Annotated in this window: 55 protein-coding genes (1 of these 55 cut by a window edge); 34 read left to right on the plus strand and 21 right to left on the minus strand. The window is 45.7% G+C overall.

Annotated elements, in window-relative coordinates; all coding sequences use genetic code 11:
• Positions 1–231 precede the first annotated feature (231 nt).
• The 7 genes from D1Z90_RS15495 (at position 232) to D1Z90_RS15525 (ending at position 8,432) form a co-directional block, all read left to right on the plus strand.
• The gene (locus D1Z90_RS15495; protein WP_119911699.1) at positions 232–516 is read left to right on the plus strand and encodes a type VI secretion system PAAR protein; all 285 of its coding nucleotides are present in this window, start codon (positions 232–234) and stop codon (positions 514–516) included.
• Between the two features lie 205 nt (positions 517–721).
• The gene (locus D1Z90_RS15500) at positions 722–1,696 is read left to right on the plus strand and encodes a hypothetical protein (RefSeq protein ID WP_119911700.1); all 975 of its coding nucleotides are present in this window, start codon (positions 722–724) and stop codon (positions 1,694–1,696) included.
• A 1-nt stretch (position 1,697) separates the two neighbouring features.
• Positions 1,698–2,954, plus strand: a complete 1,257-nt coding sequence (locus tag D1Z90_RS15505) for an ankyrin repeat domain-containing protein (RefSeq protein WP_119911701.1) — start codon at positions 1,698–1,700, stop codon at positions 2,952–2,954.
• 346 nt (positions 2,955–3,300) lie between these two features.
• A complete protein-coding gene (locus D1Z90_RS15510) occupies positions 3,301–3,585 on the plus strand; it encodes a type VI secretion system PAAR protein (protein WP_119911702.1) in 285 nt (94 codons plus the stop codon).
• A 25-nt stretch (positions 3,586–3,610) separates the two neighbouring features.
• Positions 3,611–4,591 (plus strand): hypothetical protein, encoded by a 981-nt coding sequence (locus tag D1Z90_RS15515; protein ID WP_119911703.1) that lies wholly within the window; start codon positions 3,611–3,613, stop codon positions 4,589–4,591.
• 491 nt (positions 4,592–5,082) lie between these two features.
• Positions 5,083–7,014: a hypothetical protein gene (locus D1Z90_RS15520; protein WP_119911704.1), complete on the plus strand. Its 1,932-nt coding sequence runs from the start codon at positions 5,083–5,085 to the stop codon at positions 7,012–7,014.
• 152 nt (positions 7,015–7,166) lie between these two features.
• The gene (locus D1Z90_RS15525) at positions 7,167–8,432 is read left to right on the plus strand and encodes a hypothetical protein (RefSeq protein ID WP_119911705.1); all 1,266 of its coding nucleotides are present in this window, start codon (positions 7,167–7,169) and stop codon (positions 8,430–8,432) included.
• A 77-nt stretch (positions 8,433–8,509) separates the two neighbouring features.
• On the opposite strand, the gene D1Z90_RS15530 is transcribed toward D1Z90_RS15525, so the two are convergent.
• Positions 8,510–8,866: a HopJ type III effector protein gene (locus tag D1Z90_RS15530; RefSeq protein ID WP_119911706.1), complete on the minus strand. Its 357-nt coding sequence runs from the start codon at positions 8,864–8,866 to the stop codon at positions 8,510–8,512.
• A 75-nt stretch (positions 8,867–8,941) separates the two neighbouring features.
• On the opposite strand from D1Z90_RS15530, the gene D1Z90_RS15535 reads away from it, so the two are divergent.
• The 4 genes from D1Z90_RS15535 (at position 8,942) to D1Z90_RS15550 (ending at position 13,358) form a co-directional block, all read left to right on the plus strand.
• Entirely contained in the window at positions 8,942–9,283 is a 342-nt protein-coding gene (locus D1Z90_RS15535; protein WP_147378780.1) for a hypothetical protein, read from the plus strand.
• A 163-nt stretch (positions 9,284–9,446) separates the two neighbouring features.
• Positions 9,447–11,585: a fatty acid oxidation complex subunit alpha FadB gene (gene fadB, locus D1Z90_RS15540; RefSeq protein ID WP_119911708.1), complete on the plus strand. Its 2,139-nt coding sequence runs from the start codon at positions 9,447–9,449 to the stop codon at positions 11,583–11,585.
• 10 nt (positions 11,586–11,595) lie between these two features.
• Entirely contained in the window at positions 11,596–12,768 is a 1,173-nt protein-coding gene (gene fadA, locus D1Z90_RS15545; RefSeq protein WP_119911709.1) for an acetyl-CoA C-acyltransferase FadA, read from the plus strand.
• Between the two features lie 167 nt (positions 12,769–12,935).
• Positions 12,936–13,358, plus strand: a complete 423-nt coding sequence (locus D1Z90_RS15550) for a hypothetical protein (RefSeq protein WP_119911710.1) — start codon at positions 12,936–12,938, stop codon at positions 13,356–13,358.
• 116 nt (positions 13,359–13,474) lie between these two features.
• Here D1Z90_RS15550 and D1Z90_RS21350 read toward each other — a convergent pair whose 3' ends face one another.
• Positions 13,475–13,648 carry a hypothetical protein gene (locus D1Z90_RS21350; protein ID WP_158587159.1) on the minus strand — a complete coding sequence of 58 codons (174 nt, stop codon included), beginning with the start codon at positions 13,646–13,648 and terminating at the stop codon, positions 13,475–13,477.
• Between the two features lie 25 nt (positions 13,649–13,673).
• Positions 13,674–14,525, minus strand: a complete 852-nt coding sequence (gene hdfR, locus D1Z90_RS15555; protein ID WP_119911711.1) for an HTH-type transcriptional regulator HdfR — start codon at positions 14,523–14,525, stop codon at positions 13,674–13,676.
• Positions 14,526–14,634: 109 nt separating this feature from the next.
• Here hdfR and D1Z90_RS15560 point away from each other — a divergent pair, with 109 nt between their 5' ends.
• The gene (locus tag D1Z90_RS15560; protein WP_119911712.1) at positions 14,635–15,021 is read left to right on the plus strand and encodes a MaoP family protein; all 387 of its coding nucleotides are present in this window, start codon (positions 14,635–14,637) and stop codon (positions 15,019–15,021) included.
• A gap of 136 nt (positions 15,022–15,157) precedes the next feature.
• Here D1Z90_RS15560 and D1Z90_RS15565 read toward each other — a convergent pair whose 3' ends face one another.
• From D1Z90_RS15565 to D1Z90_RS15580, 4 genes are all read right to left on the minus strand, one after another.
• Positions 15,158–18,082 carry an HD domain-containing phosphohydrolase gene (locus D1Z90_RS15565; RefSeq protein ID WP_119911713.1) on the minus strand — a complete coding sequence of 975 codons (2,925 nt, stop codon included), beginning with the start codon at positions 18,080–18,082 and terminating at the stop codon, positions 15,158–15,160.
• Positions 18,083–18,215: 133 nt separating this feature from the next.
• Positions 18,216–20,204: a PA14 domain-containing protein gene (locus D1Z90_RS15570; protein WP_119911714.1), complete on the minus strand. Its 1,989-nt coding sequence runs from the start codon at positions 20,202–20,204 to the stop codon at positions 18,216–18,218.
• 366 nt (positions 20,205–20,570) lie between these two features.
• A complete protein-coding gene (locus D1Z90_RS15575; RefSeq protein WP_119911715.1) occupies positions 20,571–21,278 on the minus strand; it encodes a DUF445 family protein in 708 nt (235 codons plus the stop codon).
• A gap of 58 nt (positions 21,279–21,336) precedes the next feature.
• The gene (locus D1Z90_RS15580) at positions 21,337–22,215 is read right to left on the minus strand and encodes a DMT family transporter (RefSeq protein WP_119911716.1); all 879 of its coding nucleotides are present in this window, start codon (positions 22,213–22,215) and stop codon (positions 21,337–21,339) included.
• Positions 22,216–22,443: 228 nt separating this feature from the next.
• Between D1Z90_RS15580 and D1Z90_RS15585 the strand changes: the two genes are divergently transcribed.
• The 5 genes from D1Z90_RS15585 (at position 22,444) to D1Z90_RS15605 (ending at position 28,660) form a co-directional block, all read left to right on the plus strand.
• Complete coding sequence (locus tag D1Z90_RS15585; protein WP_158587160.1) at positions 22,444–24,510, plus strand: glycosyl hydrolase family 18 protein; 2,067 nt, start codon at positions 22,444–22,446, stop codon at positions 24,508–24,510.
• A 335-nt stretch (positions 24,511–24,845) separates the two neighbouring features.
• Positions 24,846–26,345 carry a polysaccharide deacetylase family protein gene (locus tag D1Z90_RS15590; protein ID WP_158587161.1) on the plus strand — a complete coding sequence of 500 codons (1,500 nt, stop codon included), beginning with the start codon at positions 24,846–24,848 and terminating at the stop codon, positions 26,343–26,345.
• Between the two features lie 234 nt (positions 26,346–26,579).
• On the plus strand, positions 26,580–27,680 hold the full coding sequence (locus D1Z90_RS15595) for a substrate-binding domain-containing protein (protein WP_119911719.1): 1,101 nt from the start codon (positions 26,580–26,582) through the stop codon (positions 27,678–27,680).
• Positions 27,681–27,726: 46 nt separating this feature from the next.
• Positions 27,727–28,329, plus strand: a complete 603-nt coding sequence (locus D1Z90_RS15600) for a TetR-like C-terminal domain-containing protein (RefSeq protein ID WP_119911720.1) — start codon at positions 27,727–27,729, stop codon at positions 28,327–28,329.
• Between the two features lie 52 nt (positions 28,330–28,381).
• Positions 28,382–28,660, plus strand: a complete 279-nt coding sequence (locus D1Z90_RS15605) for a peptidylprolyl isomerase (protein WP_119911721.1) — start codon at positions 28,382–28,384, stop codon at positions 28,658–28,660.
• Between the two features lie 104 nt (positions 28,661–28,764).
• On the opposite strand, the gene D1Z90_RS15610 is transcribed toward D1Z90_RS15605, so the two are convergent.
• Entirely contained in the window at positions 28,765–29,820 is a 1,056-nt protein-coding gene (locus D1Z90_RS15610) for a PLP-dependent cysteine synthase family protein (RefSeq protein WP_232525270.1), read from the minus strand.
• 129 nt (positions 29,821–29,949) lie between these two features.
• Between D1Z90_RS15610 and D1Z90_RS15615 the strand changes: the two genes are divergently transcribed.
• The gene (locus tag D1Z90_RS15615) at positions 29,950–30,423 is read left to right on the plus strand and encodes an Lrp/AsnC family transcriptional regulator (protein WP_119911723.1); all 474 of its coding nucleotides are present in this window, start codon (positions 29,950–29,952) and stop codon (positions 30,421–30,423) included.
• 35 nt (positions 30,424–30,458) lie between these two features.
• On the opposite strand, the gene D1Z90_RS15620 is transcribed toward D1Z90_RS15615, so the two are convergent.
• Positions 30,459–31,463, minus strand: a complete 1,005-nt coding sequence (locus tag D1Z90_RS15620) for a metal-dependent hydrolase (protein WP_119911724.1) — start codon at positions 31,461–31,463, stop codon at positions 30,459–30,461.
• 94 nt (positions 31,464–31,557) lie between these two features.
• On the opposite strand from D1Z90_RS15620, the gene D1Z90_RS15625 reads away from it, so the two are divergent.
• A complete protein-coding gene (locus tag D1Z90_RS15625) occupies positions 31,558–32,247 on the plus strand; it encodes a DUF2161 family putative PD-(D/E)XK-type phosphodiesterase (RefSeq protein ID WP_119911725.1) in 690 nt (229 codons plus the stop codon).
• A 56-nt stretch (positions 32,248–32,303) separates the two neighbouring features.
• On the opposite strand, the gene D1Z90_RS15630 is transcribed toward D1Z90_RS15625, so the two are convergent.
• Entirely contained in the window at positions 32,304–32,630 is a 327-nt protein-coding gene (locus tag D1Z90_RS15630; RefSeq protein WP_119911726.1) for a hypothetical protein, read from the minus strand.
• A 229-nt stretch (positions 32,631–32,859) separates the two neighbouring features.
• Between D1Z90_RS15630 and D1Z90_RS15635 the strand changes: the two genes are divergently transcribed.
• Positions 32,860–33,417: a hypothetical protein gene (locus tag D1Z90_RS15635; RefSeq protein ID WP_119911727.1), complete on the plus strand. Its 558-nt coding sequence runs from the start codon at positions 32,860–32,862 to the stop codon at positions 33,415–33,417.
• Between the two features lie 14 nt (positions 33,418–33,431).
• Here the strand turns inward: D1Z90_RS15635 and D1Z90_RS15640 are convergent, their stop codons facing one another.
• Both D1Z90_RS15640 and D1Z90_RS15645 read right to left on the minus strand, forming a co-directional pair.
• Positions 33,432–35,513, minus strand: a complete 2,082-nt coding sequence (locus D1Z90_RS15640) for a sensor domain-containing diguanylate cyclase (protein ID WP_119911728.1) — start codon at positions 35,511–35,513, stop codon at positions 33,432–33,434.
• Between the two features lie 168 nt (positions 35,514–35,681).
• The gene (locus tag D1Z90_RS15645) at positions 35,682–36,356 is read right to left on the minus strand and encodes an NUDIX hydrolase (protein ID WP_119911729.1); all 675 of its coding nucleotides are present in this window, start codon (positions 36,354–36,356) and stop codon (positions 35,682–35,684) included.
• A 259-nt stretch (positions 36,357–36,615) separates the two neighbouring features.
• Between D1Z90_RS15645 and nadE the strand changes: the two genes are divergently transcribed.
• The 4 genes from nadE to D1Z90_RS15665 all read left to right on the plus strand — a co-directional run bounded on the left by nadE (position 36,616) and on the right by D1Z90_RS15665 (position 39,161).
• Entirely contained in the window at positions 36,616–37,446 is an 831-nt protein-coding gene (gene nadE, locus D1Z90_RS15650) for an NAD(+) synthase (protein WP_119911730.1), read from the plus strand.
• Positions 37,447–37,646: 200 nt separating this feature from the next.
• Complete coding sequence (locus tag D1Z90_RS15655; RefSeq protein ID WP_158587162.1) at positions 37,647–38,285, plus strand: UPF0149 family protein; 639 nt, start codon at positions 37,647–37,649, stop codon at positions 38,283–38,285.
• 30 nt (positions 38,286–38,315) lie between these two features.
• Positions 38,316–38,804, plus strand: a complete 489-nt coding sequence (locus D1Z90_RS15660; protein WP_119911732.1) for a hypothetical protein — start codon at positions 38,316–38,318, stop codon at positions 38,802–38,804.
• A gap of 3 nt (positions 38,805–38,807) precedes the next feature.
• Positions 38,808–39,161, plus strand: coding sequence for a DUF6572 domain-containing protein (locus D1Z90_RS15665; protein ID WP_198419225.1), 354 nt, complete (start codon positions 38,808–38,810; stop codon positions 39,159–39,161).
• A gap of 56 nt (positions 39,162–39,217) precedes the next feature.
• Here the strand turns inward: D1Z90_RS15665 and rsuA are convergent, their stop codons facing one another.
• The 4 genes from rsuA to D1Z90_RS15685 form a co-directional block, all read right to left on the minus strand.
• Positions 39,218–39,907 (minus strand): 16S rRNA pseudouridine(516) synthase RsuA, encoded by a 690-nt coding sequence (gene rsuA / locus D1Z90_RS15670; RefSeq protein ID WP_119911733.1) that lies wholly within the window; start codon positions 39,905–39,907, stop codon positions 39,218–39,220.
• A 51-nt stretch (positions 39,908–39,958) separates the two neighbouring features.
• Positions 39,959–40,720 carry a transporter substrate-binding domain-containing protein gene (locus D1Z90_RS15675; RefSeq protein WP_119911734.1) on the minus strand — a complete coding sequence of 254 codons (762 nt, stop codon included), beginning with the start codon at positions 40,718–40,720 and terminating at the stop codon, positions 39,959–39,961.
• A 126-nt stretch (positions 40,721–40,846) separates the two neighbouring features.
• The gene (locus D1Z90_RS15680) at positions 40,847–41,029 is read right to left on the minus strand and encodes a hypothetical protein (RefSeq protein ID WP_119911735.1); all 183 of its coding nucleotides are present in this window, start codon (positions 41,027–41,029) and stop codon (positions 40,847–40,849) included.
• 112 nt (positions 41,030–41,141) lie between these two features.
• The gene (locus D1Z90_RS15685; protein WP_119911736.1) at positions 41,142–41,609 is read right to left on the minus strand and encodes a 2TM domain-containing protein; all 468 of its coding nucleotides are present in this window, start codon (positions 41,607–41,609) and stop codon (positions 41,142–41,144) included.
• A gap of 525 nt (positions 41,610–42,134) precedes the next feature.
• On the opposite strand from D1Z90_RS15685, the gene leuA reads away from it, so the two are divergent.
• From leuA to D1Z90_RS15705, 4 genes are all read left to right on the plus strand, one after another.
• Positions 42,135–43,802, plus strand: a complete 1,668-nt coding sequence (gene leuA, locus D1Z90_RS15690) for a 2-isopropylmalate synthase (RefSeq protein ID WP_119911737.1) — start codon at positions 42,135–42,137, stop codon at positions 43,800–43,802.
• Positions 43,803–43,919: 117 nt separating this feature from the next.
• On the plus strand, positions 43,920–45,665 hold the full coding sequence (radD, locus tag D1Z90_RS15695; RefSeq protein ID WP_119911765.1) for a DNA repair helicase RadD: 1,746 nt from the start codon (positions 43,920–43,922) through the stop codon (positions 45,663–45,665).
• 60 nt (positions 45,666–45,725) lie between these two features.
• Positions 45,726–46,043, plus strand: a complete 318-nt coding sequence (locus D1Z90_RS15700) for an antibiotic biosynthesis monooxygenase family protein (protein ID WP_119911738.1) — start codon at positions 45,726–45,728, stop codon at positions 46,041–46,043.
• A 105-nt stretch (positions 46,044–46,148) separates the two neighbouring features.
• Positions 46,149–47,132: a TDT family transporter gene (locus tag D1Z90_RS15705; RefSeq protein WP_119911739.1), complete on the plus strand. Its 984-nt coding sequence runs from the start codon at positions 46,149–46,151 to the stop codon at positions 47,130–47,132.
• Here the strand turns inward: D1Z90_RS15705 and D1Z90_RS15710 are convergent.
• Positions 47,107–48,027, minus strand: coding sequence for a LysR substrate-binding domain-containing protein (locus tag D1Z90_RS15710; protein WP_119911740.1), 921 nt, complete (start codon positions 48,025–48,027; stop codon positions 47,107–47,109). The genes D1Z90_RS15705 and D1Z90_RS15710 overlap by 26 nt on opposite strands.
• 165 nt (positions 48,028–48,192) lie before the next feature.
• On the opposite strand from D1Z90_RS15710, the gene D1Z90_RS15715 reads away from it, so the two are divergent.
• Positions 48,193–48,573: a hypothetical protein gene (locus D1Z90_RS15715; protein ID WP_119911741.1), complete on the plus strand. Its 381-nt coding sequence runs from the start codon at positions 48,193–48,195 to the stop codon at positions 48,571–48,573.
• Between the two features lie 75 nt (positions 48,574–48,648).
• The gene (locus tag D1Z90_RS15720; RefSeq protein ID WP_119911742.1) at positions 48,649–48,879 is read left to right on the plus strand and encodes a hypothetical protein; all 231 of its coding nucleotides are present in this window, start codon (positions 48,649–48,651) and stop codon (positions 48,877–48,879) included.
• Between the two features lie 9 nt (positions 48,880–48,888).
• Here the strand turns inward: D1Z90_RS15720 and D1Z90_RS15725 are convergent, their stop codons facing one another.
• The 3 genes from D1Z90_RS15725 to D1Z90_RS15735 form a co-directional block, all read right to left on the minus strand.
• Positions 48,889–50,031, minus strand: coding sequence for a substrate-binding domain-containing protein (locus tag D1Z90_RS15725; RefSeq protein ID WP_119911743.1), 1,143 nt, complete (start codon positions 50,029–50,031; stop codon positions 48,889–48,891).
• Between the two features lie 154 nt (positions 50,032–50,185).
• On the minus strand, positions 50,186–51,121 hold the full coding sequence (locus D1Z90_RS15730) for a dihydroorotate oxidase (RefSeq protein WP_119911744.1): 936 nt from the start codon (positions 51,119–51,121) through the stop codon (positions 50,186–50,188).
• A gap of 113 nt (positions 51,122–51,234) precedes the next feature.
• Complete coding sequence (locus D1Z90_RS15735; RefSeq protein ID WP_119911745.1) at positions 51,235–51,996, minus strand: phosphatase PAP2 family protein; 762 nt, start codon at positions 51,994–51,996, stop codon at positions 51,235–51,237.
• A gap of 271 nt (positions 51,997–52,267) precedes the next feature.
• Between D1Z90_RS15735 and D1Z90_RS15740 the strand changes: the two genes are divergently transcribed.
• Positions 52,268–52,672 carry a hypothetical protein gene (locus D1Z90_RS15740; RefSeq protein ID WP_147378781.1) on the plus strand — a complete coding sequence of 135 codons (405 nt, stop codon included), beginning with the start codon at positions 52,268–52,270 and terminating at the stop codon, positions 52,670–52,672.
• A 37-nt stretch (positions 52,673–52,709) separates the two neighbouring features.
• Here D1Z90_RS15740 and D1Z90_RS15745 read toward each other — a convergent pair whose 3' ends face one another.
• Entirely contained in the window at positions 52,710–54,824 is a 2,115-nt protein-coding gene (locus D1Z90_RS15745; protein ID WP_119911747.1) for a bifunctional diguanylate cyclase/phosphodiesterase, read from the minus strand.
• 387 nt (positions 54,825–55,211) lie between these two features.
• Here D1Z90_RS15745 and D1Z90_RS15750 point away from each other — a divergent pair, with 387 nt between their 5' ends.
• The 3 genes in view from D1Z90_RS15750 to D1Z90_RS15760 are tightly spaced (at most 57 nt apart) and all read left to right on the plus strand, a layout consistent with a single transcriptional unit that may run on beyond the window.
• A complete protein-coding gene (locus D1Z90_RS15750) occupies positions 55,212–55,565 on the plus strand; it encodes a DUF7079 family protein (RefSeq protein WP_119911748.1) in 354 nt (117 codons plus the stop codon).
• Between the two features lie 57 nt (positions 55,566–55,622).
• Entirely contained in the window at positions 55,623–56,531 is a 909-nt protein-coding gene (locus tag D1Z90_RS15755; protein ID WP_119911749.1) for a diguanylate cyclase domain-containing protein, read from the plus strand.
• Between the two features lie 43 nt (positions 56,532–56,574).
• Positions 56,575–57,532: the beginning of a PAS domain-containing hybrid sensor histidine kinase/response regulator gene (locus D1Z90_RS15760; RefSeq protein WP_158587163.1), read on the plus strand. Its footprint extends 2,726 nt past the window's final position; the window shows 958 of its 3,684 coding nt (coding positions 1–958); it begins with the start codon at positions 56,575–56,577; the stop codon falls past the right edge of the window.

The following is a 57,532-nucleotide window of genomic DNA, read 5'->3' on the forward strand; positions in this document are numbered from 1 at the left end:
GACCCTGCCAGCATTGCCGCCGACCAAGCCAGCGGCCGCCAAGAAGATTATTGGCAGCAATACAATAAATGGCAGCTGTTTAAAAAGAAATGGCACCAGAGTGCATTTAACCAAGCCGAAACGGGCGTCGTATGAGTCCCAGTATAAAGAGCATTGTAACAGGCCGCGATTAACCTAGCGCAGCCCGAACCAATTAGCAGCCATTAACAATTTAACCGTAAAGGATTTTACATGGGTAACGCAGCAAAACTCGGTGATATCGGCACCGCTCACGATGGCTTTCCGCCTACCCCGATTACCGCTGGCTCTGGCACGGTAAAAGTAGACGGTATTCCACTGGCACGAAAAGGTGATCCCTTAGCGCCTCATTCAAAACCTAAACACCCGCCACACGGTCGCAGTATATCGGGTGGCTCAGGTACCGTTTTTGCCGACGGTAAACCGGTCGCAAAAACCGGTGATGGGGTCAGCTGTGGCGGTGTCGTCATCGGCGGCGGCACAGTGAACGTAGGATAGATGATAAGGCTAGATGCATTCAGTCCATTCAAGCCAGATAAAACCACATGTTAAGCAAAACCTTAGAATACGGCCCTGACGCTTACCGCGCCGAACAAGCCCAAGATTTAGCGCTAAGAAGTGGCTGTCCTGTCCTTCGGCACAGTGAACGTAGGATAGGTGATAAGGCTAGATGCATTTAGTCATTCAAGCCTGATAAAACCAGATGTTAAGCAAGACCTTAGAATACGGCCCTGACGCCTACCGCGCCGAACAAGCCCAAGATTTAGAGCTAAGAAGTGGCTGTCCTGTCCTTACTTGCATGTTGACAGCAGGTATTGCCGCTTGGGACGCGATCCGGCTATTTGATGTGAATGATGATAATGCAGCATTTGCGATGGCTATGGTGGCGACAGGTACAGCGGTATCTACTATTGCGGGTACTTTTATTACTGCTTCAAGTACAACATTCGGCCTTGGTCCTATTGCTTGGTTTGGTGTCGCGCTATCACTATCCGGTTTTTTATTATATCTATTCTTCAAAGATTCAGAGATGGAAATTTGGTTAAAAAATGGCCCGTTTAGTGAAAAAACCTCAACTAAACTGGCATTCTTAAAGCAACCTGATAAGGCATTTCATTACTTTATCAGCCAGCTCATGTCTCTTTCAATTACCACATATAAATCAGATAACTTTATTCATGAGCCAGAACGGTATAATACGTTTAAAAAGTTAGGTGCTACCCATGCGATATTTGTACGAACCAACTTATTACAATTAATCAATAGCAATAAAGTAAAGATTCACTTTTATGCTCGTGAAGCCATTAGAAAAATAACTGCTGTAACCACAAGAACAGGCCGCTCGACAGAAACAAGCTTGGTTAATATCAGTAGTAACAATACCGCGGTGCTAAAGATTGAGGATACCCAGGAAGGCAGATTGTATTACTTGAAACATAATAAAAAAATTCCTAAAACTACAAACAATAATTCTCTTTGGCGTTACTGGAAGTATGAGGAGCAAAAATTAGAGCCTGCTTTTGTTGTTCGAATGCAATTACACATTGAAAATATGATATTCCCAGCGCCGCATTTATCCAGTAAACAGCCTGACTCAGTGCCAACAAGTGAGCCGACATTTGGTGATGACAGTTGGTGGGCAAACCAAATAGATTACCCCCATCGAGAGGTAAAGTAACATGTATCAACGCACAGCTTACAACAGCAAACACGTGCCACTGCAAAAGCCAGCGGTTAAAAAAGGGTTATTAGCGAAGTTCTTTTCAACAGCGACACGTTTTTCATTTACTCAGACTTGTGATGTATTGGCGACCAAAGCATTAAGCTATTACAAACCTTCACATTGGCATAGAGATGAATCTAAGCAACAGCAGCAGCCTGAAACAGCGTTTGCTTGGAATGAGCAGACCATGGGGCATGATACTATGAGCCCTTGGTCTGTGGTTTACTTAAATGTAACTGGTTTAAGTAAGTTTTTTATTCTTTATTTTTTACCTTTTTCTCTAATTGTTTTACTTGTTAGTTTTATATTTGATGATTTTTCGGTTTCGGAGCTGGTGAAAATACTAGAAAAGTATGCCCTAATTTCTCTGCCTTTTGCTGTATTTTGGGCTCAAGGTGAATTACTTAATCGCGGTTACTTTATGTTGCCCTTTCTCAAAGCTCAACGCGCTTATGAGCTTAACCGAAGAACCGGCATGGTGACCTTATATCGCCATAATAAGCCTTATTTTACCCACCCATTTATTGAGTTTGATTGCTTTCTGAATGCGGCACCGGGCCACCAAGGGTTAATGAATTACAGTCTCTTATTGGTTCATCGCTATAACGGTTATCGACACGGCGTGCCCTTACATTTGATGTTGCCAAGCAATCAGCTGATTGATGAATACAAGCGTTTTTGGAATATGGTACAGCAATACATGGATATTAGCCGGCCCTTGCCCGATATCTTAATGTTAGAAGCGGTGCGTAATAAAGACGAAACCACCCGTATTTATGATGCTACTCACCCAAGAGAGTCACATTATTGGCGGCAGATGAGTGATGAGGTTTTTGACCAAAAGTTGGATGCGTTGGCAATAGAGCAGCTTCAACAGCCCGCAACGGGCGCGGTTATTAATATTTTTGCAGAAGAAGGTCATCAACAATGTTCAGAGTGCAACACATGGAGCCCCGAAGGTGAACGCCATTGCACTGAATGTCATCACCCATTTGCGATAGACAACGCGGCGATACCAGAGCCAGCATTACACCAAGCGGTATGGCAAGGGGACTGGGCTAAGGCTAGAAGTTTGTTGGCACAAGGTGCAAGCATTCATGAAGTTAATGAACAAGGTAGAACTGCAATGGACTTAGCTCAGGAAAGAGAGGATAAATTGATGATTGAGCTACTTGAAACGCATGGTGAAGTGGGCAATGAAGTGCCACATTAATTAGTGCTCACACGAGCAGTAAAGGTTACTTTATTTATGACGCTCTTTTATAAAAAGAGCGTTCTCTTATTGAGATAATTAAAAAATGTCTATTTACTACCATGCCGCTTGGCTAAGTGAGCATGGTTGAAGATTACACGAGCCACAGTGAGCTACTGATACGACTATCTCGAAAACGTGGTGACTAGCTTGTGATCGACTTAATTTTACAATATGCCTGAAAAGCAAACATGCTCAGGATTGATTTATAGAAAGTCGAAGCTTTTTGACTCAAAGTCTAAAAGCCTTGATTGTTCTTATTCACACACGGTATTGAAATGTGAACTCTCTTATTTGAGGAAAAACCATGGGAAACGCAGCAAAACTCGGTGATATCGGCACCGCTCACGATGGCTTTCCGCCTACCCCGATTACCGCTGGCTCTGGCACGGTAAAAGTAGACGGTATTCCACTGGCACGAAAAGGTGACCCCTTGGCGCCTCACTCAAAACCTAAACACCCGCCACACGGTCGCAGTATATCGGGTGGCTCAGGTACCGTATTTGCCGACGGTAAACCGGTTGCAAAAACCGGTGATGCGGTCAGCTGTGGTGGTGTCGTCATCGGCGGCGGCACGGTGAATGTAGGATAGATGAATTCAGTCCTGATATAACCAGATGTTAAACAAAATACTCAAATACGGCCCTGACGCTTACCGCGCAGAGCAAGCCCAAGATTTAGCGGCAGAAAAGCCGCTGTTTGGCGGTGTGCTAAAACAAAAACAGCAAACGCTGAATTTATCTGCCCCTAGCCGCTGGTTTGACCACCGCTTTTTTGATAAAGCCACGGCCAAGTTTACCGCGCAATTTACTAAGCCTGAATACCAAAGCGCAGCCCTGCGGTTTGACGCTGAGATGCTACGAATACCTCATTATATCAATGGCGGTGGCGGCATGAACGCCCTGATATTAACCTTATGGGCATTTGGCTGGCTTGCAAAGTTTGCTTTTTTCCCATTTATTACTTTGATGTGTTTTACATTTGCATACTCAGAATTAAAAGTATCAGAAGATATTTCCTTCTTTCAGGCTTATTGGGATTCCTTTTTCCGGTTACATTCAGTTATTACTCTCCCCTGTTTTATCATGGGCCAAATAGCGAAACTCTACCAATACTATCAAGCTAAAAAAGATCCGGTGATTGCCAAGCGCCACTTTGAGCTCAATCGCCAAACCGGCCAAGTCATTTTTTACCACGAAGAAACCGAGGCGGTGGAAGCCAGCTTACCCTTTCGTGAGTTTGTGGCAGAAATTCGCCCTAAAATGAACCACCAAGGCATTGTGGTGCGTAATGAAGTCTACATTCGTCACTATAAATCAACGTGGTATGAGTTTAACGCTGCCCAATTGGGGAACGACCGCACGCTATCGGACGCTTACGCCCTGTGGAACTTTATTCAGTGCTACATGGACACCAGTCAAGCTTTACCGGATATTCCGCAACTTGAAATCTGGCGTAAAATCGACCCTGCCAGCATTGCCGCCGACCAAGCCAGCGGCCGCCAAGACGATTATTGGCAGCAACACAATAAATGGCAGCTGTTTAAAAAGAAGTGGCACCAGAGTGCATTTAACCAAGCCGAAACGGGTGTGGTGTAAAACCTATTATAAATAGTATCGTAGTAGGTCGGCTTGTCCGGCGAATAGAGTATTGTTAAGTAAAAGCCGAGCGCGTGGCCCAAACGCGAATGATGCCAAGCCAGCCGTCAATTTAAAATGTTACTTGGATACGGTAGTATTTTATTTGTTCAACTAATTACTTTTTCCAGAGACGGCTTTACTTTTTAATAAAGCATCTTCTGGCAGAACTTTTATCTTAGGGGTTTCATTATGAGAACAATATTTGCGTTGTGGTAAGGCCTGAAATTGCTCGACACGTTCTAGATTCTCAAAATACCGCTATTCAAAGTTAGCAGGAGTCACTCGGCCATTGCTTGTATGTTGAGCGCGCGCCCCTTAAGCCAGCTTGTCATATTGCATTAAGTGATCCTCTAACCGCTAACTTCCCTTGCTTCTTGACTGTATTGACTTTTTTGTTATGTTTTGTGGGCAAAATAATGGTTGCGCTCAACGTCTTTAAGGAGAAAGCAATGGCCTATGATTATGGCTCATCTGGTTTAGGTATAAAAAACCCGTATAAGGTAGAAGGTTTCATTCGCTTAATTGCTGGTGTTTTAATCAGCTTATTAGGTTTATATGGTTTATTATCTGTGCCTCAATTGGTTGAGCAGGATATTATCACTGGCTGGATTTATGCTGGCTTTGGGTTTTTATTGCTCATTCTAGGCTTAAAGCGAGCGGGAGGCGGGGCGTTTCAGTTATTTCGGTTTTTTGTTGGTCGCTCTGTGCCGAGCTCTTTGGCGTTTAACTTTACTAAATCCGAGAAGGATAATGCCCTCGCCGAGAAAAAGAGCTTGGCGTACAACAGCGACGCATTAGAAGCCATGTTGATGGGGCGTAAAAACTCCACTTTTATTGAGCCGCAAGGTTGGTTGTCGCGCTTGGTACACAGCTTGTTTCCTAAGCTTATTTTCCTTCCTTATCCAGTCAGAAACATCACCCAAGACATCGCCAGTGTATTAATGACTACTGTAGTGGCCTTTGTGGCTTTTGGGTTAGCGTCTTTTGTATCTGCTTCTGGTTTAGCTGGTAGTGCAGGCCATATTATTACCCCTGTTTTTTCAGTTTTATTACTGGTTTATTTAGTGCTTACTTGGCGTAGCGTTGCGGCTGAGATCGTGCTCAGTAGGGTGACTCGTATACAGTCTAAAGGGGCGGCGAGTTTGGCGAAAATTATCGCTTTTTCTATCTTGTTTCCGGTTGCCATTGGTTTGTCTTACCAATATTTTAATGAGTTTTTTCAACAGCTAGACAAAACAACGCAAGGCGATTTGATAAAAGAAATAGACCGTTTAGCGGTTTTCTCTGCCTGGCCTAGCTTGATGTTGTTATTGGCATTAGCGGTCGTGGCGTCTGTCATTATTATCAGTTTGGTTATTGCCAGAACAAAGCATATAGAGGCAACCACTGAGGTCAGTGAGTATCGGGATAACTTGCAGGAGTCGGTTCATCCCAACGAAATATTCATCAATATAGAAAACATAGTGTTAGCAAACCGCCGCTATAAAGAAATCCCAAATCGCACCTACCGAGACTTCGACCCTAAGCTAAAAGAGCAAAGCCAAGGTAAAGGGTCTTTTTCTGGGGAGTTATTAATTGAAACCCAGCCAGAGTTTAAACCCGTGGAGTTTTCGCCGTTGACAAAAAAGGTGCGTTTATTTAGCACCATTGCGGGCCAAGTGCTTGTTGTTGTGGCGGCATATTTATTTTACCTATTGGCGAGTGATGTCAGTGCCTTGGCAACTTTTATTGAAAAAGTCATTGAGACAAAGCGCCACAGTGAACAACAAACATTGGATTATATTGTAGAAGCGTCGGTGTTATTGGTTGGGTTTTTAGGGGCATTTTTTAGCTGGCAAATAGTATCAACCGTGGGCCGTATTCTTGGTAATGCTTCACATGTATTTTGGAGTGAAATGCAGTTTGAGTCGTTATTAATGTATATGAAGACAGAAGGGACGTTTACTGAATCAAAAATTAGCACAGGTATGGCCATTAATGATTCAACCCGCTCTGAAAATGTTGTGGTGAGAAGCTCTATCACCCCTTGGCTGGTAAGTTCACGTATTACCACCAGTACTTTTGCTACCAGTGGTAACCAAAACCTTGAGTTACCTCGCTACATTATGTCTTTGAAAAAAAATGACCAAGAGCTTGAAACCATAGTGCAAGAGATTAAAGGCTTTTTGCAAGCACGAGAAACTTTAGCGGGCTTTAAAAATACGGCTGACTTACAAAATGCGGAAAATATTCTACAAGTAAATCAAGTGAGCCGGCAAACTCATCAACAAGACGCACTAAGCCAAAAAGAGCAAGAACAAGCCGCCGCGATTAAACAAAATGAACAGCAAGAAACAGCAGAGCTAAGGCCTACCTTAAGCCCTGAAGCAGAAAATAACTAGCCATAGGGTTATTTACTGTAACTGCTGACAAGAAGTGGAAGTAGAAAAGAGGCTTAACTTATTCATTACTCTTTTTACATTGCTTAGTAATAAGTAAGCCCGCAATATTTATTTTGTAACAACGCTATGATTACGGATAAGGAAGTTACTTGATGTTGAAAAATTTATTTTGTGTTTTAGTCCTGCTGTTTTCCAGCCATAGTTGGTCAAGATCCTTTCCCGAAGGAATAAAAACGGGTTCTGCTTATGAGTTTTACCTGAATAAATACCAATCTAAGAATAATTCCAAGGTGTTTGCGGTGAGTGCTGACGGGGCTTGGTCGGCTCATTGGGGTGATAACCTTGATGCTATCAGCTCTAAAGCATTAACAAAATGTGAAAAGTCTACGAACGAAAAGGGGAGTTGTCGTTTAGTTGATATAAATGGAGAGGCACAAACGGCGCTAATCAATATTGAACCCTATCGTGAGAGTTTTCATCCTAGCCCAGATCATATTCCGACTAATCTAAGGTCGCTTAAGGCTGCTAATACTTACATCGAGCACTATATCCCTGCCAAGGGCAATAAGGCTTTTGCTGTATCTAAGTCTCGCGCGTTTGGATATATGATTGATCAAGCTGTTTCTAAGCAGGTTGCTATTGATGTCGCTTTAGTTAACTGTCGTAGGTACAACAAAGATTTTGAAGATATCTTTCCTTGTCATGTAGCGATAGTAAACGATGAAGTCCAAGGAGAAACTCTTACTCTGGATGAGCTAAACGAGTTGAATAAGAAAAAGAAAAGTAGTGTTGAAAAAAATCACTTTTTAATTAAAGACCTGATACTGAACTACGATTTAAACAAGTTCTTAGATTATGGTAATTCCAGAGGGCATCGTGCGCTAGTCACTGATATGGAGCATAAAAACTGGTTTATGGCCACTCGCTATCTTGATGAAGCAACGGCTATTGAAGTGGCGTTAACGAATTGCTTGCAAAAGCAAAAAAGCTGCAACCTTATATTGAAAGGTGAAAAATGGAGCCAATATGCAAAAAGTAGAATTCCAACACTAAAAGCTGAACAAGATGCTCACATTGCTAAGCGTGATAAGGAAATTGAGGAGTCTAAAAAAGAGCAATCGCTCACTGAAATCAATGTTAAGGACCTTGAGTTTAACGAAGCTCACCATGGTGTATTTACTCTTGTTGCACCAAAAGATAATGCTAATCCTGTTTTTAATTTGATGTCTCAAATCGCGATCACGGAAGATAAGTTCATGTTAATAAATGACAATAAAGTCATTCAGCAAACACCATATTTGTTGAATGGTGAGCAATTAGAAGTGGATCATAATGGAAAGATCTTATCTGCTACCTTTAGCGAAGATTTTAAAAAGCTCAAAATGCAATCGGGAACCTTCGAAAGATCGAACTTATAGAGCCATAAATAAATCTATTCGCGTCGACACTGGGGTATTGCGGCGCTGCTTATTTAAAGCAACGCTGCTTGGTGGGCTTATTTTGCGCTAAGGGCTTCACCCTCAAATGCAATGCCGTCCCAACCAAATTTGATAAAGTTGCGAATGTTGCCGTGGTCGTTGCCGTCTGGGTGTTGCAATACGTCTTCACGGTAAAAACGGCCAAACAATGCCAGAGTTTGTGCTTGGTCTAGGCCTTGCAGCTTGGCAAAAGCAAATAAACGGCAAGAGCCTTCGTTAGTGCCTGCTTGGTTCACTACTTGCGTGTCACCTTGGCCATTGCTGAATGTTGTTGCTTGGTACTGATAGTTTTCTGCAATCACGTTCATTACGTCATTAAATTCAATGGTATCAGGCTGGCTGTTGAGTTGTTCAAGTAAGGCATTAATCGTCATAGTGGCGTCCATTTTATTCAATATGCTAGGGTTAATGGTGGCCAGTGTAAGGGATGAGAGTGAGGAAAACCAGTTGTGATTAAGATGCTCATATTAGCCGTTTTAATGTTGCCGTTTCAGCTTTGGGCGCAGCCTTTACCAGAAGACGGTGGCTTTATTACGCCGCCATTAACCAGTGAAGGGGTCGACCCGATGGCGGAAGATTTATACCTGTATTTGCAAGATGCTAAGCAGCGCCATTTCAGTGTGAGCGTGCTGCATTCGAGTGAGGAGCCACAAGTGTGGTTTGACGAAAAATATCAACTCAATGAAAACCAGGCTAAACAGCTCGCAGACGCTTTGACGCAATTGTCGCAGCAATCGCTTTCTAGCCACGAACAAGCCGCCATTAGCCAAATTCTTCGTTATATACGCTAGCGCCTGCTGCGTTGATCAATTGCTTGGGCGGCTTTGCAGGGCGCCTAACAGTCTGGTTATAAATCACCAATTATTTATCTCTTGTTCATACTCAGTGTCTAAACTCAATAGATAACAGTGGCGTTGGCCGCTGCCTGTTGGCTTTTGTGAGCAAGGAGGTTCGATGTTATATCAAAGCGACACGTTAACGTTGATGCAGCTTGATGATGGCATTGCGGAGATTCGGTTCGGTAATTTAGGCTCGGTGAATAAATTTGATCGCTGTACCTTGGTGTCTTTTCAACAAGCTCTGGCCATTTTACAGGACTTGTCAGGTTTAACAGGGCTGATTTTGAGCCACAATAAAAAAGACTTTATGGTGGGGGCAGACATCAACGAGTTTTTGCCCAAATTTGCCTTACCCGATGAAGAACTGTCGCAATGGTTACACCAAGCCAACCAAATATTTAATTCCTTAGAAGACTTACCCGTGCCAACCATTAGCGTGATGGGCGGCTTTGTATTGGGCGGCGGTTGCGAATGTGTCTTGGCGACAGACTTTCGAATTAGCGACAGCAGCTTAAAAATAGGTTTGCCTGAGGTAAAACTTGGCATTATGCCGGGCTTTGGTGGGTCGGTGCGTTTGCCTCGATTAATTGGCGCCGACAACGCCTTAATGTGGATCACCACGGGCAAGCATCATCATGCTGAGCAGGCTTTGAAAGATGGCGTACTTGATGCCATTGTTGCGACTGAACATCGCCATCAAGCGGCGGTGAAAATGTTGCAACAAGCCAACCAGTTAGGGTGGCAGCAGCGCCGCGCGGCCAAAAAAGCACCTTTGTGCTTAAGTAATATAGAGGCCACCATGTGCTTTTCTACCGCAAACGCTATGGTGGCGGCTAAAGCTGGGCCGCATTATCCGGCGCCGGTGACAGCGGTTACGGCTATGCAACAGGCGGCCGGAATGAGCCGCGATGAAGCCTTAGCAATAGAGAACCAGCATTTTGTACGCTTAGCTAAAACCCATGTGGCACGCGCGCTGGTGGGTATTTATCTGAACGATCAGCAATTAAAACAAAGCGCGAAAAAGTTAACGGCCAATAGCCAAAAGGTGCAGTCTTTGGCGGTATTGGGTGCCGGCATTATGGGCGGCGGCATTGCTTATCAAGGCGCCAGTAAACGGCTTAACGTGGTCATGAAAGACATCCAACCAGACGCTTTGCATTTGGGCATGAGCGAAGCCAATACTTTGCTTAATAAGCAAATTAAGCGCGGTAAACTCACCTCTCATCAATTAGGAGAAACCCTGGCGCGCATTACTCCGAGCTTAAATTACGACAGCGTGAAAAATGCTCAAGTGGTTATAGAAGCCGTGGTGGAAAATCCCAAGATAAAAGCCCAAGTGTTGGCAGAAACCGAGCAGCATATTGGCGTCGACAGCGTGTTGGTTTCCAATACTTCCACCATTCCCATTGGTTTGCTGGCACAATCTTTGGCGCGGCCAGAGCAGTTTTGTGGCATGCACTTTTTTAATCCGGTGCACCGAATGCCTCTGGTGGAGGTGATTCGTGGCCCTGAAACTTCTCAAGCCTGCGTTGAACAAGTGGTGGCGCTGGCGATACAATTGGGCAAATCGCCCGTCGTGGTGAACGATTGTCCCGGTTTTTTTGTTAATCGTGTGTTGTTTCCATATTTCTTTGGTTTTGCTCGCCTTATTGCTGCTGGGGTCGACTTTGCACACATAGATCGGGTAATGGAGCAACAATTTGGTTGGCCGATGGGGCCGGCGTATTTGCTCGACGTGGTCGGCATAGACACCGCCCACCATGCTGGCGCAGTCATGGCGCAAGGCTACCCAACGCGCATGCAACCACAACAAGACTCGTGCATCGATCTGTTTTTCGAGGCGCAAAAATATGGCCAAAAAAGCGGGGAAGGCTTTTATCAGTATCACCTAGACAGCAAAGGTCGCCCGGCGAAAAAACGCTCGGATGCGGCGTATGAGTTATTGGCGCAGCATTTTTCCTCCGATGCTTCGCTCAGTGATGACACCATCATTGACTACTTAATGGTGCCCTTGGTTAACGAGGTGCTGCATTGTTTAGATGAACAAATCGTGGCCAGCGCTGCAGAGGCAGACATTGCCTTGGTATATGGCTTAGGTTTTCCGCCGTTCAGGGGCGGCCCCATTGCTTGGTTGCAACATATCGGGCTCGACCAATTCATTGCCAAAGCCGACGCGCTGGCAGCACTAGGCCCACTTTATCAGGTGCCGGCTTCGCTGCGTGAGCGCGCAGCCAGCGGCACCGATTTTTACTAAGGAGCGGATCATGCAAGGACCTCATCAAGCCGTTATCGTTGACGCTATCCGCACGCCCATGGCGAAGAGTAAAGGCGGCGCATTTCGTCAGGTACGAGCGGAAGATCTCAGCGCCCATTTAATGCAACAGTTATTACAACGCAACCCTAAGCTTGATCCCCACAACATTGAAGACATTTACTGGGGGTGCGTGCAACAAACCTTAGAGCAGGGCTTTAATATTGCCCGCAATGCTGCGTTGTTAGCGGGTTTGCCTACCAGTATTGGTGGGGTTACGGTTAACCGTTTATGTGGCTCGTCGATGCAAGCGTTGCACGATGCTTGTCGCGCCATTGAATGCGGCGATGGCGATACCTTTATTGTCGGTGGTGTTGAACACATGGGACATTTGCCGATGACTCATGGCGTTGATTTTCATCCCGGTATTAGCAAACATGCAGCAAAAGCCGCCGGCATGATGGGCCTCACTGCTGAATTGTTGGCGCGGCAATATAAAATTAGCCGTGAGCAGCAAGACGAATTTGCTTTGCGTTCACATCAACAAGCCTACCGAGCCCAGCAGGCAGGGTTGTTTGATGACGAAATAGTGGCCACCTTAGGCCACGACGAACACGGTGTATTAGCGGCGATTTCTGACGATGAAGTGGTACGGCCAGACGCTAACCTGGCTGCGTTAGCAGATTTAAAACCGGTATTTGATCCTGCCCACGGTAGCATCACCGCAGGTTCGTCTTCGGCCTTATCAGACGGGGCCGCGGCCATGTTGGTGATGTCTGAGCAGCAAGCTAAGGCCTTAGGTTTGCCTATCTTAGCCAAAGTGGTGAGTCGTGCTATTTCTGGTTGTGAGCCGTCTATTATGGGCATAGGTCCAGTGGCAGCGATTCATAAGGCGCTGCAACGGGCGCAGCTGTCGATAGCCGATATCTCTGTGATTGAGCTAAACGAAGCGTTTGCGGCGCAGTCTTTGGCTTGTATTCGGGCGTTAGAGATTGAGTCTGAATGGCAAGAGCGGGTGAATTTAAATGGCGGCGCGATTGCCCTCGGCCACCCACTTGGTTGCTCAGGTGCGCGGATCACCACCAGCCTAATGAGCGTAATGCGCCAGCAAGACGTGCAATTTGGCGTCGCAGCTATGTGTATTGGCTTGGGCCAAGGTATCGCTACCGTGTTTGAACGGGTGTAAGTCACACATAGGCTTTATTGCCGGGGAAGTGCCCTTATAAGGCACTTGCTCGACAAATTGCAGATGATGCATGCCTTGCTTTATTGGCCAGCATCGCCCATTGCCTCCACTTTATTTTGGCGCGTATTTTCGTCACACTGCGGTTTTGACTATTACAAGGAAAAGTAATGGGACTGATCATAGCGCCTATTTGGTTATTTTGGCTCGGCACAACGGGCTTTATGTTGTACTTGGGTTGGGGTGAGGTTAAACAACTGGGCTCGTGGCAAACCAGTTTGTTAACCGCTTTACTGATGCTGGTGGCCAGCTTGGTGTTAGCTATGTTGTATGTGCGCTATCAGCTGCAACCATTGGCCAGTAAAACAGAGTTGTGGGCATTTGAAATAGCCATGCGTTTGTTATTTAATTGGGTGCCGTTGGTGATAGTGCTAGGGGCATGGGCAATACGCTATTTTAATCAATTTTGGCAATTCCCGTATTTATCCGTTGTGGCCGTGACCATAGGCTTTGCAATTGCGGCTGGCACTTTAATTGGCCCTATGTTGAGCGAACGATTTATGGACCAACACGAGATCCGTCGGACTTATTGATAAGTTATGGCAAGGCCTGAATCTCCGGCGAAAAATTAAACTAGGTGCAACCCTTCAGATACATATTTGCTCGCGGCAAATGTCTCGCCTTAGTCCACCGGGCTGCACGTTGGGGGTTATTGTTCGGTGCGTTGAATGCCTTGGCAAATTGACATGGGCAACTTGTTGTTTGAGCCGTCTTTGAGCTTGCAAGGTGCCCACTCGTCGGATTCGCCCAGTAAACCTTGGCTGTGAACGGGTAAACTCAGTGAAACTATCAGCGCGAATGTAATCCCTATTAACTTGTTCATGGTAACCGCCTTTCAGAGTGTCTGTTTAAGGTATAACGTGACCACTCAATAATTCGATCACTGCTTCTATTTGCTCTAATTTGTCGCTGCTATTGAGGTAATTCACAAACACTGGCCGCAGCACTTCTTCAACGCCTTGCACCGTAAACAATAAACCTTGGTCTAAATACGGCTGTACTAATTGTCTGGGTAAAAAAGCACAGCTGGGGTGGTGCAGTAAAAAGTCTAATGCAATGCGGGCTGAACCTGTGTGCAATACTGGCCTGCTTATTGATTCAAAGGTACGAATGTGCTGAATCTTAAAAGCGGTGCCCCAATCCATGTTTACAAAGTGTTGTAGCTGTTGATTCTGCTGTATTTGTTGTTTGTCGCTGGTGACCAATATTAATGCGATATGTTGCAGTTTTAAGCGCGTCACTTCTTCTACTTTTGGCGGATCAAACGCCAGTGCTAAATCTACCCTGCGCTCAAGCAGTTGCCGTGCCATGACTTGTGAAGAGAGCACTTCGGCACGCAAAGTGAGATCCGGCTTTTGTTCATGTATTAAGTGAATATAAGGCTGCAAGTAGGCGTCCCATAAATTGGGAGCTGCGCCAATGCTGAGTTGCATGGATTGATCTTCTGCGAGGGCGATATCTTGTTTTGCCCGGCTCCAAGCATTCAGCATGGTTTCTGCGTAGGGCAGCATGCGATTACCCGCAGGGGTGATTTGAATGTTATTTCGATGGCGTTTAAACAGCTCAACGCCGAGCATGCCTTCGAGTTGTTTAATGCGAAAGCTCACTGCTGAAGGAGTGAGGTACAAATTTTCAGCCGCTTTACCAAAGTGTCGGGTATGGCTGACCTCTAAAAAGGTTTTTAAAAGCTCTGTATCCATTAAAAATCTTCACCGTTAAGGAAAAAAATTTTTGATTTAGTAATTATCAATAATGACTAAGATTCAGCAGGATGCAACCAGAGTTTGAAAAATAAAGGAAACCTCACATATGACAGCCAGTTTTGTTTGCAATAAGCCTTTTTATGACGATAAGTCGTTTCCTTATGGCTTTAAGCGATCTGGTGATTTCACCATCAAAGAATCTGAGTTACTCGAAGGCTTAGGCCGTAAGTTGATGAGCTTGGCCAAAGGTGAAGACGCACCAGTGACTGACGAAGAAGCCCGCTTTGTTAAAGTGGCGCAGGGTGAAATGGATCCAGAAAGTCATGTTGAAAAGACTTGGATTAAATACCGTAAATTGTCTAATGGCCGCACTTTCTTTGGGGTAACGGGAAATCCGGACAAAGACAAGGTAAGCCGCGACAGCCGTTCGTCGTCTGATGATGACAATATCGAAGTCGATGACGGTGGCGACGTGGACGGTGATGACGATTAATCACTGGGGTGTTGCGGTTGCCTTAGGGTAGCCGTTCACCTTGGCGATACATATAAGGCCAGAGAGTCCAAGCCGTCAGCTCGCATTAACCATCTTCAACCTTGCTCCTTGCTTGACGACATGGCTAGGCTACTTGTTATTCGTCGCTCAAGTATGGCGTGATGTCAACATTGTCTCTTTGTTCTGGTTTTAAAAACTGTTGGCCATATTGCAAGTAGACGCCAGAGCGTAAAAATAGCGCAAACAAGTCTGGGTCTATGTGTTGCTCTTTGGCCATGAAGCCCATTATTTTGATGGCTTCACTTAAGGTCTTGGCGTCCTTATAAGGGCGGTCTGCGGCGGTGAGGGCTTCAAATATGTCGGCAATGACCATGGCTCTAGCGGTGAGCGGCAATTCTGCAGCGGGAATGCTTCTGGGGTAACCTGTGCCGTCCATTTTTTCATGATGACTGCCTGCAATTAAAGGCACGTGTTGCAAATGCCTCGGCAAAGGCAATTGGCTTAGCATGACAATGGTGTGCACGATATGGGCGTTGATGGTATATCGCTCTTCTGCCGTGAGCGTGCCTTTTTGTACGCTGAGATTATAAATTTCCCCGAGGTTTGATTCGTATTCTGGCGCGGCCATATTAAAGCCCCAAGGGTTATTAGGTACGGTGGCTGGCGCTTGTTCTCTGGCTCTTAAATGATGCGCCTTATCGGCCAATAAGAATTCTTGGGTGGGCAGGTTGGCTGCGGGATAAGGTTGCAGCTTGTGGGTTTCCATTAAGGAGATACCCAAACGGTCATCCAAGGTGCGAGTCCAGGTGCGCTGGGCTATTTGTTTTATTTTATCTAGCTTGGCTTGATCCATAAACTCGCCACCGATATTACACTCGGCAACAAAAGCAAACTCATCATCTAGGGTGCTTAGCAAGGCATCTCTTTGTTGGCTCAGTGCGTGGGCATCGCCGCCTTCGGCTATGCCTTGCCAGTAGTCGCTGTGAGCTTGTTGTTTGAGAAGTTCAAAGCGCATGCGAACTTCATGAATGCGGTCGTACACGGTTTCTAGCTTGGTGGCTTTATCTACCACATGCTCTGGGGTGATGATTTTGCCACAGTCGTGTAACCAAGCGGCGATGTGCAGTTCTTCCCACTGTTCTTCATTAAGGTCAAAGTTGGCGTAGTTGTGTTGGTCATCGCAGGCCGCTTTGGTGAGCATTTTGGTTAATTCTGGCACCCGAGCGCAGTGTCCACCAGTGTAAGGTGACTTGCTATCTATGGCGCCTGCAATCAGGGCTATAAAACTGTCTAACAAGGCTTTTTGTTGTTGCAGCAATTGTTGGCCTTCAATGGCCATCGCAGCAAAGTCAGCCAAGGCTTGCACAAAGGCCAATTGCGCCGCGCAACTGTCGGTTTCATCCAATAGCACCATTAGCCCAATCACTTGGTTGTTATGGTTTTTCAGTTTTACCCAAGTGCGGTTGAGTTCACTCGATTGGGTTAAATCTTGCAACCAAGGACCAAGGCTGGGGTGGCTTTTATCTAACGCGATGGTTTCACTGGCGCAGTCTTGAGCACTGTCAAAGATGGCTTGGCTGCGCTGTAAGGCGATAGGTTGTTGTTTTAGTTGGTTCAAATGTTGCTGGTTTTGCGCCTCGCTTAAACGGTCGATATGGCTGTGGGCTAAAACATAGTCTTGTTTTTTTTCGTCGTATAAATAGACAATGCCGGCTTTCACTTTTGCCATGGCGATGCTTTCTTGGCAGACAATCGCCAACAGGCTGGTTAAGCTCTTTTGCGCCATTAATGAAGCAGATAGCTGCTGAAATTGAGCGATGGTGGTTTTCATGGATGCCGTCATGGTTGCCAATTCAGACACTTCTTTTACGACACTCGCCTCTTTAATAGGGTGAGTAAAGTCAAAGCTTTCAATGTGCTCTAGGTCTTTACTGAGGTGGCGTAACGGTTTGGAAATCAGCTGCGATAACGCCCATGCGAGCGGCAAGGTAAGAATTAGAATGATCAGCGTGATCCACACAGACTCTTTGCGGGTTTGATAGGCGCTGCTGAGTAAGGTCTTCATGGGCTCTAAAATTACCAAATAAAAGCCGTGTTGTTGCGATAACCTCAGATCAGAAATTTGGCCAATCCACTCTTGTTGGTCAAATCGAAAGCGCAAAGGTTGCTGGGTTAATGCAAACCGTTTGACTACCTCATCTAATACGCCCACCTTTAATTGCGCCAAACTTAGTAATTGCTGCGTGGCCCCGTCTTCTTCAAGCAGTTTCTTAGCATCGTGATATGCCACGACTTGGTGTTCATCATTGAAGATGATTACTTGAGATTGGGGAGAACGCTGTATTTTGGCCAGGGCGTGAGATAACGCGGTTAAGGTATAGTCGAATGCCACCACGACTTGTTGATCGTCGGTTTGCAATGCTTTGGTGATGCCAAGGCGGTTAAGGCCATAAAAGATGTAAGGCTTGGTTGTGATGATGCCTTTTGTACCAGCCGCTTCTTGGTACCAAGGTCGGGTGGTGGCAAGTAAGGTGTATTGTTTATCATCTAGGGTTAATAAGGTGGCACCTTGCTCATCTAAATAGCTATGTTGCGCTTTTGCTTGGCCGTTGCTGTTATCTACTGAGGTGAGAATAAACTGAGTATTCTCGGGGGCTTGTGGGTGGCGTAATTTGTGGTTTTCAAGGTATTTTCCGAGGTAGAAAAAGTCGTTATTGCGGTAGCCGGCGTATACCGCGTTCATGTTGGGATACAAGTGCAACGTTTGCCAAAGTACGGGGAGTGCTTGCTTGCGCTCTGTGAGCGATTTTCCCGTGGCGAGCTTGGTGCGGGCTAGAATATTGAGCGAGGTATTTAAGCTGCGTTGGTTGTCTTCCATGCTTTCGCTGAGCTCGTGACTGAGGGTCGCGAATAATTGTTGCGCAGCGGTGATGATAAGCTTGCTTTGTTGGTGGTAGTTATAAAGGCTAAGGATCAAACCCGACGTCAGAATCAGAATAAAAAATAGGGAGGCAATGTGCAGGTGAAGCGCCAGTCCTGTTGGCTTTGCTGATTGTGGCATCTAAAGTCCTACTCATCGCTTTGATTCATGAAATAAGCATAGCGAGTTAATTGATTTTCGGCTGGGCAATTGGTGATAAGTTGAGCTTCATCAAGCGCCAAGCAGGGGAGATACCTTGCTTGGCGCAATTTAGTTAAGGCGTGATTGCGGTAAGGTGTTGGCCGGTTAATAATTGTTTGGCTTGGTTTGGCCCTTGCACCCAAACTTGTAAATGGGCGTCATATTTTGCATCAAAGTATTCGATGGCTATTTGATGTTGGCCTGCCGCTAGATTGATTGCTTTTTGGCTATCCAAGGTGCCATGGCCGTACCAGTTTTCAATCAATACCTGTTGGTTTATTGCCAGCTTTACGCCGTCGTCATTACTGGTATAAAAAGTGTACGAGCCGTTGCTTGGTGCATGAAATAAGCCTTGCCAGCGAATCGAAAAGTTATCTTTTGAGAGCGACCCAGGCGCGCCATGTTTCCAGTTAAAATCGAAACTCTGATCTAGCCGTTGAAACGCCAATTTATCGAAATCTCTACCTTGGTAGTACTGGCCAATCAAGCCTTGGCTATTGAGTAATACCTTTGTTTTATCAATGGCGCCATATTGTACTTGATAGCTGCCATCAGGGTCGGTAAGAAGCGGGGTAAGCTGGCCTAATTGACCGGCGCCGCGGTAATGATAAAAGAAAAACTGCCGCTCGGGGTAAGCCCGAATTAGCGGTCCCATATTGTCGTGGTGCTGCGTAATTAATACCGAGTCTGAAAAGTCTAATTGGTTACGAGGTAAGTCGACTTGGTGCATGCTACCTGAGCCCGTTTTAAGCACAACCACAGCGTTATCTATATTGGCAGCTTCAATCGTGCGATAAAGGTTAGTACGTTCAAAAACTTTGTCTTCAAAGTGTGCACTATGGCGATACAGCTGCTGCACCGAGACGACGGCAAGCAGTAACACTATCACTTGAACTAACCAGCGTTGGCGAACAGCTTGTGTTAAACAGGCGGCTGCCAATAGCGTAATCGGCACAAAGAAAGAGAAAAAGTATCGGGGACCGTATTGGTTAGCAGGCGGCCCACCGTAGAGCATGTAAATGGTGATCACCAACACGGGGGATGCCAATAGTGCTAGCAAGAGCAAGCGGTTATTAGGCTGGCTCTGGTGTCGGTACCACGCTAGTGGCAGCAAGCATAGACACCCCACCCATATATGCCAATCTAGCAACAACAAGGTATTAGGTAAGGTGCGCTTGAGCCAGCCCACGTCATAGATGCGTGACCAGTCAAACACGGCTCCCGACTCTGTCGGTACCATAAAGATAAACCGGGTACCTTGATCTTGGGGGTTGTAGTACTCGTAGGCAGTTTGCAGGGCATCACCGGTGAGTAAGTAGTTATAGCTGAATAACAGGACGGCCCAGATACTGCCTCCGAGCGCAAACCAAGCGATATCTTTAAGCCATGCTCGTTGGCACGGACTATGCCAGAAACGGTATAGCGCCAAAATTACCAGCAGGTAAGGCAAAGGGTCTAAGAATCGGATTACTACCGCAAAGCCAAAACAGCAGCCCGCGACCAACAAGTACTGCTGTTTTAACTTTTGCTGTTTTTGTTCCAAACTCAAGCAAAATAGGTATAAAAATAAGCCAACAAAAAATGCATTGGTGGTGTGTGAAAAGTAAGATCCCGAAGTGAGTAAGAACCACGGACAGAGCACCGCCATAACACACGCCACAATGGCGGTGTTGAGGTCAAAGAATCGCCTTGCAAACTGAAAAATAAGCACCACGGTAAAGCCAGCAAAAAGACTGTTAACTAGCCAATAAGTATTGATTTGGCTGAGGCTCTCTATCCACACGCTGGGAATAAGTAACAGCGAGTAACCAAATGGAAAGCGGCCGTAGTATTTGCCATCCGTTTCTCCAATATGCACAAAATAGAAGTAGTGTTGCAGCCATTCACCCTGAGCATTAGGCGGATGAATAGGGCTATAGACAAGCCCTTGGGCGAGGTTTTTGGCTTGAAATACGTAGGCGTACTCGTCTGCCGAATTTGGAAAGTTATATAAAATAAATTGAGAAATGACGGCCACGGCCAGTGTGGCCACCAATGCCATTAATAGTGGGTAATATCGCATTAATACATCCTTGTTTTTAGTGCGCGGCGATTTTGTCAAAAAAATATCTTTTGCGCCGTGATATATATTAACTTTTGTTTAGGTTGAGGGTGTTGATTGGCAAAAAAGTGGGGTAGGTGGCCGGTTGGCGCTATTTGCGGCATATTGACCAAGGGCAATGTTGACGCGAAACGGTGTAAAATGAATCTTGATGGTTATCGGGTGATTTTCATAGGGCACTAGCGTGCTATGAAAAGTTTACCGTTTAAATATTATTCGCACTGTTACGTTTATGGCTAAGCATGTAAAAAGCAAGGCCGAGCGTGTTGTGGGTGAAGTCGAGATTTTGCTTCGCCGAGTGACCACCGGCGAAGCTGGCAGAGTGAGTTATTGGCTGATGAGCGCGCTCAGTACGCCAATAATGCCGCCAAAAATACCGCCCCATACGACTAACCAACCAAGGTGTTGTTTGATCATGGTCTGAATGATCTGTTTGACTAACTCGGGCGTTAGTTCACTTAAACGTTGGTCGATAATGTCTTCGATATTTTGTTTAATATCTTCGAGCATGTCGGGCTGTTCCAATTGCTTTTTCAAGGCTTGTTTAAATGACTCTTGTTGGCTGATGTCGACGATGGCTTGTTGCATTTTTTCAATGAAAGGCTCACGCAGTGGCTGCAAAGCTTCGCTGCCACCGACCATCGCCAACATGCCGCTAAAAGCAGATTGTTCTATCACTTCAACTAAGGAGTCAAAGCTGGGTGACAGGTCTATCGTGTCAATCACGGGGGTTAAGTCCATGCTGGTGGCGCTGGCCATTTCTTGATTTAAAAATCGGTCGATATTTTGATGGGTAAAAAACTGATTCATCATCAGTTGTTTAATGCCCAGTTTAAAGTCTTCGAACCTGGCGGGGATCACACCAGAACCATATAAGCCAGGCACTTTTTCAAACAGCATATGAATCGCCAGCCAATTTGTGATGGCGCCTGAAAAGGCAAATAAACCTGCAAACAGTAAGATCGAGTGATCTAACGCGTAGCCTGCGCCAAGTAAAGCCAGTGCCAGCAGGTTAGTGATTAAGCCTTTGTTCATGATTCTGTCTCGGTGGTATAAAAACGCGATTTTAACAATCTTAGAAGCGATGGCAAGATCATGCTTTGGCCGACGCTTTGCTATATAACATTAATCCCAGAGTACACACCACTAGGGCGGCAACGTCCCATTGGGTTAAACCTTCTGCCAGAAAGAACCAGGCGAGCACCGCGGTAACGGCGGGTACAAATGCCATCATGGTTGCGCCGGTAAGTGGCCCTAAGTGGCGAATGCAGTAGGTAAATAAAATGCCTGCGCACAAGGTGACAACCACGCCTTGGTAAATGGCTTGGGTGGCGATGTCGACCCAAGCTACTTGGCTTATCTCTGTCGGCAACAGTAACCAGCAAGGCAATAGCACTATGGTATTGATCAAAGGCACCATGACCAAAACGTCTTTGATGCCGTAATTAAAGGCTTTGACCGCGACCATGTAGCTGGCTAAAGATAAAGATGCCACCAATAATAGCAAGCTTGCGAGCCATTGTTTGCTACTCAAAAAGGCTTGCCAACCGTGTTGAAATAATAATAAGAGGTTGGCACACAAAATGATGAAAATGGCCAGCCATGCCAGTTTGGCAGGTTTGCTGCCTAGCCACCAAGCGCCAACTAAAGCACCAAACACGGGCAAGAAGCCATTAACGATCACGCCCGTGTTCGCCGCACTAGCGTGATTCATGCCATAAAAGCTGAATACGGTGTAAATAGCCCCTGTGGTTAGGGCAATAATACTGGCGTGCCACCAGTTAACTTGCCGCCATGGATAGCGCCACCATAATACGCTGGTGATCAAGGTGGCAGTGCCAAAACGCAACAACGAAATGTCCCACGGGCTGAGCGCTGTTTGAACGCCCGCTCGAGACAAGGTGATCCAGCCCGACCAAATAAAAATGACTCCTAAGCCGGCACAAATGGCCAAAATATTCGTTTTTTTCATGTAAGGGCACCTTATTTAGCGCGAGGAGAAAATCAGCAGACAAAATATCAAATTTCATAAGCCATTGTTGTGCTTTGTGAACTTGGTTTTCTTTTTGATTGATCTTATGTTGATTTTTTTGAGTTATTGTAACGACAAAGCTATAAAGTAGCTAACTAGCGACAGCCTTTCACGGATGAAATGGCGCAGGACTGCTTTTGGTCGCTATATTGGCAAAGGATTGCATTTATGAACTTTCAGCTAGCTTGTCTTTTGGGCATGTTATTACTGCTGCCTTTTCGCGCTTTGGCCGAACCGATTGTTCTCGGTTATTTCCCTTTCTGGTCTACTTACAGTCATTCTTACCATATTAAAGATGTCCCAGCAGATCGCTTGACTCACTTGGTTTACGCGTTTGCCAATATTAACGCTGAAGGTGAGGTAGAACTGGGGGATAAGTACGCCGACGTGGATCGTATTTATCCGGGCGATTCGCCGCAGGGCGGCAAACGTGGCAGTTATCACCAACTGCGAAAACTTAAACAGCAGTACCCTCAACTGGTCAATATGGTTGCCATTGGGGGGTGGAGTTATTCTAAGTACTTTGATCGCGCGGCTGCCAGCCCAAAAGTGTTTGCTGCCAGCGCTGCGGCGTATATTGAGCAACACGGGTTTGATGGCATTGAGCTGGATTGGCGTTCTCCTGTCGCCAGAGACCTAGGAGACATCGCGAAACCAGGCCAAAAAGCGCAATACTTGGCGTTGATTAAAGCGACTCGAGCCGCGTTGGACGAGCTGTCAGCGCGCACTGGCAAAAGTTATCAGCTGAGCAGCACGATCTCTGTGGTGCCTTTGATGATGGTGCAATGGCCAATCAAAGAGATGCAGCAATACTTAGACTTTATCACGCTATTGAGCATTGATTTTAGCGGTCGCTGGAATAACACAACCGGTCACTATGCGCCTTTGCATGGGGCGAATGGCAGCAATGGCATTGTTGAAGGGGTGAACGAATTTAAACGCTTGGGCGGCGATCCCAAAAAGTTGGTCATGACAATCCCAAGCCAAGGAACCAGCTGGCTGGGCGTGACTCAAGCCGGCATCAATCAACCGACTTCAGGTGTACCTAAGGGCAGTTGGGACAATGAGTCGATTGGGGCCAGTGGCATTTTTTCACAGCAAGACATTGCCAGCTTTCTGCAAAATGATGAATGGCAGCAAGGCTGGGATGACGATGCAAAAGCAGCCTGGTTATACCATCCTGAGCAGCAAATCTGGTTGTCTTACGAAAATCATGAGTCGTTAGAAGCCAAGCTTGAATACGGCCACTCGCAACAATTTGCAGGCACTGCGCTGTGGTCTTTATCGGGAGATACCACTGACAGTTCAAGTTTGTTGCGTAAAATTCACCAATTCGATGCGGGCTTGCAAAGCTTTTGGCTGGATCTGTTACCTTACTTACCGATCATCATTATTTCGGTGCTTATTGCAGTGTTAGCCTGGTGGTTGAAGCAAAAAGGTTACATTCGTAATAAAAGCCCGAGCTTTCCAGAATTATTAAACCTGCTCGAACAAGACTCGGTGCTATCGCAGCAATCGCCACAATTGCAGCAAGTATTGCAAAGGCTGCAAAAACTGCACGCAAGCCAATTTAACGGTGCCAAGAAGCAAGACATTTTACCGGTATGGCAACAAAGCCGTAGCGTGGATGGCCTACACCAAGAGTTGGTAAGCTGGTTTTCAAACCAACCTGGGGTGCAATCTGCAGGGGTTTATCAAGGTGAGCGCCAGTTGGCGCTGAGTGAAAGTCAAGCCGCTGAAAATAGTCATGTCATTCAGTTATTATTGGATGATTTAGACGCTTGTGTACTGCAGTTAAAAGTGGACCCTGAACACAGCGATGAAGCTCACTTTAAACAGTTTACCGATCAGCTGGGACAGTGCCGACAATATTTGATGCAGTTGTGTCGCCAGCCTCAACTGTTGGGTGAGCTGCACCAAATTGCCCAACACAAAGATAAACTCAAGTACATTAAAGCGGAACGAGGCTACAGTGGCTTGTATATTGATGGGCAAATAGACCCCATATACATTTTATTGCGTTTAACTGGCATCAAGCTGTATTTTGATAATCAAACCTTGATTCAAGTGCACCGCTCTTGGTTGGTTAACCCTATGCGAGTGGTGGCGTTAGAAAAGTTACCGAAAGGAAAATGGCAGTTGCGAATGGACAAAGGTGAGTGCATTCCGGTTTCTCGCAGTTATTTGCCTTGGCTACAGCAAAGTTACCCACACTGGAGCCAGCAAGTGGCGTGAATTTGGTGAAAATCACTCTTGTACGTGTTTTTTGTAAGTTATTGTTATTATTTGGTTTTGTGTTTTTTTTGACGGTATTGGTGCAATTTTATAAGGGACAGCGAGGAAAAAAAGTCCGGTTGCCACCTGGTTTTGATAGTGCACCTTGCTAGTGGTGAACTTCGTGATGTTGTTGGTGTAATAACAGAGTTAACAATAAAACCTTAAGTAGCTGTTTTTATTGATTAACCACTATATTTTTAAGGTTTTGGTGAAGCATGGCTTTGCTTGGCCTTTGTTAGCGCCAAATATGTTGCATGATGAGTAAGTCTTTTACGCCATACCACGGAGGATACATGGCAAAACTTACTACTCTCGCAATCTTGGTTGCAGCTGCAAGTTCTCAACTTTCCCTTTCTGCGCAGGCCGCGCCTGGTCAACCGCAACTGGATTACTTACCTGCTAACACTAATGCCTATCAAACTCACACCGTAAAATGGAACATGTGGTGGGGTGAGAATGGCCGGTTATGGCAATTGCATAATAATGACAGCCAAGTTTGCCAGGGCGAACTGGTTGCTGACGACAACAATAAACAAACGGGTCAATGTGATATCCGTTTAACGGAAGGCAGCAATTCCCTACAGGTGAGCTTGTGCAATGACGATGGTTGCAGCACCAGTGAGAGCCGTCAAGTTAACGCAACAACTCCAGAATTACCTACGTGGCAAGCTGACACCCCTTATCAAGCGGGCGATTACGTGCAAGTTGGCAAAAAAGTTTATCAAGCAAAATGGTGGAATAAAAATCAGGCCCCAGCAAGCAAAGCTTGGCAGTTTATTGCCGAGCAAGGCGCGGTATTGTCGGCGGCCGTCACTCCTTGGCAAGGCGGTGCTACAGCAGCTTATACCATTCAGCATGACGATTTGTGTGCCTACATTACAGACGGCATCATTGAACATGCACTACCCGCCTTGAATGAACGAGATTTAACGGCTTCTGTCGGGATTATTGCTGGTAACTGTGCCCCTTACCATTGGCAAGCGGCGCAAGATTTTGTTGATACTGGCCATGAAATTTTCAACCATTCTTGGACTCACGGCAGTCCGGTAGAAGAAACTTGGGATGACAAGGTTGAGATCAGCGATGCCCAAGCTGAAATTGAACAACAAGTAAAAGGCGAGATTGCTTTTTATGCATTCCCTTACGATCAGGCGCAAGCTGCTTCTATTGATGCGGTGAAACAAAATACCAGTTTGATTGGCATGCGCTCAGTGAATTATTACCTGGCTCGCGGTGTCAATGACGCTGACAGCTTTGACCCTTACTTCATCAAAAATGATCTATTTACCAATTCGGGTATTTGGTCGGTTTACGAAGGCAGCGAAGATATTCTTAAGGCGTACGTCGATGACGCTGTTGCTAAGGGAGGCTGGGCACTGCGAACGTTTCATGGAGTAGAAGACACGTCATGGGAAATGGTGCCGTTAGCCCGTTATGAAGGACACCTCGATTATGTGAAAAGCTTAGTTGATGCAGGCCAATTGTGGGTAGCTGGCGCAGCGGACATTACTCGTTATGGTATGAGTCGCCGGTATTGCAGTATTCACACTGAGGGCACGTTTGAAGGCGGTTTGAGCATTGAGTTTGATACTAGCGATGCGTTATGTCAGCAGTATTTGGCAGCGGATACTCGCTTGACGGTAGAAGTGAACAGTGACCAAGGCGTGAGCGTGGTCACTGCGCATTATGCGCAGCAACCAGAACAGGGCATTACTGTGAAGCAATTAGCAGACAATAAGTTTCAATTAGATATTTTAGTAAGTAAGGGTAAAGTTTTATTAACAAGCCAATAATCTAACCTTCACGCTGATTGTGTTACACATGTACGCGGCCATATGGCCGCGTATTTATTTATGGCTTAAATAATATATACGGCTGAATGTTATAAATAATGAATCGATGGAAGTGAGATCATTCACGAAAGCTTTAACTCAACCACGCTTCTTTGATTCAATTCTGCGCTGACCTTAGGTCTGACATATAATTAACGATTTCTGTACAAATAGATTGCTTAGGATAAAGAAACCATGCGTTGCAAAGGGTGGTTAACCCCATGGATAGGGTTAATTTTAATTTGGCCGATGATGCTTTGTGCCCAGCAAAATGCTGATTTTTGGCACTTGGAGGAGTTTTATGAAACATTTCCTCAGCAAAAAAAGCTCAGCGTAGATTTTGCTGAAAGGATTAAAAGCGCGGGCCAACCACTCGTTAAACGTAATGACCCCATACGCATTTTTGTGGTGTATCCTGGCCATCAGGTGTCTGATTATTGGCGCCGCAGTATCAAATCACTCACCGCCCGTTTAGATGAATTGAATGTGGCGTATCAAATATATCATCACTCTACTCGGCCAGCAGTAGCGATAGAGCAACAAAAGCGGCTCATAAAAAAGGCGCTAAGGTATCAAACTGACTATTTTATTTTCACGTTAGACGTGGACCAGCACCAAGAGTTAGTGTCGACCATTTTATTGAAAAGTAATATGAAACTCATATTACAAAATATCACCACGCCCTTTTTTCGCTGGCAATCAGTGCCGCCTTTTATGTACGTTGGCTTTGATCATTTTAAAGGCACTGAGTTATTGAGCCAGTACTATCAGCAAAAATACCCCAAAGCCAAATACAGCTTGGTTTATCGCTCGCCAGGTTATATTAGCCAGGCACGGGGTGACAGCTTTATTGCCTTACAAAAAGCCCATGGTGGCCATTTGGTTGCCAGTGAATACACGGATGCATCGTTACATGGTGCTAAACGCAAAGCTTATGAAATGTTGCAGCAAGAAACGGATATTGAATATATTTACGCTTGCTCGACTGATGTGGCGTTTGGCGTTCGCCGCGCCCTTGAGCGTTTAGGTTTGGCCGACCGTATTGCAGTGAATGGTTGGGGCGGCGGAGAGCAGGAACTTAAAGCTATTTTAGAGGGTGAACTCGACGTCACTGTGATGCGCATGAGTGACGATAATGGGGTGGCTATGGCCGAGGGTATCGCCCTTGATCTTCAAGGTAAAAAGCACTTAGTGCCGCAAGTTTTCTCGGGCGAGTTTAAATTAGTGACCAAGGCCACAAGTCCAATCGAAATTGAGCAATATAAGCGCTATGCATTTCGCTATTCGTCCCCTTAAAATACTATCCAGTTAGTCAGGCTTTTCATTTCACGGAGGAAAGACAGTGTCTGAAGGTTTAAAAACAGAAATCATCAACAAGGTGATTGCAGCGTTAGACGAAAAAACCCTCACCCGCACCGACCTTGCGTCGATTGCTCGTGCCACGCAAGTAGACTTCAAAGATTTGGTCAGCTTATTTAAAGGTGATGCAGGCATTAACTTTGAGTTAGCGAAACAAGCCAACCGCTTACTGGCGCGCTTTATGTCGAGTGCCGATCATCAGTTGCCCCCAGCAGAGCGTTTAATTGACATGGGCATGATGTATTTAGACTTTGCCGAAACGCACCCAGGCTTGTTTAATTACATGTACACCTATGACGATAAAGACAAGTGGGAAGACATCAGCTTTGCTGAGATTGCGCACTCTAATTTTGCCTTGCTGCAAGATACGATCAAAGAAGGCATTGAACAAGGCGTGTTCGTGAAACAATATGAACCTGTGATGTCTTTGTCTGCTTGGTCAATGATCCAAGGTTTTGCGCACATACAGTCAAATAAGCTGTCACCGTTTGGTGGTTCACTGTCGCGTGAAGCAAAGCGTCAAGTGATGGACAGCCTCTACTCTGGCTTGCTGACCGACAGCTACAAAGACGTTTATAAGCGCTAAGCCTTTAAAAATCAGGTACACTCGCGCCGTAAACCATTTAAAGGGGAATGTTATGGCCAGAACTGCGCACGCCTTACACATCTTGGTAAAGCATCAAGACAAAGCTGAAGACATTATTAAACAGCTAAAAAAAGGCGCGAAATTTCAAACATTAGCGAAGAAGTATTCCAGTTGTCCGTCGGGTAAAAAGGGCGGTGATTTGGGTGAGTTTCGCAAGGGCCAAATGGTGCCGCAGTTTGATAAAGTGGCTTTTAACGGCGAATTGTTAACTCCTCATCTCGTTAAAACTAAATTCGGTTGGCACGTGGTCAAGGTACTGTATCGCACCTGATACTTACGCTTTGGTCTCAGCCGATATGATAAAAGCAAAGCCCGTCTTATGACGGGCTTTGTGGTATTTACAACTCAGGTAATCATCGATTGCCCTTTGTGTCGCTATGAAAACTTTTCTTCTAGCCAAGTTTGGTGGCTGCTGACGTCGCCGATGTGTTGGCTTACCCAAGCGGCGTCATAATAACTATCTAAATAGCGTTCACCTGAATCGCACAATAGGGTCACGATCGATCCTGTTGTCCCCTGAGCTTGCATCGCCAGTGCGGTTTGTAATGCCCCGTAAACGTTGGTGCCTGTGCTTGGGCCAACGCGGCGATTTAACTGCTGTTGCAGCCATAGCATGGTGGCAACAGAGGCGGTGTCTTGCACTTTCAGCATGTGGTCGATGACCCCGGGAATAAACGAAGGCTCAACTCGGGGCCGCCCTATGCCTTCGATTCGGCTACCTTTTTGTGCCGTTATGCTGGCATCGCCATGTTGATAAAAGTCCATAAATACCGAATGCTCAGGGTCCACCACGGTGAGCTCGGTCGGCAGTTGCTGATAACGAATATAGCGGCCTATGGTGGCACTGGTTCCGCCCGTACCTGCACTCATGACGATGTGCTTAGGGATAGGGTGTGGCTCGCGCTGCATTTGGTTAAAGATGGCGTCGGCAATATTGTTATTACCTCGCCAATCAGTGGCTCGCTCGGCGTAGGTGAATTGGTCCATGTAATGGCCGTCTAACTCTTGTGCGAGTTGCTGCGAGGTGGCGTAGATCTGATCTGTGCTATCTACTAAATGGGCTTGGCCACCATAGAATTTGATCAATTCAATTTTTTTAGCAGCGGTGCTGGCTGGCATAACGGCGATAAAAGGCACGCCTATCAAGCGCGCAAAATATGCTTCAGACACCGCAGTACTTCCAGAAGAGGCTTCGATAATCGGTTTATCTGGCTTGATCCAACCGTTACACAAGGCGTACAAGAATAGTGAACGAGCTAATCTGTGCTTGAGGCTACCTGTGGGGTGTGTACTTTCGTCTTTTAGGTATAAATCAATGCCCGCTAAGTGACGCAAGCTCAACTTGATCAAGTGGGTGTCTGCAGAGCGTTGGTAATCGGCATTAATTTTACTGATGGCTTGTTGTACCCAAAGGTTGGTTGCTGGTTTCATAGTGGCCCCTAAACGTGATTGCATGATATAAAATATATGCTGATTAGCGGAGAAATACTTTGCTATATTTATTATAGTTTTCAATGTTTGTAGAATATTTTTCTACCTTTTATGTTTTGGTGGTAAAAATTGTTAGATAAGACCGATATCGAAATACTCTCATTGCTACAAAGTAACGCAGAGTGGTCGTTACAGCATATTGCTGATCATGTGAATTTAACCACAACACCTTGTTGGAAGCGGATTAAACGGCTAGAACAAGCCGGTTATGTTCGTCAGAAAGTGGCGTTACTGGATCCACAACGGTTGGGCTTAGATTTAATTGCATTTGTGCAATTGAAAACCCAGCATCATAGCCAGCAGTGGTACGACAATCTTGTATGTAAGGTTAACGATTTTGCTGCGGTAATGGAGTGTTACCGCATGGCGGGTGAGTACGATTACATGCTGAAAGTGTTGGTGCAAGATATGGCCAGCTTTGATCGATTTTATAAAGCCTTAGTTAATGAGGTGTCTGGGTTGAGTGACGTTACGTCTAACTTTGCGATGGAGCAAATAAAATACACCACTCAGGTGCCACTGACCTTGACCGTTAAAGAATAACGCAGTCAATAACCTAGGGTTATGACTGCGCTTGATTATCGTTCTGCCTGTGCCAAGTTATCCGGATGTTGGCTGAATACTTGACGATAAAGTTGTTTCATCCGTGCGGCTTCCACTTTAGGTTGTGGCAGTTGCACCGAATCCACCGCTTGCCATTGACCCTCTTGTTGCTGCGCAATGTGAAAAGTAAAGGGGAAGTACCCGGCCATGCCTAAGCGCAAGTCGGTAACATGCAATGCCCCTTGTTGTTGCTGGAACGATAAAAAGCCATTGCTGAACCATTCGAGGCGAGCAAGCTCTGGCGATTGAAATTGCTGCAGCAGCGCTCTGCCTGTGTCGTGGGTTTGCCATTTCAGCGGCTGTTTATTGCCCACATAAGTGAGGGCTTCGCTGTATTGCTGACCGTCATAACGCAAAATACGCCAGCTGATAATATTAAACGGCATGGGCGAAATAAACACAGGTGATGGCGTTAACTGAGCGGCTTGTAATTGTTGATTTATTTGCCACTTTGCCCCTTGGCTGGCGAGTAAATACAGGCAGCTGAATGTTAGCGCGGCCAGGTTGATACGTTGCCAGCGCCGGCTATTTTTGGATAACCATAAGCCCAACAAACTGATCAATAATGGCAGTGTATAGAGCGGGTCTATGATAAACATGCTGGACCACGAGGTGGGCATTAACGGCATGGGCCAAAATAGTTGGGTGCCGTAGGTGGTGAAGCTATCGAGTAAGGGGTGGGTGATGAGGCTTAGCCAAATCATCAAGAACGTCCGCCAAGGGTTGTCTTTAGCGGTTTGCACAAAGCTGCGAGCCAAGATAAAAAGGCCAATGGCAAGCGCACTCAATACAAATAAAGAGTGACTAAAACCGCGATGATAGGTGTAGTTCGCGACGGCGTCGCCGTAGTTAATGAGCACATCGAGGTCAGGCAGTGTGCCCAGCGCTGCGCCAATGAGAATGGCTTTTTTGCCGTAAGCTTTAAAGCCTATTGCGCTGGCTACAGATACGCCTAAGGCAATTTGAGTGACTGAATCCATTGAAGAGTGGTCCTTTACTTGAGTCGCTTTATTCACTTTATCAATACGGCTAGATTACTCTGTCGGTTTGTATTAACAAGGAATATATCAATTTATGGCTGTAAAACGTCCAGAAACGGATTTGTACTTGCCTGTGAAACACATGCTTGAACAGCAAGGTTTTACGGTGAAAGGAGAGGTCAAACAATGCGACATCTTTGCCCTCAAAGAGCAGGGCGATCAAGGTGATGCATTGAGCCTGGTGGTTGAGCTTAAAACGACGGTGAACTTGACGCTGATCTTGCAAGCAGTTGAGCGAATGGCGGTGGCTGACAACGTATATATTGCGGTGCCTGCGGATTGTGCGCCGATCAAAAAGCAGCAAAAGAGTATTGTTAAGCTGGTGCGACGCTTGGGCATAGGTTTGATTGTTGTCGCATTTGTTGGTCAGCAAACCTTTGTTGAGACGGTGGCTTCTCCCGGCGATTATCAGCCGCGTAAAAATCTCAAAAAGTCGCGCTTGATACTGAATGAATTTCATCAGCGTGATGGTGACCCAGAGGTGGGAGGGGCAGCCAGTCGTGGCAAAAAGATGACGGTTTACCGCCAGCGCTGCATCAACGTAGCACGTTATTTAGCTCAAGCTGGCGCGACTAAAGCGTCGGTAGTTGCGTTAGAGGTAGATGATCCTAAGGCAAGATATTTGTTATCAACGAATGTTTACAAGTGGTTCGAACGCGTGTCTCAAGGGGTCTATCAGTTGTCAGCCCATGGCCATGAAGAGTTACAGTTGTGGCTCAGCTAACCGAGTCGGGCGGATTCGGCTGACCGCTTCCGTGCGGAACCAACTCAGGCCATATATTAATGAAGAGCTGTTAGTCTGTGGTAACTCATGTCTTTGTGATAGAGACCTGCTTGCGTTAAGGTGTTTGCAAGTTCCATCGGCGCCAATTCATCAATGTCATCATTATGAATGTGTAAGCCTGATACGGTCACTTGGCCAGCGGAACGGTAAGACAAAAGCACTTGCGCATTTTGCTGTGAGTTCAGTAATTGCTCGAATTTGTATGCAGATAAATCGTCGTCAAGGGCAAAGGACGTGAGCTGGCCGTCTATTTTTACCATCACCTGCTTGTAACCAACGATGTTGTTGATTAACTCGAGGGCTTGCCTTTTATTCATATTCATAATCGTTTCCTTACTAAACCCCAAAGAGGGGGACAGATAAAGTTACAACGATGCTAACAACATAACGTTTACAACTTTGCTTTCTGTTGTAAACGTAGCAAGTTTGAAAACGGGTCAAACTTTATGATAAAAACACAAATCCTTTTGTTATCTACCAAGCTGATATTCGTTTATAAAAATAAACTTAGCAGCAATTCGTGTTTTTGCTTAATTACTAAGGAAGTTTAATTTGAAGTTAATATTTCAAATCGCAACATTAATCGTCGCCGCTTATTTTGTTAATAAACAATGGATAGCTGCCAAACCATTAGAACCGATATATTTTCAAACCATACCGATTAAAGTGGCAATGCCTGCCGATACCAAAATAAATAAACATGTAAACCAAGAGTTAAGCTTTGAGCAAGCGGTTAAGAATGATGATGATTTTGTCATGGCGACCATGGTGTTTGACTCAGTCGCGGACAGTTTTACTCAAGACAGTATTACTGAGCTTGAGGATGAAGATATTTCATCCATAGTCGACAAACAATTTATGGCCCAGGGCGGGCTGCCGCAGGGCGTGTCTTTAGATGTATTGGGGCGTGGCTTTATTGAGCACCAGGGACGTCAAGGTTATAGCATTAGTTTGCGAATGAATCACGGCGAAGATAAAGAGACTATCTTGCAGCAGCAAATCTATGTGTATAAAGGCCACATGGTGATGTTAATGACCACGAGTAGCGGCAGTATGCAAGATGAAAACACCAGTGAGGCATATTTCAATTCTTTAGAATTTATGAAATAAATAAATCTCGCGATTTAGGCAAAAACTGACAACTGGTTTTTGCCTTTTTGTTTTGCTTCATATAATGCAGTGTCTGCCAAATCGATTAATTCATCGGAAGTTTTTGCAACGCTGCCATCGTGCCAACTGAGTCCCGCAGAAATAGATAAATAACCTTTGTGACAGCCCAAATGAGGAATGGCTTGTTTACCTATATCTGTGATGATTTGAGTCACTGTTTCTATCGCTGTTTGTTTATCTAACCCTATCAATAATAAAGCAAACTCTTCGCCACCAAAGCGCGCTAATAAATCGCTTCGCCGCCGGAAGTGTTGCGCTAATTGTTGCGCTACTTGTTTTAAACACTCGTCGCCTTGTAAGTGACCATAATGATCGTTGTAAGCTTTAAAATCATCGATATCGATCATCACCATAGCGACACTGATATTTCGATTGAATGCTTGTTCAATGTTATGTGGCAGGTGTAAATCTAAAAAACGTCGGTTGGGTACTTCTGTTAATGAATCTGTGTGGGTTAATTGTTCTAATTTTAAGTTACTTGCAGCGAGCTCTGCATTGGCTTGCTCTAGCTCTAACGTGCGACTCGTGACTGCGGCTTCAAGCTCTACGTTAAGCTTATGAAGTGCCATTTGCGCTTGTTTTTTAGCGATTATTTCCGCTACGTTGGCGCTGAAAAGGCTAAATAAATGCTGTGTGTGCGAGTTCAGTGCGTGGCCATTGATGAGGTTGTCAGCAAAAATAATTCCTATGGTGCGGCCATTACTGCGTAGCTGAGTTGCTACATTCCAGCCATAACCCACTTTCTTGTCGTTATGAAACAGCTCGATCTTTTCTTCCACCACGAGTTGGTCTGGTCGTTCCATCGCAGCTTTTATTAGTCCCTTATATTCTGTTGGTGTGTGATACCAGGTTTCATCAACGATATTTCCCTTGATGTCTGTGCCATAAGTTCCTATTAGAGCTTTACTTTCAGGGTTCATCAAAAAGATGGCGACACGGTCGAGCACCAACTCTTGCTTGGCTAGCTGCACTGCTTTTTTACAAATGGCCAACACTGAATCAAGCGGTGACATTTCCAACATGCTTTGGCGCAGTGTTTTCAGGTTATGCTCTTCTTGTTTACGCGCCAGTACTTGACTCAACATGCTACCAAAGGCATTCAGCAGTTCATGGTCATAGGTGCTTAAGGTTTGTTGGGTTATTAAATTATCGATGGCCACCCAAGCGTTTGGTTCAGTACCATCCCTTAATATCAGCACGGCATTCCAACCTTTACCTACCTTTTGACCATCGCTGTAAAGATCGGTTGTTTCAATCATGGCGAATGTGTCTTGAGAGTGAAATGTGCGCTCAATAAAGTGCTGCTGCATATTATCAACATGGTAAAGCTGCTGCTGTTCTTGGCTGGTTTGGCCATTCACGTCGGTACCATAGGTTGGGTGTAGCTTAAGGTGAACTCGATCAATGAGAAACAATGCAGTGCGGTCAAACCCAAGCCTATCTCGCAGGCTTTCTACTGCCGAAAGGTACAATTGGTCGAGCGATTGGCAACTACCAAGCTCTAAGCTAATAGTTTGGAGCAGTTGCATCCGTTCTATAAACTGCTCTCTTTCGGATACGTCTTGTTGTAATTTCAACTGCTGTGCTTCTTGCGACATCCTCATTAGGTGTAATTTTTGTTGCGCTTTTAAGCTGTCGAATCGATAACTGTACAATCGAATAAGATCGCTAAACTGACGGCTTTGTTCATTGCTCATTGTCGGTAACACATGCGCGTGTTTTACCAACACTCCAGCAAAAGGGCTGACATCTAGCGGGGTGAGCAGTAACGACCAATCCGGGTGGTCTGAGACAGGTACTAGATGACAATATTGTTGGCGTTGAGCCATGAGTTGTCCATGTTGGACTTGATTCAGCGCGATAGGGTTATCAGGTAATTCGATGAAGTCTTCATAGCGAGCAGGCAGCCAGGACATTTCCTGCCCTTGCACCGCTTGTAATAGCCAATACTTAAAGCCAGTGAGCAACTCTGCCAAAGAGTGAGTTTGCATGAGTGGCTGTTGTGCTGCGGCGAGAATGTCTGCTATTTGCTTCAATGGAATATGCCTTGTGTAATTATCAGGCAATGATATCCGTGGCCAGTCAGTTTGTTGAGTAAAATGTGAGATAAATACTAATTTTTATGACCTAAGTATAATTGCTGACTTCCCTTTACGGGCCTGGGTTCTCCTCTTTTGTCTAACGTTAGCGCGATTCTTATTCCGTTAAGTAAGCGCTTTGGTGGGACTGCCTTTCATCAGTTGGTCAAAAAAGTACAGTTGCTTGGGCGCTGCCATGGCATACAGTTTGGCCGGGCGATTTTGACTGTGGTCTTTTTCGCCCGTTTCTAACATGATTTCCGGCCGGTTTAAACGACGCCGAAAAGCTGCCTTGGGCAGTTGAGTCTGTAAAATGGATTCAAAGCACTGCTGTAGCTCTGGCAAGGTAAAGCTAGCGCCCAAAAAATAAACCGGTAAGCTTGAATACTGGCTTTTATTGAGTAAGCGATTGAGCGCAGTCTCAACTAATGCCTTATGGTCAAAAGCCAGTTTTACTGGGCTGTTGAGCAAATCGTAAACGTTAACCCATTTGCAGTTGGCATGAACTTTTTGTTGGGGTCGAAACACCGCTAAATATAAGAAACAAACCGACCAACCTCTGGGGTCGCGATGGGGATCGGCTTGGCTGGATACTTGCTCAAGGTAGTGGGGTTGCAGTTGCGTTTTTTGTTGCAAGCAACGATTAACCGTATCGTCTAAGTGTTGATCTTGCTGTGGGGCAATACCACCGCCAATCAGCGCGTATTGATTGATAAAAGGTTCGGTCTTGCGCTGGCTAATAAGTAATTGCAGTTGCCCCTGCTGCAAACGAAAACAACATACTTCTATAGAGCCAATCATGACGCGATTCCTAGTGCTAAATACTTATTCAAAGGTTACTTGCAGTATAGTGCCTATTAGTACTTGGTGATAACTTATTTTTGCAGCATTTTATATGAGCTTGTCACTGTTGAGCTTTGAAGGGGGGCGTGATTGTGCTGCTTACGAGGCAAAGGGCGTAATTTTCACCTCCGTTCACTAAGTTCGGCTTTCAAGCGATGACTGATTTGCTATGATGGCCGCGTATTGATTCGTTCTGTGTTGCCAAAAGGAGTGTGCCATGAAGGCTGAAATTATCGCTGAGATGAAGGTGTTACCTGAGATTGACGTTAACTATGAAATTCAACGCCGAGTGGCGTTTATTCAATCTCGCTTAACTCAGTCGGGCTGCCGCTCATTGGTGTTAGGGATCAGTGGCGGGGTTGACTCTAGTACTGCGGGCCGTTTATGCCAGTTAGCTGTTGAGGGATTAAATCAGCAACAAAGTGATGTAGTGTATCAGTTTATTGCGATGCGTTTACCTTATGGCGTTCAGCAAGACGAAGATGAAGCGCAATTGGCCGTAGAGTTTATTCAACCCAGTCGCCGGGTGACGGTTAATATTGAAGCCGCGGTTGAAGGCATGCATCAAGCATCGGTCGCAGCGATGACTGCGGCAGGTTTGGACTTACCAGAGGCAGGCGCGGTCGATTTTGTCAAAGGCAATGTCAAAGCACGCCAGCGCATGGTGGCACAATATGAAATAGCGGGGTTGAGCCAAGGTTTGGTCGTTGGCACGGATCATAGCGCCGAAAATATCACTGGGTTTTACACCAAGTTTGGTGATGGGGCTTGCGATTTAGCGCCTTTATTTGGCTTGAATAAACGCCAAGTGCGGGCGCTGGCGAATGCCCTTGGCGCTCCTGCTGTGTTAGTAGACAAAGCGCCGACGGCAGATTTAGAAAGCTTAAAGCCCCAGTTAGAAGATGAAGTGGCTTTGGGCATGAGCTATGAGCAAATTGATGATTTCTTAGAAGGTAAGCCGGTTCCCGCCGAGATAGAAACCAAGCTTATCGGCATTTATCAACGCACTCAACATAAGCGCCAGCCAATCCCTACCGTTTACGATTAACTGACTCCTATGGCGCTGAGTTTGATACTTAGCGCCTGCTTGGAGTAACACCTTCAATGCGTTTGGTCGTTGTTGCCCGTTGATTGAATCTTTATTGATAGTCCCCAAGAGCTAAGTGCAAAAGGGCGGAGCCAAGACAAAAGTTGCAACCGAGGCGGGTTCGCGAGAAAATGCCCCTTTTGCCGAATTGGAACCTGCTAGTGGAACTTGCCTCAACCCTTAGTCAGCAAGATGAAGTGCTGCTGTCAGCATGGTTAAACAGTGCTGAAACCCCTACCAATACGTTTTCGTTAATGGCTGTGAAAGGCTTCTTTTTTGCACTAGTGGCTGCGCCGCAACCGGTAGAAACTGAAACTTGGCTAGCCAGTATTCTGGGTGGTGAGCTACCTGACGATGTCGCAGAAGACAAACTATTTGCGTTGATCACTTTACACAACCAAATAGGCCAACAGGTATACGAAGACGGTTTTTCTTTGCCTGAACAGTTAGAGTATTCGGAAGAGTTTTCAGCCAACTTCTTGGCTGGTCATCCGTTGCACGAATGGTGTTTAGGTTTTGCCCTTGGCGCGGCTTTTTATGCTCAAGATATGCTGGATGCGCTGCCTGAAGATGACGAGCTGTTTGAAGCGTTTTCGATGGCGTATATGACGTTGAGCTTCTTTGCCAACAAATCTTCGGCGGAAACGATTGTTGAAATTCAAGGTGAAGGCGACTTGCACGTATTTAGCAAAGAAATCTACGAGCTGATGCCTGATTTTTCTGCGGGTTTTGCTGCTTTAGTGGAAGAAACGGCGTTAGCGTCTGGTGTGATCGCAGAAGATGATTGGGAAGACGAGTAGGTTTTAAGTGCGTACAAGGAAGGTATTTACGTGATTAAAGATATCACTGAATGGATTGCTCAGTTACAGCAACAAACGCAAGCCCACCAGCAAACTTGTGAAGTATTGGCGCCGCAACTTAATGGCTATTTCCCCGCTGATTTTTTGCAGCAAAGTCGGTTTATGGTTGTCGATAATTTACCTATGCCTAGTTTATCAGGGATCAAAGGCGTATTAGCGAAGCGGTGGCTGCCAAAAGAACTTAGCGCTATCGCATATCCAGGATGTTATTACATTCTGCGCTCAGAACAACAAAACTGGTCGGAACATTGTCGCCAGCTTGTGCATTTAGCGCAGTTACAGCATCTTGGTACAGAGGCTTATTTAACGCTGCTTTATCAACAAGTATCCGAGCAAGGTTTTGAACAAGCCAGTTTAATCAAAATGGCTGGCCAGGTGGCGCAACACTTTGAGCAAGGCAGTAATTTAAGTAACATTCCGGCATTAATTAAACAAAGTTTAGCAACCGCTGAGGCCTAACCCATGAGCATAGAGCAAATAGACCAGATAGACTTGATTAGCATCGACCAAGCGAACGAAACCTTGGTGCTAACCATATTAGATACCTTGCCTTGGGATGATGAAGATGTGCACCTGTTCGCATTGCAATGCAAGATAAATAAGTACCTAGACTTTATTAAAACCGGAGAGGTTTACCAAGCCGAACCGGAAGCTCAAGGAATGCGTATGGCGATAGAGCTGATCTGTAAATATCGCCCACATCAAGCGGCGACCGAGTTTCTCGCCAAAGTGGAAACCATGTTATACGACGATACGCGGGTGAAGTTTAATTATGGCCCGAACTTGAGCACGGGTTATCTTGATGCAGATTCGTAGGGTAACCAATAAAGGTGGCACTATGACCACCTTTATCGTTTTGAATGCCTGTACTTTTATGTAAAGCTGGCCACTTCGTCAGCCGTTAAATAGCGCCATTCTTGCTCTGCCAAACCTTGCAGACTAATGCTGCCAACATTTGCTCGATGCAATCCCACCACCTTATTACCTATCGCTGCAAACATACGTTTTACCTGATGATATTTACCTTCACTTAAGGTCACGGTTACGGATAATGGCTCATGGATAACCAATTGTGCCGGTAGCGTCGCTTTATGCTCGTTACGTAGCATAATGCCCTCAGCAAATTGCTCTACCGCTTCTGCTGCAATGGGCTCGGCGAGTGTGACTTGATAGACTTTTTCACACGCGTGTTTAGGAGACGTAACCTTATGTGACCATTGGCCATCGTCGGTCAGTAATACCAGACCTGTGGTATCAACGTCTAAGCGCCCGGCGATATGTAGCTTATGGGCATGGGGTGAGTGAATCAATCGCATTACGCAGGGGTATTCTTCATCTTGCGTAGAGCAGACATAACCGGCCGGCTTGTGTAACACAATATACTGAGGCCCAATCAAGCTAACGACTTGATCGTTAAACATCACCTCGTCGCTGCTGGCCACCTTAGTGGCAGCTTGTGTCACTAATTGTTGGTTAATTTTGACCATGCCCACCTTGATGCAGCGTTTGGCTTCTGCTCGGGTAAGGTTTTTGGTTTCACAGATAAATTTGTCTAAGCGCATGAGGCCTCCTTGTGCGAGCGAATGTAAGGCAACGGTCGCAGCTTGGCAACTTTATTCCGAGATTAGGCCATAGTTATGATCTAATAAGGTGATGCCATAGTGGTGAGCAAGCTCTGCAAACCTACCGGACTCGCGCAAGGTATTTAGGTAATCGTTTAATTCTTCGGCAGTAATTTTAGCATTGGGGTGTAATATCGCCATGTGGCGATATTTCTGATCCCATTTCTGAGAGATTAACAGCTGCTTGCGTTTCTCTGGCCATAACTTGAGGTGATACTGCAGGTATGACCATGTGATTGGCGCAATGTCGGCGCGCTGACGGGTGATCGCGGCAATGCTGGCTTGGTTATTATTCACAAATACCGTTTGATATTGTTGATCTAAGGATGCTTTATCTGTTTCAAAATTGACTAACTGATAATGGTAACCGGCCACCAAGGTTAAGGTTTTACCATCAATATTATCAAAGTAACTTTGACCACGATCGGGCACGTTTTGAGTAATGTAGACTTCGCCGTCGTCAAAATTAAGTGGCACGGCCTTGACGTCGAAGTTTTGCCAGCCCCACGACAAGTCTTCAAATAGCATCATTTGAAAGCGACCTCGGGCATACGCCGCATGACGATGGGAGGCAGAAGTAGAAACAAAAACGAAATGGTATTTGTTTTGCACACGATTAAGCGCGGCAATCAAGTCGATGCTTAAGCCGGAGTAGTCGCCATAGCTTTTCACATTTACGTAAGGGGAAAAATGATAGCCGCCGACATAAATAGTGGTTTGTTTATTCGCCCAACTTGGCAGTGCCAGCATCATTATACTGACAAACCAAACGATCTGTAAGCGTCCCAATTGCAACGATCTCGTTTTTGTCGATTTTAGATATTGTTTATTTATTTTTCGGTTAATTACCAGCGAGATCTCACAATTATTTAATTTTTGTTAAATGGGTTGGTTTTTAGTTTCTTCCCATATTGGCGTAAATATTACCTGGTTTGCATGGCTTGCGCTGGCATTAAAACTGTGAGATTTAGCGTCAGTATGATCAAGTATAATTTCTTTTTTCACATTGTGTTTGATGTGTGACTTTTTGTCATAATCTGCAGTAAAGATAATGTGTGCCATATCAGCCCCTAATCATGTGGATGTTTTAACTATAAAACAAACCTCAAAATCGGCTATCTAGGAATACCCATATAAGGGGGCTGAATATGAAAAACATAAATAGAAAAGGGGGTTATAGCTTCCTTCCTAAGCGCTTTTCGATTTGCTTTTTCTCCCATTCAGGGCCAAATAGATTGAATACTTCAAATGCACTGATGCCATGAAAAACAATGCCGATGCCCCAACCTAATGCTGGCCACCATGCCCAAATATAACTGGGATCGAGGAAATAATTGAGTGCAAACAAAAAGCCAATCACTGCCAGGTAGGTGATTAAGTTGGAATAAAAGCCTTTAATGGCTCGCACTTGTTCAATGGCGGTGGCTTCTTCTTCGGTAATATTAACGTCAGTTTTCATATCGGGCTCCGTTTGTAGGTCTGAGACGTGAATTTCAAACACAGCCGCCAATGATTTTAATGACTCTAAGCCAGCTGTTTGACCTTGCTCAATTCGCTGAATGGTTCGAACACTTAATCCACTCATTTGCGATAATTGCTGCTGTGACCAACCGCGTTGTAACCTGAGTTTCCTAACAATCATTATCACTTCCTTAGCTGTTGTTTAGACCTAGCATACTCGTTAGCTCTGGGCGTCAGTGACGACATCCTCCTGACATTTACATGACAGTATATATATTTCAATAACTTACGATTGTTTTTTATTCAGCTAACACTCTTAAAGATTACTAGCATGGCACTTATGAGGGCGCTTTTAGCGCATTGTTTATGGCTAAAACCGCCGTTTCGCTCGACATATTTTAAGTATAGCCTTGCCAGTCGGCTGCAGTACTCAGTGCGCTTGTTATCTAAAAGGGAGCAAGTTGCTGTCGAGACAGATTGCTGTTGACCATTTCATTGCTGCCTGAACTTGCGCGGCCAAAATTACGCGATATTAGGATGGGGAATTGCAATACCCGGAGTTTTTAAGGGCTATTATTGCTAGATTTTTACTTATATTGTTTTTTAATGTTAAAAGATTGTCAAATAAAGCTACCTTCGCAAAGTTATTGCGCTTTGGGCTGGTTATACTGGCGTTATGCCCAGATAGATTAGCTTAGAGGATGCCATGTCGTCATTTAACCATCACAAATACCGCGCTTTTCAGCCAATAGCCATGCCCAACAGGCAATGGCCAGACCAAGTAATTACTGCTGCCCCTGCATGGTGTAGCGTTGATTTACGAGATGGTAATCAAGCCCTGATCGACCCGATGACGGTTGAGCAGAAAAAGCAGTTGTGGGGGCAGCTTGTTAAAGTCGGTTTTAAAGAAATTGAGGTGGGCTTTCCAGCTGCGTCACAGCCTGACTTTGATTTTGTTCGATGGTTGATTGAGCAAGACCAGATCCCAGAGGACGTCACCATTCAAGTGTTAACTCAGGCGCGACCGGCTTTGATTGAACGTACGTTCGAAGCATTGGTGGGAGCCAAAAAAGCCGTTGTGCACTTGTATAATTCGACCTCAACGGTGCAGCGTGAACAAGTCTTTCAATTGGATCAAGCCGGTATTATCGACATTGCAGTAAAAGGCACCGAGTGCGTTAAAGCATTAACGAAAAAATACCCGCAGACCGAGTGGACGTTGCAGTATTCTCCGGAAAGCTTCACCGGCACTGAACTTGAGTTCGCAGTGGAGGTTTGCGATGCAGTTGTCGCAACCTGGCAACCTACGCCGGAGCATAAGATGATTGTGAATTTACCGGCAACAGTAGAAATGGCGACGCCGAACGTTTACGCCGACCAAATAGAATGGTTTGGTAACCATATTCAGCAGCGCGAGAGCATCATCATTAGCTTGCACACTCATAACGATCGCGGTTGTGGGGTGGCTGCTGCCGAGTTGGGGGTGATGGCCGGAGCAGACCGAGTAGAAGGCACCTTGTTGGGTAATGGCGAGCGCACCGGCAATATGGATATCGTCACCATGGCGATGAACTTATACAGCCAAGGTATTGACCCTGAATTGGACTTTTCTAACATCGACGAAGTCGTACAGGTGGTAAAAGCTTGTACTCAGCTACCTGTGCACCCTCGGCATCCGTACGCCGGTGAATTGGTGTTCACGGCGTTTTCTGGCAGCCATCAAGACGCCATCAAGAAATGTTTAGCAAGACGCCAAGATGACGATATTTGGAACGTGGCTTATTTGCCTATCGACCCTCGTGATTTAGGCCGTGATTACCAAGAAGTGATTCGCATTAATAGCCAGTCAGGCAAAGGGGGGATCGCTTGGATCCTGGAGCGAGAACTTGGCGTGCAATTGCCGCGGTGGGCCCAGATCGAGTTTAGTCAAACGGTGCAGCAGACTGCGGAGCAAACTGGCGCAGAGGTTAGCCCAGAGCAGATTAGTCAATTGTTTAAAACCACCTACATACAACTTGAGGGGCCTTATCAATTAGCGGAGTACCAAGTCACTCGTAAGCAAACCGATCATGTGAAAGCCAGTTTGTTGCTACAACAGCAAACCGTTACGGTGGAAGGCATAGGTGCTGGTGCTTTGGCAGCCTTTGTGAATGCTCTGCAGCAGCACAGTGGGCTAAGCATAGAAGTGCTCGACTTTGCGGAACATGCCTTAAGCAAAGGCACTGACTCAGAGGCAGTGACGTATGTATTGGCGAAAGTGAATGAGCAGCGAATTCTTGGTATTGCACAGCACCAAGACACCATGACGGCAAGTTTGAACGCAATTTTGAATGCGGTGAATCAGCAGCAGTTAGCACAGCAAGTTGCTGCATAAATGTATTTTGGGGACGAACCGTCCCTAATATCGATTTCAGTAGTCCCGAATGTCAACGTGGCACAGCTTGAAAGGGATAGGGTAGAATATGCCCTCTCCAGAATGTCAGGCGGTGCCATGTCGGTTTACCAATTACGTAACTATCAGCAAGCTGCGGTCGATGCCACCTTAACCCACTTTCGTGGCAGTGATGCTCCCGCAGTGATTGTATTGCCCACCGGAGCAGGAAAGAGCCTAGTGATCGCTGAGCTCGCAAGTCTAGCGAAAAAAAGGGTGCTGGTACTGGCCCACGTTAAAGAGTTGGTGGAGCAAAACCATGATAAATACCAAAGTTATGGTTTAACCGCAGGCATTTTTTCTGCCGGCTTAAAGCAAAAAAATACCCAGCATCAAGTGACTTTTGCCAGCGTGCAGTCTGTCTCTCGAAACCTGGCTGCCTTTAGCCAGCACTATTCCTTGCTGATAATAGACGAATGTCATCGCGTGTCTGACGACAGTGACAGTCAATATCAGCAGGTTATCGCTCAGTTACAGCAGTTTAATCCACGATTAAAAGTGCTGGGCTTGACCGCTACGCCTTATCGCATGGGAGTGGGGTGGATTTATCAATATCATCATCATGGTATTGTTCGAAGTTATGAAGCACGTGTGTTCAAACACTGCATTTATGAGCTTCCCTTACGCTACATGATTAAGCACGGTTACCTCACGCCACCGCAATGCATCGACGCCAGTATTGCCATGTATGATTTTTCAAGCCTGTGCGCTACGCGTAACGGCGAGTACAAACGTGATGAGGTCAATACTTTACTGCGCCAGCAGCAGCGGGCGAGCTTGAGTATCATTGAGCATATTCTGCAGCAAGCTCAACCCCGTAAAGGCGTGATGATTTTTGCCGCAACGGTTGCCCATGCCCGTGAGTTACTGGGTTACCTAGCCGGTCAAAGTTGCGCGTTGATCACGGGGGACACGCCCCTAGGAGAACGTGATGCCATCATCCAGCAGTTTAAGCAGCAAGAAATTAAGTTTTTGGTTAACGTAGCCGTATTAACCACAGGATTTGACGCGCCTCATGTCGACTTCATTGCCATTCTACGACCAACCGCTTCGGTCAGTTTATATCAGCAAATTATTGGTCGAGGCCTGCGTTTAGCGCCAGATAAAACGGATTGCTTGGTGATTGATTACGCTGGCAACCAATTTGATTTATTTTATCCTGAGGTAGGCGAACCTAAGCCTGCCAGTGATACTGAGCCTGTGCAGGTGCTGTGCCCTGCTTGTGGCTTTGGTAACATCTTTTGGGGGCGTACCGATAACTCTGGCAAAGTGACGGAACATTTTGGACGTCGTTGCCAAGGCCTTTTTGAAATGGAAGGTGAAACGCCGATGGCTTGTGACTATCGTTTTCGATTTAAAAGTTGTCCGCAATGTAATGCAGAAAATGACATCGCTGCTCGTCAGTGTCATGAGTGTGGCCAAGTCTTAGCGGATCCTGATGATAAGTTGAAAGCTGCGTTAAAGTTAAAAGACGCAATGGTGATCCGATGCGCGGGCATGGTTTTAAGTGAGCAACAGGGCAAACTACTGATTCGTTATGTGGATGAAGACGGCACCGAGTTAACCGAGCGGTTTGACTTTAAGCACTCGGGGCAGGTGCAAGTATTTAATAGAGACTTTGGTAAGCGCCTCTGCTGTGCAAATAAACCGGCAAGAATTGAACAACTGGCCGTTGCGTTGCAGTTTGCTGAGCACTTTGTAAAACCGGATTTTGTGGTTGCCAAAAAGCACAAGCATTTTTGGCGTATTAGTGACAAGATTTTTGATTATGAAGGCCCATACCGTAAAGCCAATGAGTTGAGCTAAGCGCTTATTTGATGGCCTAACGCTGCGGCTCCGTGGCGTTCAACAACCAAGGAATGAAGCATGAGTTTGATCGTAACCACCCCTGCACCTCCTTATTACAGCGTAATATTCACTTCTTTATTGTCACCCGACGACCAAGGTTATGGTGAGATGGCAGATCGCATGGTGCAGCTTGCCCATCAACAAGACGGCTTTCTCGGCGTGGAGTCGGCGCGAGGGGAAGTGGGGATCACAGTGTCTTACTGGCGCGACTTAACGGCAATCAAAGCTTGGAAAGCAAACAGTGAACACTTGGTGGCACAAAAAATGGGCCGAGAGCGCTGGTATCAAAGCTTTACTTTACGCATTGCTAAAGTGGAGCGGCAATACAGTATGTAGTTTTGAATAAGTGTTAATAAAAATTGAACGAGGTGGTAAAAACGTTCAAATATTATTTTTTGTATCGGCCCGTTAGAATGGCGTCATTGTTTAGGAGGCTTATACATGAAACACATCAAACTGCGCACACAAATGATTCACACGCCAATGGCCGGCTTAGCGTTAGCAATCGCGAGTTTAGGTTGGGGTTGGGATCACGTGATGCCCGTTCAAGGTTTTCAAATGGGCTGCAGCTTGGTCGCCAGCGCATTACTCTTGATGTTGGTCGCCAAATTTCTATCACACCCTAAACACCTGCTTGAAGATTTGGCTCACCCTGTGGTGGGCAGTGTAGTTCCTACGTTTGCCATGGCTACCATGGTTGTCGCGAGCACCCTCGCGAGTCGCCAAGCAGGCTTAGCCAATGCGTTATGGTTATTTGCCGTGGTGTTACACTTAACCTTTTTAGTGCTGTTTAGTTACCATCGTAGCCGCCAATTTAAGATGGCAGACATGGTGCCAAGCTGGTTTGTGCCTCCGGTGGGCATTATTGTCGCCGCTTTAACTTGTCCACAACCTCAGTTTCAGCCGTTGGCGACAGGGTTGTTGTATTTTGGTTTGGCGTGTTATGCGGTGTTATTGCCCTTGATGGTGTATCGATTGCTGTGCTGCGGCAGTTTGCCCACTGCGGCTAAACCTACTTTTGCCATCATGGCTGCGCCTGCAAGCTTGGCGCTAGCGGGTTACTTGAGCATCATAGAACAACCTAACCCTGCCGTGTTATACCTCTTATTACCATTGGCGTTAGCGATGACAGCATTACTTTATTTGGCCTTTTTTAGTTTACTCCGACTGCCATTTAGCCCTGGTTACGCGGCGTTTACTTTCCCCACGGTCATTGGTGCTACGGCGTTGTTGAAGTTGTCTGATTATTTGCAAACCTTGCCTCAAGGCCAAGGTGTTAGCCAAGTGTTGTATCAAATAGGGCAAGTGGAGCTGATGATTGCGACGGCAGTGGTATTGTACGTAGCTGGTCATTACTTATGGGATCAAATTAAACACCAACGGGGTTTTGCTGCTCGTATCATGAGTGAGTTGAATCAACCCTAGTTGAACGACAATCATCATTGGCCACTTGTTTACAGTGGTCGACAAAAGCTTGAAACAACGGGCTTTGGTGTTTTTTATCCTGATAGACTAGATAAAAGGGCCGATATAATGGCGCGGCCATATCGAGTACCGCCACTTTCCCACTTGAAATAGCGTCATTAGCCGCTAATTCGGATAAGCAGGACAAGCCGAGTCCTGCTGCCACACTGTTAATGATGGCTTCCGGTTCATTCAGCTCTAAGGTAATTTGCCATAAAGTTAAATGCGGGCTAACGGCTTGTTGAAATAGCGCTCGGCTACCAGAGCCATCTTCTCGCAGTACCCAGTTTTGCTGATCTAATGCGGCAATGGCCAGTTGATTTTGTTGGCTTAGGGGATGATCAGGCGCAGCAATGATCACCATTTTATCTTGCCTTAAAAGCTCAAGGCTTTGCCCCGGTAAGCATACGCTGGCTTCGATTAAGCCTAAGTCGAGCTCATAACTGGCCACCAGTTTACAGACGTCACGGCTATTGAGGATATTGAGTTGCTGGCGGGTATGCCCTGTGGTTTGGCGAAAAGTCGCGAGGATCTTAGGCATTAAATGGTTGCCAATGGTTTTGCTACAACCTATGGCTAGCTCACCGCTGAGGTGTTCAGCTTCAAATAAGGTTTCAATTTCATTACTGCGACTGAGTAACTCATCGGCCAAGGGCAATAAACGCTCACCATTAGCATTGAGTTTAAGGCTATTGGGAAGCCGTTCGAACAAATCTACTTGGAGCTGCTTTTCCAACTCTTTTAATGCCATGCTGACTGCGGGTTTGGTTAAAAACAAGCTGTCTGCGGCTTGACCTATATGAGCCGTGCGGGCGAGGGTGGCAAAGATACGCAATTGTTTTAAGGTGATATTCATAAAGCTATTCGCAGCGCAGTTTATTTTATCTTGGCGTATTGGTGACTAAAATGAAATGCTTATTTTATGGCTTCTGTGAAGCGAATAAGCGCCTGTGACTGTTATCAGATAAGATTATCGGGCAAACTAGGGCATCTTCTTCGTCATAAATATAAGGATATGATTATGACACAAGCGATTCAAACTCCATTACGTACCCTATTGGCAGGCTTAGAAAACGCGCCAAGCAGCCAAGATACGCTGTGGCCTATTTTTCTTAATACCTTGTTTCATGTGCCGCTTAACAAGGTGAATACAGCTACAGGCCAACAGTTTACGTTAGCGTTAGCGCCTTCCAAGGTGAATGAGAACGTAAAAAGCTTGTTGGTCTCTGAAGATAAAGCCGACGTTGCTTTGTTTAGCTCTGAAGTGACCCAAGTACAGGGCGGTGAGCTTATTCAGCGCTTGCCTGCAGGGGTTGAGCTTATTCTGCCTTTTGGAGAAAACGCCTTCACTATTTCAGCTGAGACCGTGACTTGGTTACGTCAAAACGCTGTGCCTGCTTAGGCCTTCACCGTTCGTAGTACAACGCTTGGTGACGCTAAGAAGCTGACGTTTCGACTATTGAAGCTTGGACTCATCATGCTTGGTGAGTCTGTCGCCACAATATTGCTCGCCATCGCGCTGTTCGGTTTTCTGGCTTTGTGCTGGCTGACTTGGTCGCAGCTTCAAGTTGAATCGGTCAGCGCGTTGCTCAAGGTCAATGTTGACGACATTTGGCCCATGCTCTGGCTAATCTTATTATTTTTGGGTGCCAACGTAATTGCTTATCTCGCTTGCGCGTTTCGCAGCATGCTAAAAAAACTTAAATGAACTCGTGCTCTACTGCGAGTAGCGAAAAGCTCTGGCTTTAAGTTGCTCCAACTCCACCCGGCTTATGTGTTTGTCGACCACCACAAAATCCCCCGAATAAATTTGCGGTACTAGCGCCCCTTGGCCCTCTAAATCGAGCTGAATGGCATCCGCCATGGCCACGCCATTGTCGTCGTTCATGCGCATTACGGTGACGTCTATTTCGCCCGCCAATAATGCCTGTAATTCAGACTCTCCCCCTCCCCAACCATTCAACATGACTTCGCCTTGGCGGTTTTGCTCTTTGATGGCGTCTAATACGCCAAAAGCAACGTCAGTGGCGCTGGCGTAGATGAACTTCACTTTAGGATGGCGGATTAAAATTTGTTTGGCACTTTTGTATGCTGAGCGACGTGAGGCTTTGGTGTAATAGCTGTCAGTGAGGGTTAAGTCGCTTTGCTGCTGCATCACTTTATTAAAGTAATGACCACGAGCATCACTGATGTAACCAGGCGACCACATCACGGTGGCAAATTGATCGTTAAAGTCGGTCCGAGCCTGATAGTAGTTAGCTAATAATTGTGTGCCGGTCGCGTGGTCAAAACCAACGTATAAAAACGGCTGTCGTGGCCAAGTTTTTACGGGTGTGGTGATGTTCTGCAAAATCAGCTTGGTGGTGTTCAGCTGCAAAATCCGCTCTATTAACGTGCCGTGTTGCTTCGCATCTAACGTGAAAATGATGTAGTCAGGCTGAAACCTGTGGGCTTTTTGTAGCAGCCTTTGTTGCTGCTCTAACGCGGAAGCCGGCTTGGTATGATGAGCTTGAAGGTGATATTTGATACCTGCCTCTTTCAAGCGAGCGGTGAAAGACTCAATACTGCGGCGCCAATAGTCTGAAATTTGCTTACCAGGATAAATAACAAAAATTTTAACTGGAATATCTTGGCTGTGAACGAAAGGTTGGCTTTGCAGCCTGACGCGTTCAGCGAAAGCTTGGCTTAATTTCTGCTGCTGGGGATATTGCTGCCAATATTCTTGTAATGGCCAAAAGGCATCATGATGGTTCGCAAGTACTGACGGTACGGTAAAGCTAGCAATTCCTAACAAGCTACAAATTAAATATTTAAAAAAATAAAATGCTAACAGCTTGTATTTCGACACGAGAATGATCATAGAATCTTTTATAGTTATGTATAACCTCAATAACTCTATGATGTTTCCTTGGCGCTTTTGAGCTTAATTTGATGTCTTTGTGAGTCAGATAACAGCAAATAGATTGATCAGTCTTGAGTCTGTGCAGCTGATCAACCTATCTCATTAGTTCTACCTACAGTGCTTTAAGTTTACCTTTGGCATCACTCAGCTGTTGATAGCCTTTTTTCGCCATAAAGTCCGATAGCTCTTGCTCGATGCGTTGAAAGCAGCTTGGCCCCTCTTTCTCAAAGCAGGTCGCGATTTGCACCGCATCGGCACCGGCTAACAAATACTCAAACGCATCGCTGCCCGTTTTGATACCGCCTACGCCTATGATGCCCATATCATCACCAAGTAGTTGGCGAAACGCGCGTACGTTCGCCAGACCAATTGGCTTAATATAGTCGCCGCAGAGGCCGCCGTAACCGCCTTTCGGTTTGATGACTGGGCTCTCGGTTTCAGGGTCGATCACCAAGGTGTTGCCGATAGAGTTTACGCAAGTTATGAATTTGACTGGGTAGCGTTTAATGATGGCAGCCATGGACTCAAAGTGTGACATATCAAAATATGGCGCCAGCTTAATGCCAATGGGTTTATCGCCTAGCTGGCAAAGCTGTGACAGCGCGGCTTCGGTTTGTTCAAAGTCGTAAGCGATTTGCGGCTTGCCAGGAATGTTAGGGCAAGAAAAGTTAACTTCGAGTAAGTCAGCATCAGACTGTTGGAAAGCCGTTACCATGGTACGGTTTTCGGCAATGCTGAACCCTGAAATACTGATCACTACCGGTTTGCCCATAGCTTTTAGGCTTGGCACCATGTCTAGATAGGCTTGGTAGCCAAGGTTTGGTAGGCCCATCGATTGAATTGAGCCCAAGGGTAAATCGCGGTATCTGGGCTCTGGATTGCCTTGGCGCGCTTCAAAGGTACATGATTTGGTGACAATGGCAGCGGCTTGGCTGTGGCCGATAATATTAAGCTCTTCGGCGGTGGTACATTTTGGGCCAGAAGCGTTCATAAGGTATGAAGATAAGGCGACGCCGGCCACGGAAGTTTGCAAATTAACTGCGCTCATGCGGTTTCCTAAAGAGTCAAATTTGAAGAGCGCTTATTGTGCCTATATAACCAAAGTGGGGTTTGATTTACAGCAAGAACTGCGCCGTTTATGGTGCCGCTCTTGCAGATATATTAGTCGCGAGTAACCCCGGTAGAACGATGCGCCTCGGCCAGCTTTTCAGCTCTGGCTTTGATTCGCAGTTGGTCCTTATGCTCTTTATTTTGCAGTATTTTAAAGCCCATTGCTGCTGCTAAGCTGGCTATTACTGCGCCTACGATCAGGTCTTCGGGGCGATGAACGTTGAGCAGCAGACGGCTGTAACATACGATGTAAGCCCAACACAACAACGCCCATGCAGTACGATGACGTTGATCACGACGAAAAATTGCGAAGAAGTAGAGCCCTAGCGTCAAAGCAATTACGGTATGAATAGAAGGCATGGCATAACCCGTTTCCATGACCCAATCTCGCTTCACAAACTCAGGCACTGTGAGTGCTTGGCTCAGTGCTGCTTCCATGGTGCTGATTTTATCATCATGATCTTGTTGATAATAATCTTGGCTTAATAAGCCAGCTTGTTGCAACATTGCTACATTCGGTCTGGGCTCTGCAATCAGGTTTTTAAGGCCCCACGCCAATAAAATGGCCACGGATAATACGGGGAGAATACACAACAAGTGACGCCAGCATTGACGTGCGGTGGTCGCAGAATGAATTGCCAATACGATTAAACTGATAAAAACGCCATGAATCGAGCCGGTAAAGCTCACTGAACTGATAATAGTGCCAAGGGTGTCATTGGCTGGTAATAAATTGAACCAATCATAACCCAGTACATAGCTAAGTGAAGAAAGGGCTAATACCAACAGACTGATCAGGGCAGGCAACCACATAAACAATGTTCCTCGTTCGCGAATTTCGGCGCTAGTGTAAACCTGCCAGCACGCTAGCACAATCAAGGGATAAGCCAAGTTGCTGAAGATATGAGCTAAGGGTATAACTTAGTTGATGTTTTATTTCTTTTTTTTAGATGAAACTGCTTTTTTGTTAAGCACTTCCCTGTTTCATTTTGGATTTTGCATTATGGTTCAGCGGCTAATTTGTAGACAAAAGCCACTCAAAATAAAAAACAGGGACTTTGATCGGGAAGGTCAAAGAAAAAAAATGGACGATAAGATAAAAAGAGATCCACTCCTACTTGAGTATTTACAACAGAGTAAGCCATTACAAGCGCAACAACATTTAATGGATACTTACGATATGTCGGTAGTTGAGGCCTCGTGTCAGGTACGTAAACTGCAATATCAACTCAGTGTAAGCTCATCTGTACGCCTCTACCGTAGACTGCTGCGCCTATTACAGACCTTGGCCCTGGTGGCTTTATTATATGCACTGATGCTTTGGCTAAACCCAGAACAAGCATGGCAAGGGCTGGGTGAAGTATTTACAGGGGACAACCTGGCAACGCTTGTGGTCGGAGGGGTTGCTTTGGTGCTGGTGAGCCAATGGCTGCATCGGCGCAGTATCAAAAAGCAGCGTAAAGCACAAAACCATTACGCGATTCGTTAAATTCAGATGAAGTTACAAACGGCCGTAAGGTTAACCTCTAATGAGGGTTAGTCATGCGGCGTTTTTGATTGAGTTTGCTTTGGTGTAAGAATTCTTTGACGTTGCGCTCGTTAGCGGGTTTGTGTAAGTAGAAACCTTGTAAGAGGTCACAACCGAGGTCAATCAACATATCTTGTTGTTCAGCTGTTTCTACACCTTCGGCGAGGGTCGTGATATTAAAGGTATTAGACACATCTAAGATGGCTTTAATCAAGGCCTGATTTTGCATCGAAACATCAATGCCATCAACAAAGCTGCGGTCAATCTTTAAGCCGTGTACCGGCAATTTGTGCAGGTAACTCAAAGATGAGTAACCCGTACCAAAGTCATCAATCCATAGCGTAAAGCCAGCGCGGCGTAGTTTTTCTAGTTGCTGACAACAGAAATCGATGTCGGTTAATAGCTTGGTTTCAGTAACCTCAAGAATAAAACGGGTAGGGCTAATGTCGTATTCACTTAAGCAATACAACAGCGACTCTGCTAATTCGGGGTTATTCAACAAACTCGCAGAAATGTTAATCGATACTTTGAACTGCTCTCGACTGTCCTGCAAATTGGCTGTAAAAGCTTGGCAGCTGCGTTCTATCACGTAGAAGGTCAACTCTTCTATCAAGCTGGGAAACTGCTCTGCGATAGGAATAAATTTCCCCGGAGAAACCGCGCCCAGTTTAGGGTGATTCCAGCGCACTAAGGCTTCTGCACCAATCAATTGGTGTTGTTGATCAAATACCCCCTGATAAAGCACATAAGGCTCTTCGGCTTTAATCGCTTTAGACAAAGCTATGCGAATAGCTTCAGGATCCCACTCCGCTTGAGATTCATTTGGGTTATAAATTTTATAGGAGTTAACGCCGTGGTTTTTGGCCGCGTGTACCGCGATGTTGGCAGATTTTAATAAGCTGTGGAAATCATTGCCGTGCAGTGGGCTATTTGCAATGCCGATATTGAGGCTAATCTGATGAGCGTTTTGCTTGGTAGACAAGGCATGTTGGCTGAGTAAAAGTAATTGGTCTGCCAAAGCTATACTTTGTTTTTCGGCAATTTCATTGCAGAAGATCACTACAAACTCATCGGCACTGAGTCTAGCGACCAGGGCATTATGAGAAATTTTAGTGACCACTTTCGATAACCGCACAGCAAAGGCTTTTAAGGTTTCATCACCTTCTTGGTAGCCTAATGCATCGTTGATCTTTTTAAAGCCGTCTAAGTCAATGGCAGCCATGCTAACTTGTTGGTTTTGTGCTTGACTAAGCAGGGCTGTTGACTGCTGGATGATGCCTTCTCGATTGTATAATCCGGTTAAGGCATCAAACCAGGCTAGCTGGGTCATTTGTTGGTAATTGTGTAGCAGGTTGTCCCGCATTCCTTGCAGCGCGCGGGATAGGTCGCCCACTTCATCTTGGCGAGTCATGGCTAAGTTAATGTCGTATTCGCCTTCACCTAGGCGTTGGCTGCGAGTAGCCAATTGGCGAATAGGCCGAGCGAAGCTGTTCGAAATCACGTTACTGACCATTAGGGCTAACAAGGTCGCCACTAAAGAAGCCAAGATCACTTGAATCAAAAACAGGGTTGAACTGTCTTCGAGACTGCCGGTCAAGTTACTTTTCAGTACCGCAGTGTCTTGGTTTTTATCAAAAGGTAAGCCCAGCAGCAGCATGTGATTAATTTCACCATCAGCACTTTTAATAGGGTAAAAAATATTCACGATACCGTCTTTAATGAGTTCGGTTTGATACTGCATTTTAGGCACGCCAACTGGCCAGGGTTGCTGCTGATAGGGGCCGACGAGCTTTTTGTTTTCATCGTAGATAAAGGTATAGCTGAGCAAACCTTGATCGACTAGGTCTGCCAGTTTTAGCAAGCTGCTGAGCTGGCCAATTTGGCTGTTTTCGCTGAGTTGAGTGGCGAGGATCTCGCTGGTAATACGACCTTGGTGGCGCACTTGCGAGATCAAGGTATCGGCGACCTGTTGCTGCGCAGCTTGATTAAACTGCTTGGTCATTTCGTTGCTGATATTGATAAAAATCGCAATAAACACAATGCACAATACAACCGTCAAACTTAGCAAGGTAATATTGTACTTAAGCTGTAATGGAAAACGATTTTTTAGCAACGCGGCATCCTTGAGGGTGACATCCGGACAATCCGGTCCCTTATTTTACTTGTTTGTGCTCAGTCTAACGGTGAAATCTATGTCATGTTTTTTTAGTCCGCTTAATGCTACCTGTCTCGGCCTTGGGTTGGGAGTTTTTGTTGCAATAAAAAGGCATGAAAATGGCAAATTTGTGAGCTGCGTTTTTTCTGACATCGATAAAATTCTCAGCATGGGCTAGCACTACAAGGTATTTCGGTGTAAACACGCGCTGAGATGACTATATTAATAACAAGTGAAATTTTTGTGATGTTTGCTAATTTTTGTCAAATAGTTGAATTAGCTCCTATTATGAAGTTAGAACTGTCGTTATGATGACTTTAATACTTTGGTATAGGGTTTTTACTAGTGTTACAAGAAACAGAGCGTCGACATTCAGTTTGGTTAGTCATGTTACAACTGTGGCACAAGGCTTCCTTTTCTGTTGCAGAACAAGATCATATGCTCGATTGTTTGTTGGACAGTGGTTTCAGTATCAACGAGCTAGACGACATATATCGCTACGAAGTGGCGCCTGTGGTTTGGTGGCATAGTCACGAAGCTCTGAACGAACAATACTTCTGCCAGTGCGCTCAAGCCTGTCATCTCAAGCGTGATTCACAACTCTATCGCCTCAGTTGCCAAATTGGCATTCCACTATTTTTAGCCCACACTTCTAAACAGTGGCAACAACTGAAGCAACAACTCATTCGTTTTGTCTAAGCCGGCTGGCTAGAGAGTTAGTGAGCGACGGTGCTACGTTTGGCCTGGAGAGCACTAATGGAAGAACAAAAAAGTCGCATTCTGATTGTTGATGACGAAAAGGTAAACCTCGCCATTTTGGTTGAGTTGCTGAAAGATAAATATCACACCCTCGTGGCCAAAAGCGGCCAACAAGCGTTAAAACGCGCCTTCACCGCTCCTCATCCAGACCTGATTCTTCTTGATGTAATGATGCCAGAAATGGACGGTTATCAAGTTTGTCGAGAGCTGAAAAATAACCCTGCAACGCAAGACATTCCAGTGGTGTTTATAACTGCCAAAGATACCGAAACGGACGAAGAGCAGGGCCTTAAGGTCGGTGCTATCGATTACATTACCAAGCCTTTTAGCTGTCCGATCATCCGGGCGCGGGTACATAACCATTTAGAACTTAAGCGCCGCGGCGACCTGCTTAAAATGCTCAGTGATAAAGACCCGTTGACTAATATTGCCAACCGCCGTTGCTTTGATAATTTCTTAAGAAAGAAGTGGAGTATAGTTCAGCGGGCAGAGCAGAGCTTAGCCTTGTTGATGATAGACATCGATTACTTCAAAGACTTTAATGACTTCTATGGCCACTTAGAAGGCGATCAATGCCTTAAGCAAGTGGCACAATTGATGGTGAATATCCCTATTCGCGATACCGATTTGGTCGCACGTTTTGGTGGTGAAGAGTTTGCGGTCGTGATGCCTTTGTCAGACGAAGCAGGTGCAGAGCAATTGGCGCAAAAGCTGATGACTGCGCTACAACAGGCAAATATTGCTCATCGCCATAGCCAGGTATCTGAACAGTTGACCTTTAGTATCGGTCTCGCGGTGATGCGACCGACATTAGATGATACCATTGAGTGTTTGATAGAGCGCGCCGATAAAGCCTTGTACCAAGCTAAGCATCAGGGTCGCAATCAATACGTTATCAGTTCCTGATAGGTTATACATGTTCAGATTCTCACATTCCTTAGCAGCCAAAATGCTGCTGATTTTTATCGCCACCGCCACGGTGGGCTTGTCTTTGATGTTTGCTACTCTGGAGTATCGCCACTTCAGCAAAGAGCGTGAGTCACTCTATCGCCACCTCGATCAATTGGTGTCAGTCCAGTCAGATGCTTTAGGGACTCATTTATGGAATTTGGATAATGATGCTTTAGCCGTCGCCCTTAACTTTATTGCCAATGACGACGCTTTTGCTCACGCAATTCTTACCGACGAATTAAATCAGGTATTGCTAGAGCAAGGGGAGCCTGTGAGCGCTGAACAGGCGGTTAACAGCATTAGCATCAGTAAGCATATTCGGTATCAATATGGTAAAGACTCATTGGTGATGGGCTCACTCAAGGTTGTTTTCTTGGATGACAAGATTCGCCAAAATAGCTTGGGAAGAATCTGGTCTGATATTGCCATGTTATTGGTTTTTATTGTCTTTATTGCTGTGGTGTCATTGCTTAGTACCCATCGAATGCTGGGGATCCCTCTCAAAAAATTATTGTATTCGATTCACAGCATGGCCGAAGGTAAAGATATTAAAGCGGTCAGCTGGCACTCCAACGATGAGTTAGGCCAAGTTATCAGCGCCTATAACGAGTTGATAGTACAGCGTGAGAAGGATGAGCGACGGATCCGAGAAGGGGACGTAAAAACCCAAGCTATTTTAAATAACGCGACCGCTATTTTTTATCTGAAAGACCAAGATAACCGCTTTGTTTTTGTTAACCGCAGCTTCGAGCGTTTGTTTCAATTAGAGTCCTCGCAAGTGATCGGGAAAACGGCTGATGAAGCATTCACCGATCCCAAGGTAAAGTTGTTTTTCTTAGGCGATAAGGACATTCAAGCTTCGCTCCACAGCGACGAATTGGAAGTGGAAATTGAATTACACGGCCAATCATTTACCTTTTTACGCAGCCGGTTTGCTCTGTTTGATGATGATGGCC

The sequence above is a fragment of the Motilimonas pumila genome (assembly GCF_003596335.1).
Classification (GTDB): Bacteria; Pseudomonadota; Gammaproteobacteria; order Enterobacterales; family CBDFNC01; genus Motilimonas; species Motilimonas pumila.

Bases quoted from the DNA above. Each gene is read 5' to 3' on its own strand.
- D1Z90_RS15495 (WP_119911699.1), top strand. From the start codon at position 232: ATGGGTAACGCAGCAAAACTCGGTGATATCGGCACCGCTCACGATGGC.
- D1Z90_RS15500 (WP_119911700.1), top strand. From the start codon at position 722: ATGTTAAGCAAGACCTTAGAATACGGCCCTGACGCCTACCGCGCCGAA.
- D1Z90_RS15505 (WP_119911701.1), top strand. From the start codon at position 1,698: ATGTATCAACGCACAGCTTACAACAGCAAACACGTGCCACTGCAAAAG.
- D1Z90_RS15510 (WP_119911702.1), top strand. From the start codon at position 3,301: ATGGGAAACGCAGCAAAACTCGGTGATATCGGCACCGCTCACGATGGC.
- D1Z90_RS15515 (WP_119911703.1), top strand. From the start codon at position 3,611: ATGTTAAACAAAATACTCAAATACGGCCCTGACGCTTACCGCGCAGAG.
- D1Z90_RS15520 (WP_119911704.1), top strand. From the start codon at position 5,083: ATGGCCTATGATTATGGCTCATCTGGTTTAGGTATAAAAAACCCGTAT.
- D1Z90_RS15525 (WP_119911705.1), top strand. From the start codon at position 7,167: ATGTTGAAAAATTTATTTTGTGTTTTAGTCCTGCTGTTTTCCAGCCAT.
- D1Z90_RS15530 (WP_119911706.1), bottom strand. From the start codon at position 8,866: ATGACGATTAATGCCTTACTTGAACAACTCAACAGCCAGCCTGATACC.
- fadB (WP_119911708.1), top strand. From the start codon at position 9,447: ATGTTATATCAAAGCGACACGTTAACGTTGATGCAGCTTGATGATGGC.
- fadA (WP_119911709.1), top strand. From the start codon at position 11,596: ATGCAAGGACCTCATCAAGCCGTTATCGTTGACGCTATCCGCACGCCC.
- D1Z90_RS15550 (WP_119911710.1), top strand. From the start codon at position 12,936: ATGGGACTGATCATAGCGCCTATTTGGTTATTTTGGCTCGGCACAACG.
- D1Z90_RS21350 (WP_158587159.1), bottom strand. From the start codon at position 13,648: ATGAACAAGTTAATAGGGATTACATTCGCGCTGATAGTTTCACTGAGT.
- hdfR (WP_119911711.1), bottom strand. From the start codon at position 14,525: ATGGATACAGAGCTTTTAAAAACCTTTTTAGAGGTCAGCCATACCCGA.
- D1Z90_RS15560 (WP_119911712.1), top strand. From the start codon at position 14,635: ATGACAGCCAGTTTTGTTTGCAATAAGCCTTTTTATGACGATAAGTCG.
- D1Z90_RS15565 (WP_119911713.1), bottom strand. From the start codon at position 18,082: ATGCCACAATCAGCAAAGCCAACAGGACTGGCGCTTCACCTGCACATT.
- D1Z90_RS15570 (WP_119911714.1), bottom strand. From the start codon at position 20,204: ATGCGATATTACCCACTATTAATGGCATTGGTGGCCACACTGGCCGTG.
- D1Z90_RS15575 (WP_119911715.1), bottom strand. From the start codon at position 21,278: ATGAACAAAGGCTTAATCACTAACCTGCTGGCACTGGCTTTACTTGGC.
- D1Z90_RS15580 (WP_119911716.1), bottom strand. From the start codon at position 22,215: ATGAAAAAAACGAATATTTTGGCCATTTGTGCCGGCTTAGGAGTCATT.
- D1Z90_RS15585 (WP_158587160.1), top strand. From the start codon at position 22,444: ATGAACTTTCAGCTAGCTTGTCTTTTGGGCATGTTATTACTGCTGCCT.
- D1Z90_RS15590 (WP_158587161.1), top strand. From the start codon at position 24,846: ATGGCAAAACTTACTACTCTCGCAATCTTGGTTGCAGCTGCAAGTTCT.
- D1Z90_RS15595 (WP_119911719.1), top strand. From the start codon at position 26,580: ATGCGTTGCAAAGGGTGGTTAACCCCATGGATAGGGTTAATTTTAATT.
- D1Z90_RS15605 (WP_119911721.1), top strand. From the start codon at position 28,382: ATGGCCAGAACTGCGCACGCCTTACACATCTTGGTAAAGCATCAAGAC.
- D1Z90_RS15610 (WP_232525270.1), bottom strand. From the start codon at position 29,820: ATGAAACCAGCAACCAACCTTTGGGTACAACAAGCCATCAGTAAAATT.
- D1Z90_RS15620 (WP_119911724.1), bottom strand. From the start codon at position 31,463: ATGGATTCAGTCACTCAAATTGCCTTAGGCGTATCTGTAGCCAGCGCA.
- D1Z90_RS15625 (WP_119911725.1), top strand. From the start codon at position 31,558: ATGGCTGTAAAACGTCCAGAAACGGATTTGTACTTGCCTGTGAAACAC.
- D1Z90_RS15630 (WP_119911726.1), bottom strand. From the start codon at position 32,630: ATGAATATGAATAAAAGGCAAGCCCTCGAGTTAATCAACAACATCGTT.
- D1Z90_RS15645 (WP_119911729.1), bottom strand. From the start codon at position 36,356: ATGATTGGCTCTATAGAAGTATGTTGTTTTCGTTTGCAGCAGGGGCAA.
- nadE (WP_119911730.1), top strand. From the start codon at position 36,616: ATGAAGGCTGAAATTATCGCTGAGATGAAGGTGTTACCTGAGATTGAC.
- D1Z90_RS15665 (WP_198419225.1), top strand. From the start codon at position 38,808: ATGAGCATAGAGCAAATAGACCAGATAGACTTGATTAGCATCGACCAA.
- rsuA (WP_119911733.1), bottom strand. From the start codon at position 39,907: ATGCGCTTAGACAAATTTATCTGTGAAACCAAAAACCTTACCCGAGCA.
- D1Z90_RS15675 (WP_119911734.1), bottom strand. From the start codon at position 40,720: ATGATGCTGGCACTGCCAAGTTGGGCGAATAAACAAACCACTATTTAT.
- D1Z90_RS15680 (WP_119911735.1), bottom strand. From the start codon at position 41,029: ATGGCACACATTATCTTTACTGCAGATTATGACAAAAAGTCACACATC.
- D1Z90_RS15685 (WP_119911736.1), bottom strand. From the start codon at position 41,609: ATGATTGTTAGGAAACTCAGGTTACAACGCGGTTGGTCACAGCAGCAA.
- leuA (WP_119911737.1), top strand. From the start codon at position 42,135: ATGTCGTCATTTAACCATCACAAATACCGCGCTTTTCAGCCAATAGCC.
- radD (WP_119911765.1), top strand. From the start codon at position 43,920: ATGTCGGTTTACCAATTACGTAACTATCAGCAAGCTGCGGTCGATGCC.
- D1Z90_RS15700 (WP_119911738.1), top strand. From the start codon at position 45,726: ATGAGTTTGATCGTAACCACCCCTGCACCTCCTTATTACAGCGTAATA.
- D1Z90_RS15705 (WP_119911739.1), top strand. From the start codon at position 46,149: ATGAAACACATCAAACTGCGCACACAAATGATTCACACGCCAATGGCC.
- D1Z90_RS15710 (WP_119911740.1), bottom strand. From the start codon at position 48,027: ATGAATATCACCTTAAAACAATTGCGTATCTTTGCCACCCTCGCCCGC.
- D1Z90_RS15715 (WP_119911741.1), top strand. From the start codon at position 48,193: ATGACACAAGCGATTCAAACTCCATTACGTACCCTATTGGCAGGCTTA.
- D1Z90_RS15720 (WP_119911742.1), top strand. From the start codon at position 48,649: ATGCTTGGTGAGTCTGTCGCCACAATATTGCTCGCCATCGCGCTGTTC.
- D1Z90_RS15725 (WP_119911743.1), bottom strand. From the start codon at position 50,031: ATGATCATTCTCGTGTCGAAATACAAGCTGTTAGCATTTTATTTTTTT.
- D1Z90_RS15730 (WP_119911744.1), bottom strand. From the start codon at position 51,121: ATGAGCGCAGTTAATTTGCAAACTTCCGTGGCCGGCGTCGCCTTATCT.
- D1Z90_RS15735 (WP_119911745.1), bottom strand. From the start codon at position 51,996: ATGTGGTTGCCTGCCCTGATCAGTCTGTTGGTATTAGCCCTTTCTTCA.
- D1Z90_RS15740 (WP_147378781.1), top strand. From the start codon at position 52,268: ATGGACGATAAGATAAAAAGAGATCCACTCCTACTTGAGTATTTACAA.
- D1Z90_RS15755 (WP_119911749.1), top strand. From the start codon at position 55,623: ATGGAAGAACAAAAAAGTCGCATTCTGATTGTTGATGACGAAAAGGTA.